Consider the following 57671-nt stretch of genomic DNA (forward strand, 5'->3'; position numbering starts at 1 on the left):
GGCGCATCAGCAGTTGAAGGAGGAACTTGGACTTGATCACTTCGAAGGGCGATCATGGCAAGGTCTTCATCGCCACGCCCTGATGACAATGATTGCCTACGCCTTCCTGCAACATCGTCGCCTCGCACACGCGGGGCGGAAAAAAAAGAATCTACGGGCCTCCGCCTCAGCCAACCATGCCAGCCGTACGTCACGCCATCGTCGATCTCATCCTTCGGCCGCAGTCTCAGCATTGCCCATATTGCCGAAGGCAAATCCGTGAAAAACAGCGGCGAAAACACAATCTGCCAAAGTAGTGCTAGGCCGTGTATCCATAAACCCGGCGGCCTCGATATGGTGTCTACGTTCGCTTTGCTCCGAAACCGACGAAGTTCGGGCAGCCAGGGCGCCGATTGCTGCAACCTCGAACATCGTCATTGCTACTTGTCGCCGAGACCACATGTGCGTCGCGAGTCGCCGCGGCTCGAGTCTTTGAGCGGCTGCTTTGCTATTTCGGCAGCCGCTGGCGCAAGGCGAGATCATCCAAATCGGGGAATGACGATTTCGCCGCGCAACCACTGAGTACGGCTGCCAGCAGTTCGCATCGCTAAGCTCCTGATCAGACCCAGCTGTTCCTCACTCGGCGTATGTTTGCCGTGGGTTGAGAGCACACCCACCAGGGCACCGGAGCGGGTCATCAGCGGGGTCGACTGTACCGGCTCGTTCGGCGATGTCTCGAAAAAGCAGAAACCGGAGGTCCATTTGTGACGTCATCGAGAATGACGGGCTGCCGTTGAACAGCGCACGACCGCAAGCACACCCGTCCCTGATCGTCACACGACGAAAGCAGTCGAGAAACTCTTCGGAAAAGCCCTGCTGAGCCACGATCTCCAGATGGCCCGTCTTCCAGTCGATCAGTTGAATGTTGCCGAGCTCTTGGCCGTAATAACCAATGCCTCGCTCAAAGCCGATTCGAGGAGCGGCAGTTCCCCTTGCTTCCGTATCTTTACCCCATTCGATACAGCGGACAGATCCGATCGGGCAGGGCGACTACGTGCTCGTCGTAGAATTGGATATTTCGGTGAGCAAAAACGGACGATCTGTTCTGGCCGTCGCAGCAGGGTATCGCTTGCTGCAAAACCAGAACCGGATTGTTCGAGCGGGCGTGCGATTCGCTCCCTCGCTACCACGGGCCACGATTCCCCACGCCAAATTACGATCTTCTCCGATTTTGTGCACTTGATCGTGGCGGCGCTCCCAGGCGTCGACTCGGCCGATGGCGAAATCGGCCGACCAGCGGTATCCCAATCGGATACACTCGGCTTATCGGCGAGGTATCTCGACAAGCCGCGGTAGCACGATTATCAACTGCTACTGGCGAACGGCGGCCCGAGGATCGAACGTGACCAAATCGACTGCGCGCAAACGCTTATCCGCGACAACCTCTTCGCGCGCAACGGCAGTAGAGGCACCGAAGCGCCCTCGGCCGAACGGCAGCGTCACCGAGGCGACCTATCGAAAGCTCCTGGATCTGATTGAATCGCGGCAACTTGGACCGGGCGAGGTCATCGAGGAGCGCCGGCTTGCGCTGCGCCTCAAGGTGTCGCGTACTCCGCTACGTGCCGGAATCAGCCGTCTGCTGGGCGAGGGCAGGTTGGAACAGCTTTCGAATGGCTCGGTCATCGTGCGCAATATCGGTATCGCCGAGTTGCTTGAATTAATTCATCTACGACTCATTCTCGAAAGCGAGGCGGCCTCGCTTGCTGCAACCCGTATCAGCCTCGATATCCTGCAGCCGATCAAGGCCAGCCTGGAGAAGATCCTGTCCACAGCCGTGATCACCAAGACCAAGCACTGGACGCTGGATGACGAGATTCACGACCAGATCGCCAATCATTGCGGCAACCGCTCTCTTGCCACCCTCATCAGAGAGACCCGCCGCAAGATCAGGATGTGCAATGTGGAGCGGCGTCCCGAACGGCTGTTGCCCGCGTGTCGTGAACACCTCGCGATTGTTGATGCCATCATCAAGCGAGACGCAGCGGTGGCGCGCCACGCGATGATCCAGCATCTCACCAATGTCCGTCAGGGCATGCTGGAAACATTCGGGATATTTTTACCCGAGAGCCACGGCTGACCGCCGTCACTGAAAGTTTTCCCGAACGGCACCAGGCCTGTTCGGGGCGCGCCGCATTCTGCCTGAATTTTCACTTCCGATTGCTGTTCATGTGGGCAGAAGGTCACGGCTCGCGCCCTTGACAAGGTGGTACCTCCGAGCTCCAATGGTATCCCACTGGTATAATGAACTTCGCGCGGTGCTATTTGCATCGTTTCCTGGGCTGGAGCCTTAATGATCGCTTCTCCTTCGTACACAGTTTCGCTCGAGCCGCTGTCCGCCGAAGCCTTCGCTCCCTTCGGCGACGTGGTCTCGCGCCCGACTGGTGAGCGGCGGCGTTACCTTCCGACCATGCTGAACTGTGCGGACGAGGCGCAATCATTCTCGCTCTGGATTAGCGGCGCGGCCGCACTCGGAGAGCTCCCGTTGCGGGCGACCACGCTGGAGCGGCACCCCTATTCGGCCCAGACCTTCGTGCCGCTCGGTTCCGCGCGCTATCTCGCCGTCGTCTGCGCTGCGACATCGGACGGAGACCCTGATCTGCCGACTCTGCGCGGATTCATCGCCGGTCCCGACCAGATCGTCACCTACGCGCGCAATGTGTGGCATCATCCCATGACCGTGCTTGACGCCCCCATGGAATTCGCGGTGGCGATGGGGGTGACGGGCCAGCAGAACGATGACGTTTTCTTCGGTCTCGATGCCACCGTGACCCTCGTTATGCCGCCGCAGCTTCGTAGAAGGTAACGGTCATGACCGCGCAAGCCGACCAGAATCGCGATTTTATCGGCTATGGACGCAACCCGCCGGATCCGAAATGGCCCGGCGGCGCTCGCATCGCGCTCAACATCTGCGTCAATTACGAAGAAGGATCGGAGGCTTCGTTTGCCGATGGCGACGGCGTCACCGAGGCGGCGCTGACGGAGGGCGGCGGGGGAGGCTTTGAAGGGCGCGATCTCGCTGCGGAATCGATGTTCGAGTATGGCAGCCGCGTCGGTTTCTGGCGGCTGATCCGGTTACTCTCAGAGCGCGGCATGACGGCCACCGTCATGGGTTGCGCCCTCGCGCTGGAGCGCAACCCGGAAGCGGCCGCGGCCATCGGCGAGCTTGGATACGATGTCTGCGCCCATGGCTGGCGCTGGGAGCGGCACCAACGTCTTGGCGAGGATGAGGAGCGCGAGCGGATCAGAAAGACGATTGCGAGCCTTACGCGGACGACGGGCGAGCGGCCTCTCGGCTGGTATTGCCGCTACGGCGCCGGCGTGAACACACGCCGACTGGTGGTCGAGGAGGGAGGCTTCCTCTATGATTCCGACGCCTACAATGACGAGTTGCCGTACTGGACAACGGTCGGCGGCAAGCCGCACCTGGTCGTCCCCTATGGTCTGGTCAACAACGATGCCAAGTTCATCCGTGGCGCGATGACGACCGCTGACGATTTCTTCGTCTACCTGAGGGATGCCTTCGACATGCTCCATGCTGAGGGCGCGACCGCGCCGAAGATGATGTCGGTAGGCCTCCACACCCGGATCGTCGGTCATCCGGGACGCGCCGCGGGCCTCGCGCGCTTTCTTGACCACGTCGCCACGCATGACGCGGTGTGGGTGTGCCGACGCGTCGACATTGCCCGGCATTGGATTGCCACTCATCCCGCACAACCCCGAAAGTCTTGACCCATGGAAGGACCCGACCGATGACGCTCCGATCGAAGCTTCTTGCAATCGCGCTGATCATGGCCGGCGCCCAGGTCGCGTGCGGGATTCAGGCTCATGCCCAGGAGGCGGATCACCCCTCCGACAAGCCACTGGTTGTCGCGTCCGATTTCGGTGTCGCACCCTGGATGGTGCGAGGCGCGAGCGGTCCCGAAGGCTTCGGCGTGGATCTGATCAACGAGATCGGTAAGGCACTCGGCCGCCCCAAGGTCGAGATCGTGGATATTAACTTCTCCGGACTATTTGCGGCATTGTTTGCCAAGCGGGTCGAATTCCTGGTCAACCCGCTGAACCTGACAGCCGAGCGCTCCGAGCGGATGCTCTATACCGAGCCGCTATTCACCACCGGAAACGGCTTTCTGGTTCGCGCCGCCGACGAGATGAAGGGCTTTGACGACCTGAAGGGCAAGGCGGTGGCGGTGAACCGCGGCACCATCTCGGACACCTGGGCAACGGCGAATGCCGAGAAGTACGGATTCGAGGTGCAGCGTTACGACACCTTTCCGGATAGCGTGCAGGCCGTGCTGACCCGGCGCGCGTTCACTGCGCTGAACGAAATCCCCACAACCGTGTATGCCGCCAGCCAGAACAAGGCGATCAAGGTCGGTTACAAGGACTTCAACGGGCGCAACTTCGCTTATGCGTTCCGCCTGGAGGACACCGAGTATCGCAACAAGGTCGAGGACGTGATCGAATGCATGAAACTCGACGGGCGGCTGCGCAAGCTGCACGAGAAGTGGTACGGGGCCACTCCAGATGCCGGCTCGGCAATCGAGACGGTGTATTTCGGCTACGGGCCTCCCGGCTTCAAGGGCTTCGAGCCGGCCGCCCATGTTCCGGCCTGCAAGAAGTAGCGGGGCACCACAGCCGGATCGCAAGAGCGGTCCGGCCGCCACGATAGTGACAGCCGATGGACCGCATTCTCGAGTACTATTTTAATCCGAAGGTCATCGCACTCGCGTTTCCGAACGTGCTGGCGGGCTTTCGCGTGACGGTCGCCGTCGCGCTGCTGATTATCCTGTTCGGCATCGCGACGGGGCTGCTGCTGGCGCTGCTGCGTTGTGCCAATTTGCGGCTGTTGAATGCGTTGATCGTCGTTTACGTGGACGTTCTGCGGACGCTGCCGCAACTCGTCATCATCGTGTTCATCTATTTCGGCCTGCCTTATGTGGGCCTCACCCTCTCGCCGTTCGTGACCACGGTGCTGTCGCTGGCGATGGTGCTGTCGGCGTTCAGCACCGAGATATTCTGGTCGGCCATCATGGCGGTCCCCCGTGGACAGTGGGATGCCGCGAGCGCTCTCGGGTTTGGCCGGGTGCGCACGTTGCTGGAGATCATCCTGCCTCAGGCCGTCCGGCTGTCGGTGCCGCTTCTGACCAACCGGGCGATCTCGATCAGCAAGGGCACCGCACTGGGCACTGCGGTGTCGTTGCCGGAGACGCTGGGGCAGGCGCAGAGCGTAACTGCGATAGTCGCGAATCCCTCGCCACTGACGCTCGCCGCCGCCTTCTACGTGCTGTTCTTTCTGCCGCTCGTGGTCGCCAGCCGCTGGATCGAGCGGCGATCAGCGCAGGGACGATGAGAGAGGGCCATGCAAGCGCTGCTGGACAATTTTGCCGATATCGACGCGCTGATGCGGGTCTATCCGCTGCTGCTGCAGGGCCTGCTTTACACCATCGCGCTGGCGCTGGTGGCGCTGCCGCTCGGCCTCCTGCTGGGCCTGTCTATCGCTGTGGCCTACAGCTTCCATCATCGCTGGCTGAATGTCGCCCTACTGGTCCATATCGATGTCTTCCGGGCGTTTCCGGTGGTCGTGCTGCTGATCCTGGTGTTCTACGGCCTGCCGTTCCTCGGGTTGACTCTGGGCGGATTTGCTGCCGCCGTTCTCGCGATCGTGCTCAACAATTCCGGCTACTATGGCGAGATATTTCGCGCGGGCATCGAGTCCGTGCCTCGCGGCCAGTACGAGGCGGCGCGCGCGCTGGGCTTCAAGCCGCTGCATGTCGTGCTCTACATCGTCCTGCCGCAGGCCGTACGCAATGTGCTGGCGCCGCTGGCCAGCAATTCATTGGAGCTGGTCAAGACCACCTCGATCGGTGCGTTGGTCGCACTGCCTGAGCTTCTGCGCTCGGCGCGTGTCGCTCAGGAGCAGACCTACAATCCGACGCCGCTGATGGCGGCTGCGGTGATCTTCTTGGTCCTGCTGTATCCGATCGCGCGTTGGGTCGCGCGTCTGGAGCGGCAGGCCCTTGTGGCACGCTAAGTCATGGCCACGCTGATCACGGGTGGTGCAGGATTCATCGGACTTGCGCTGGCGGAACGTTTGCTGGCGGCAGGCCAGCGCGTCGTGCTGTTCGACCTGCCGGCGGCTCCGCCGCTGTGGCTGGCGCGGCCCGAGCTTGCGGGCGCGGTCTATGTCAGCGGCGATGTTACGGACAAAACCGATCTCGACGCGGCGCTCGCCGCCGCGCCGATCGACCGGGTGGTTCACGCGGCTGCGGTGACACCGAACGAGCAGCGCGAACGCAAGGACGCTCGGCGGATCGTCGAGATCAATATCGGCGGTACCGTCAACTTGATGGAGCGCGCGATCGCGCATGGCGGAATTCGACGTATCGTTGTGGTGAGTTCTGTTGCCGTCTACGGGTTCTCTGCACCTGCCCCCTCAGGCTGTTTTGAGGAGGAGATCAGTCATCCGGCGCCCGCCGCGCTCTACGGCATCAGCAAGCTTGCGGCGGAACAGGCGGCGATCAGGATCGCTCATCTCCACGGCCGTGACACGCGGATCGTCCGGCTCGGCCCCGTCTATGGTCCCTGGGAATGGTCGACCGAGGTGCGCGATGCGCTCAGCCCGCATCACCAGGTCCTGCAGGCACTCAAATCTGGTCGCGAGGCGGTGCTGCCGCGCGCGATGCGTGCCGATTGGATCTATTCGCGAGATGCCGCCGCCGGTATCGCGGCAGTCGCCATGAATGAGGCCCTGCGCCATGCAGTCTATCACGTCGGTGGCGGTTGCCTGTCCGACCTGCAGGACTGGTGCCGCGCGCTGGCAAGCCGCTTTCCGGATTTCCGTTGGCGCTGCGCCGAACCGGGCGAGGCTGCCGGCATCATCTACAATCTGCCTGTTGATCGCGCGCCGATGAGCATTGTGCGTCTCGCGCGCGACACCGGGTTCAACCCGGCCTATCCCGTGGACGCTGCGGCTGCGGATTATCTGTCCTGGATGGGTCTCGATTGCGCTGCATCATCGGGAGGCACGTCATGACGGGGCGGTTACTCGGCAAGTCCATCGTGATCACCGGCGCCTCGTCCGGAATTGGGCGTGCCATCGCGTGCCGGTTTGCGGCCGAAGGCGCGCGGCTGGTTCTCGCCGATGTCACCACCGATGTTCGCGAGGGCGGCGTGCCGACCATCGATCGGCTGCGGGCGGACGGCTACGAGGCGGAATTCATTCGCACCGACGTCTCCTCCGAGACCGACACAGGTCAGGCGGTCGCGCTCGCCGTGGAGAAGTTTGGGCGGCTCGACGGTCTCGTCAACAATGCGGCCATCGGCATCGGCAAGCCATTGCTCGAGACCAGCCTTGCGGAGTGGAACCGGACGTTTGCGGTTAATCTCACCGGCGTCTTCCTGATGAGCAAGGCAGCGGTTGCGACGATGCTGAGGCAGGACGCACACAACGGCGTACGCGGACGGATGGTCAATATCTCGTCCCAGCACGGCATGATCGCCTGCCCGGAGGACGTTGCCTACGGCACTTCGAAGTCCGGCGTGGTCTACATCACCCGGCAGATCGCGGCGGACTATGCGAAGCATCATATTGTCTGCAATGCCGTTGCGCCTGGGAAAATCGTGACCGGCAAGCCGGGGCGTGCGGCGGAGCCGCGCTGGATGGACTATTCCAGCAGCCGGACGCCGATGCCGCGCCTGGGCGTGCCCGACGACGTGGCAAACACGGCGCTGTTTCTGGCTTCCGACGAGGCCACCTTCATTACCGGAGAGAACATTCTCGTCGACGGCGGCTGGATGGCCGCATGACAGGCACGGAGACATCGATGACCCCCGATACTGAAACCGCAGCCCCCGTAATCGATCTGCGGGGTGTCAGCAAATGGTACGGCGCGACCCAGGTGTTGAAGGGGATCGATTTTTCCGTGGCACGGGGCGAGCGCGTGGTGGTGTGTGGTCCCTCCGGCTCCGGCAAGTCGACCATGATCCGCTGCATCAATCGGCTGGAGGAGCATCGGGACGGAAGGATTATCGTGAATGGGGTGGAGCTTGACCACTCCACCAAGAACGTTGACCTGGTCCGCCGCGATGTCGGGATGGTGTTTCAGCAGTTCAACCTGTTTCCGCATCTGACTGTGCTGCAGAACCTGATGATTGCGCCGGTCAAGATCCGCAAGATCCCCAAGCCGGAAGCCGAAGCAACGGCGAGGCAGTTTCTGGCGCGGGTGCGGATCGCCGAGCATGCGGACAAATATCCGAGCCAGCTGTCCGGCGGACAGCAGCAGCGCGTCGCGATTGCGCGAGCACTTTGCATGAAGCCGAAGATCATGCTGTTCGACGAACCGACGTCAGCGCTGGATCCGGAGATGGTCCAGGAGGTGCTCGACGTCATGGTTTCGCTCGCGCGTGAGGGAATGACCATGGTATGCGTGACGCACGAGATGGGATTTGCCCGCACCGTTGCGGACCGGGTGGTGTTCATGGACGCCGGGCTCATTGTCGAAGAGGGATTGCCTCAGGAGTTCTTCTCGAATCCCAAGCACCAGCGCACGCGCGCATTCCTGAAGCAGATTATGCACTAGTCACAAGGTGGGAAGAAGCGCGATGGCTGCTGCTGTCCTACCATGGAAACAGCTTCTTCCTTCGACTCAAGCTTCGTGGCTCTGCGTATGTCACTAAGGGCGAAGAGCTAAGTTCCGCTAAGCGTCATGCGAAAGATTGGATGCAGGTCTGGCGGATGTGGGGAAAGGCGGAAGCGCTCCGGGCGATATGATTCTCGAAACCTCTCGTCACGAGCGCCACTGTGGGAGGCGATCAATTTGGCCCTCAACTGCCAATTGGGCCGGCGACCAGCCGCTTATGAAATGCACCCGTTTCTTTTCAATGCCGAGGTTGTGGCCGAATTCGTTGCAAGCCACCGGGCCAAGAAGCCCCAACCCCCACCGGAAATCGTTATCGAGCTCTATCTGAAAGAGGACGATGGGCTTGCCGATCTTCAAGGCTCCATCAATAGCATGATGGTGGACCAGCCAGGCATCAGCCGCTCCATTCGGCTCGACGAAAATTTTGAGGAGTATCGCGAATACATCGCCGATCCCGACGCCCAACGCCGAATATGACGCTCGCAGGTGATCGCTGTCACGGGCGCACTCGCGTGCGATAGCTCGTTGCTCGGAGCCTTCGCGCGCGCGACGCCGACGCTGATCGTCGTCTTTCTCGGACGCGCCGCGCTTCCGCCCTTCGAACTTTCTCCCGGAGCCGCTGCAATTGAGCGAGCAGGCTAACGAGCTCGATTGTTGTGTGACGCAGAACTGCCAGGCTGCAAACCCCACTACTCACTACAAACACCCCCAAACAGGCCCTTGTCGAATCCGTGACGGGAAGCTCGGATTTGTGATGACGTGCCAATGAGGTCTAAGCGATGGGTGCTCGGGCCGTCCGTTCGCTTTACGACGATACGCGGAAATAATTTCGCGCATTATCTTGCTGCGTCGCAACAAGATGCGTGCATCGGAAAATGAGAATTTGGGCGCCTCTCTGAAACAGACTCGTCATTTGGCTCAGCACGAGGGAGCCGCTCCAAGAATCTCCGCCGTCCGGACAATTGGCTCTTCGACCCAGGCCTCGCGGGCGAACCAGTTGTGATTGGCCTGACAGATCGGACAACGAGTATTGCCGAAGAACACGATGCTCCGCAGGAAAGTCTCGCGATCGGATTTGATGCCGGTGGGAATCGCGCGACCGGTTTGCGGACACTTGACCATGACCATGCCCATACGAGCCTCCCTGAAACACGTATCTGTCGAGTAAAAGGGCCGGTCGGCTGGAGCGCGCTCTCGTCGGTGCGGGTGACTTGGGGGGCATCGCACCTGGGGTCGTTGTTCGAGCAAAGGGCAGCTTGCTCGTGACGACGCTTCTCCAACCGACCGGATTCCTGCTTGGCGATTTCTTGGGATGCCGCCGGCTTCGTGCGGCAACGCTGAATGGTGCTGCGACCTCAACCGAAAGCTTCTGGAAGGCCCCTGACAATTGTCGTGTGGAAATGCCTGAGACTTCGTGCGGAATGGTCCGCTCGCGACGAAACCATTTTCTTCCTCTCGACGGACGGATCGGCCAATCGCATCACTCGTTTCACTCCCCACTGCGTAATTCGTTAATATTCTCTGTTTGCATTTAATGTGCAAATTAAAATTTGCTCTGTCGGTCCGATTTGCGACTCTCGGCAGATTTATTTTTTTGCGCGGCGCGATGCATTGCTGAAACCATCAGTGCCTCTCCCTTAGGCTTCAGCAGCCCTATCCTCGATGGCGGTTCTGTGCGTGCTGCGGTTTGTGTGTATGGAATGGTCGCGCGAGGTTCAAATATGAAACAAATTTTGATTGTAAGCTAAATATATAAATCTCGTTGTTAATTGCTGCCGATCACGTAAGCTAAACTCGTCCAAGTTTCTTCGGCTGGAGGAGACGATGTGGGAATTAATTCTTAACGGGCACGACCTCACCTCGGAGACACCGCAATTGGCTCAGATGCGCGCAGAGTTGGTAAGCATTGGCGAGAAGGAGCGCATTCTGAGAGAGCGGAGTGCCGATCGCGAAGCTTATCGGTACCTCTTGGACGCTCATCGGTTGATCGCGAAAGCGAGCCTTCTTGGAGAGCAGGTGTTGAAGATTTCTCCGCAAGAAAGGGGCAAGGACGGTCAGCTTGCGGCATGACCGACTGGATTGTCATTTCGAAAGTGCAGGCGAAGGCCGTCCGTTTGTCGGGTGCCGCCAAAACAGCGCATCCCGGACGCTGTCGCCGCCTCGCCGGTGCAGGGCGAGGCAGATTTGTTCACATTGGTTGAAGTCGTGCTGGAAAGATCGTCGGCAGAGATGGTGTTGAGACCGGCCCCGGATGCAGTGTTTGCGCTGCTCGACGGTCGATCAATGCTGTTCAGCGAGGCAGGGCAGAAGATCTTTGAACTCGACCGGGTAGGGGCATTCATTTGGTGTAAGTTGGCGCAAGGCGCCTCTCTGCAAGACGTCTATCAGGGACTTGCGGAGCTCGGCATTGACGAGCACACGGCACGCCGGTTCACGCGACAGGTCGTAAATGTCTGGATCGATCGAGCGTTGCTCGAAGTCGATTGGCGAATGCCGACCGATTTCGCCTTCTCGGCTAATCTAGGTCGGCACAGAATAAGCGTCCGAGCGGCAAATCGGGACCTCTTGAGGCGGCTGCTTTCGCCATTTTGTGTGTCGGACCAGGGCGGGGACGGCGACATCGCGATCGAGGCAATGATGCTGGACGAGCAGGTGCTCTTGCGCAGAGAGGATTCCAGCATCTCCAGATGTGACGTCGAAGCACTGGCTCCTACAATCAAAGCTCACGTCACCGAGCGGCTTATTCGAAGCAATCGTTGGGTCTTCTCCCTTCATGCCGCTTCCCTCGTGAAAGACGGCATGGGCCTGCTGTTGTGCGGTCAACCGGGAGCCGGAAAGTCGACCCTCACACTGCAGCTGGTGGACGCCGGATTTCGCTACGCCGGCGATGACGTTGCGCTGGTCGGCGCTGACGGAACGATCTGCGGAATCCCGTTTGCGATCACCCTAAAGGAAGGATCGTGGGGCTTGCTCTCGCGACTACATGGCGACCGGTACGACGCGACGCATTGCCGCTCCGACGGCGTTCGGGTGCGGTACCTACCCATCGCGGATGCGCAGGACCAATGCGTTTCCGCAGGCTGGATCATCTTCTTGAACCGGGTCGCGGGCGGTCCGGCCGAACTGACTGCGATAGATCAGTTGGATTCGATGAAGCGGCTCATCGAGAACGCATTTGCTGCTGACGGAAGACTGTCGCAGACCGGTTTTTTCGCTCTAAAGCGGATTGTTGCGGGCGCGCGATCCCTTCAACTCACCTACTGCGAGGCCGTGGAGGCTCGGCGCTTGCTCATGGAATTGTGCAATGGCAAGGCATAGCGGCGCGCTCACGAGCCTCTGCAATTGCTTGCGAGGCATGCCGCCCGCCGATGTAGAGTGGACGTCCGTCATCGGGCTCGCAAATCAGACCCTGACGACGCCGGCGCTCATCGACTTTGTCGACAAGTTCGCGTCGGTGCTGCCTCAGGACGTCTGCACATATATTCGCCATATCCACCGCCGAAACGTGCTGCGCAACGATCGGTTGCTCGCTCAACTGGAAGAGGCCGTCGTCGCGATGAACGGCCTGGGAATTACGCCGATCATGCTCAAGGGGGCATCGACACTGGCGACCGCGCCCGAAGAGCGGCGAGGCGTTCGGCTGATGTCCGATCTGGATATTATGGTCATGCCGGACGAAGCCGCAACGGCAATCGCCGCTCTCTCTGCAATTGGCTACCATATCGAGTATCAAACCCCGCCCGAAAGCCAGAGATGGCACGTCGAGTTGAATCGGTTGCAGGACGTCGGGACCATCGACCTGCAGCAGGCAGCTCCAGGTCCCGCGTACCTCTACCGGAGCTTCGGGCATGCGCTGAACCATTGCGTCCCAGCGGCGCTGGGACGGGGACGCGTGTATGTCCCTACGCCCGCCTACCGGGCGCTCATGCTGATCATCCATGACCAATTTCAAGACTATGGTTACTGGCTCGGCGACCTCGACCTGCGGCACCTGATCGAATTACGCGATCTAAACAATTCCGCCGGGGGCCTCGATTGGATGGAGCTTACCTCACTTGTCCCGGGCGAATTGATGAGGAACGCGGTCGAAACCCAGCTGCTCGCTCTTGCTGAGCTGCTTGGCGTCGAGATTCCGCGAGCGCTGCGCTCCCGACTGATTCCCCGGCTGCAGTTCATGCGACAGTTGATGCAAGCACGCTTTCCGGCCACGCGCCTGCCCTTCCTCGCAATGACGGCGCTGGATCTCGGAAACTATCGAAAAGCGGCAAGTGGCGCCCAGCAAGCTGCCGCGCGTCCGCGTGGACTATGGTCCTTGCCGAGAGCGGGTACCGTGCAGTTCCTGTTGAGGGCGGCCGTGGCGGTGCGCGCAGGGAAGGTCTAAACCACAAGCGCTTTCGGTCGGCGCGGCGGATTTCCCAGGCCGACGTCTTCAATCCGCCGCGTGCGGAGCCAGCTGGTAGCTCCCGATCCGTCGAGCCGAACGATCTCGCGCCTGCCGGCATTTGCAGCGGGGGCCATCAATGCTCGTGACCGCCGGCATTCCGGTTGGACGCTTCGCCGTTCTCGCGAATCCTGAACTCCTCCAGGGTGTGTCCTGATTGGAGCGCGGCGACCAGCCAGCGTGGCTGCTTGCCGCGCCCAGACCAGGTCTCGGTCGGTTTGAGGGGGTTGAAGTATTTCGGCACGACCTTCGGGTATTTGCGCCGGGGCGGCTGGCTCGGGCCCGTCCCCGTCGCCTCGCCCTCCGGCCCACCGAATTGATCCGGTTGATTGAGTTGCGCGAGGCGCTTTTCCAGCTCCCGCTTCTCGGCCGTGATCTTTTCAGCAAGAATCTTTGTTAGCTCCTCGTGGAGGAGCCATAGTTCTTCAAAATCCATGGCTTCGAGATCCTGCCTGTGCATAGCATTCTCGTCACCGTTGGACCGACGCCCTCCCTGCTTGTCTCTCACCCCGAATATGGCTTTTCGAGCGGCGAATAACAGACGGGACCAAGGCTGGTCTTTCAAATTGACGCGATAATAAATAAATAATATATTATTTAATATATATTGCGAGGATTATTTTCATCGATTTACCGAAGGCGAGAAAATCTTGCTGCAGGTTCGAAAAGAAACATCGGACATTATCGACTGCCCGCTGGTGCGTCTTCAGGCGGCGATCGGTCGGTTTGTCGCTCCCTCGGCGGCATCGACCGACATCCAGGCTTTGAAGCTGCAAATCCAGCTGCGACGGCTCGCTCTGAGGGACATCGCAGTCATAAGCTCGCGGTTGCAGCGGGCTGACGGCCGCATTTCGCGGGGATTATCAGCGAAGAAAGGCGGTCTTGCGCGCCGGTCATGCTCGCCGGGGGCGCGGCGCGGCAGACGGCTATCAGGCCTCGTTCAATGAGCCGTGGTTCGTTTGAAAAGGGGCCTCCGTGCCCGTAGGACGCGTGTTGTTACTTTGGCCGCTATTAAATTGAGCGGGATAATCCCTTTTTCAGTCTTGATTGGAACCGGCGACGCAGTTATGTGGAGCACCGAACTGCTGTTCGGTTCCACATATTTTTTGGGGGACTGACCCAGTCGGGTTCTTGATTACCCGGCCGGGACAATATTAAATGGGCGCAACTACAGGATGCTAGCATGTCCACCAAGAAGCTCGAACTAGAAGCGATGTCCATTGATGATCTATGGTCGCTTCATGAGGAAATTAGCGGCATTTTGTCGGATCGGATCAAGGCGGAAAAGGAGGAACTGGAGAAGCGTCTGGCGGTTCTCGGCGGCGGGATGGCCGTGTTAGCCGAAGCAAACGGGCAGGGCGTCTCTCCGACCGGCAAACCGAGGCGCAAATATCCGCGCGTACTGCCGAAATATCGTAACCCGCAGACTTCCGAAACCTGGTCGGGACGTGGCAAGCGCCCACGTTGGTTGGTGGCCGCGATGAAATCCGGCCGTCGGATCGAGGAGTTTCGTATCGGAGAAGCGGCTCCGAAGCTTCGGCAGCGGGCGTGAGAACGAGCTGCGCCTGCGGACTGGCGCAGCTCGGCGCTTCGCGCGGAGATCGAGGCTAGTAGGCGTTGCGCCCCCGCAATACTTCCATGGGGGTTCGCAACAGGATTGCGAGATCCAGCTGAAGACTCCAATTGTCGATGTACCAGAGATCGTACTGTACACGTGCCTCGATCATGGGCGCGGTGGGCGTTGCGCCGCGGCAGCCGTGGACCTGGGCCCATCCCGTCAGCCCCGGCCTGACCTTGCGGCGAAAGGCGTAGTTTCGCACGAGCTTGTCAAACTGTCCGTCGTGGGCCAGGGCGTGGGGACGCGGGCCCACCAGTGACATACTGCCCTCGAGAACATTGAGCAGTTGCGGCAGTTCATCGAAGCTCGTCCGACGCAGCCATTTGCCCACGCGGGTGACGCGTCGGTCGAGAGGAGTGGCCTGAGCGATCACGTTGCCGTCCTCGAGCACATGCATGGTCCGGAATTTGCGGATCAAGAATGTCCGGCCGTTGAAGCCACAGCGCTGCTGTCGGAAGAATACGGGGCCGGGAGAATCCAGCTTGATTGCGACTGCAGCCAGCACAAGCAGCGGTGCAGATATCGCCAGCGCGAGCCCCGCGCCGACAACATCAATGATCCGCTTGGCCGCGCATTCGAGGGAGCTTAGGGGACCGCGCTGTAGTTCAACGCAAACGGCGCTTCCAAGGCTCCGAGTCGGATGTCGAAGCAGTTCGGATGTCGTGCCGACGGGCACGAACACGATCGGGAACGGCAATACCCGGAGATCGGCGACCAGCGCCCGGAGCTCGGGCCATCGCTCGGGACTGGCCTCGACCACCACCTGGTCGAGCGGAGCGTTGCGAATATAGTCGATCACGCGAGAAGTGAGCCGCTTTCGACCGGCAGGCCCGAAGCCGATCGGCGGCAGGCTGAATCGTCCCTTGACGCAATATCCGTGCATAGCCAGGGCCTCCGGCAGCCCGGCGTTCTTCGAAAGCGGTTGGTCGCTGATTAGAACGATATTGGTGCTAGCGAATTTTCTTTCGCTCAGACCCCTTATCAGCAGCGACCTGATCCCCCATCGCTCGGCCACAAGTAACGCCAGGCCGACGATGGCAAAGAGTGGGCCTGCTTCCTGAGATGCGCCCGGGCGAATTGCAAAGCCGTACGCAGCCCAAATCAAGAGCAACAGTGACGCCCAGGTCACGCAGACGGCACGAACCTGGTTCTTGAGCACGAAGAGCTCAATCGGGCGATAAAGGCCTTGAGCCTTCAGCACAGACGCCAGACAAGCTGCGCTCACCAGTGCCAAGCCAAATGCGTTGCCGTGGTCTCCCCCGGTCTGCCCGTTCTGGAGCCGGTACAGCAGCGTGGAGACGATGCTGGCAAACAGAATCGTCGCGATATCGGCACAGAGCGCAACGTGTTCGATCCGGTCATAACGCAGGGGCCATTTATGCCGGGATGCTGACGGCTCGAGACTGACACGAGCCGCATCATTCTGATCGGGGAGGTGTCGGTTCACGAAGTTCATGGCGAGGCACTCGGGATTAGTATTTAATCTATTATTAATTTATTGAATGTATCAAGCGAAAATAACGCTATTTAAATATCGGTATCCAGCTGCCGCATATGCTCGGTCGCCTGTCCAGCGAGCGGAATACGTCGGAAGTTACCGCGCTGTCCCGCGGCCGGGTGGTCTGTTGGGCGGAGGGAGTTCCGTTCCGGGCGAAGGAGCCTTGCGCATGCTCTGAAGAGCGGCTGAATCCCACTCCGAAATCAGATTGTCCACCAGGCCCTTCCCGTCTGCCGACGCCGATCGATAGGCGGCAATAAGAGCGGGGCGGAGACTGGGTTGTTTGGTCAGGGCAATCCTGACGTCACGCTGCACCAGTTCACGCAGTTCGGGCTCGCTTGCGACCGAGATCTCGCCGAGAGCGACAGTCAGCCGTAGCGGAAGTAAGGCCAAATCGTTTGGTGCTGTGTAGTACGACAGCTTCAGCAAGGCCGCGACGTCATAGTCGGCCGATCTTTGCTCCCTCGATAGCGCCGCGAGCATGAGCCAAAGATCGCCTCGTAGCGGCGAATACTGCAGTGCCCGTGCCAATACCATCGGCGCGGCCGGACCGCCTCCGATCTCCGGCCGTGACGCTGCCGCTTCATTGGCGGTGGGCTGCGACGCAGGAGCCAGCCTCCCCGCACGCAAATCGCCGTCGCCGCGGGGCGAGCTCGGAAGCGGCGCCCTTAGAAGGGCTTCGCGTGCCGCTTCAACCGGGAAACGGCCCGGATACGACGGCTGGGCGAGCAGCCTGACTGTTTGCGCGATCAGAACCACTGCGATGAAGCCCAATCCAATACGCATCGCTGCATTGGCAATCCCGTATGTGCGTGTTGGCGCACATGTCGGACGGGGATTATCCGGCTCACTTACGAGCCGCGTCGATTGCGACGGCAAGGCCGCAGTCGCTGCATCGCTTTGGCTTTGAGCGACCGCCAGTCCGAACATCGCGGCAGCCAACAGCGATGCGCCGAACTGGAGAATACCGTCCTCGACCAAGGCCAGCAGGGCCAGCGCAGCCGCAGCGCCGGACCCAATGGCCGCGTAGACGTAGTCACGCCTTCGCCGCAAGGAACATCTGAGCAAAGCCGCGGCGCCGAGCACCGCAAGCATCAACAGGACATAGAGAAAGGGGCGGCCCATTTCGATTGCGATGGCAGCGGCAGCCGTCGGGCGCTCTCGCGACAACGGCGCGCCGATATCGCGATGGATCGGCAGCAGTGCCGCGTACGTTCCGGCGCCGGACCCCGCCTGGCCGGCATCTTGCAACATCCGTTCAGTCGCCGCCAGGTTGTGTGCTGATAGGGCGATCGTGAGATCGGTATTCTGCCTCACCGGCAGCAGGGTGAACGCCGCCAGAAAGAGAATTGCAGCCGTGGCGAGCACGCTCGCCATTCCCCAAATCCCATAGAACCAGTTCTGGATCGCGAACGCGGCGAGAACGATTCCCACTCCGAGCAGTGCAGCTATGGCAGTTCTCGTCCCGTCTCCCCTGGCAAGGATCGCCGACAGGCAGAGAAGCGCTGCCAGGAGCGCGAACGATAGGGTGGTCGCCAGCCGAAACGAGAACTGCTTGGCCCGGCGGCGCTCCTCGAAGGCACGGGCCAGCATCGCTGCAGACAGCACCAGACCCAGCACTGCCGGTACTGCGCCGGTTACGGCCAGCACCGGAGCATCGCCGGGCGAGAGACCGTCCGATCCTACCGCCTGCCGCACGAGCAAGCACGCACTGACGATCGCCGTGACCGAGACCAACATGGCGAGGAGTTGCCACGCACGCTCTTTGTCCAGCGCGACGACGGTCGCGATGAGCGCGAGGGCGACAGTAGTACCGTAATGCAGGAATGCCTGCACGGTTGCGCCGATGTCCACCGTGAGCCGTCCGGCAAGGGGGACATTCAATGCGGCCGATGCGGTTTCCCATATCGGATTGCCGAGGCCGTGGACAGGAATTGGAGCGAGCTGGAGGGTCATGTAGATCGCCGGTGCAACGAGAACGACGAGGAGAAGGGGGCGTAACCGTCGTACCAGGCGCGCGATTGTGGAAGACGAGGTGAAAACTGCGGTTGCCAGCACCGCGATCGCGAGAACAGCGGAGCATAGAGCTCGCGCTTGCGGGATCTCGGGCATTGCAAAAGCCACGGCGACGGACACCAGGAGTGCCGCCATCAGGAACCTGACGAGCATGCGACGCACCTCGCGGGCTTGGCGTTTCTCCGAATGTTCAGGTCGGTAGGCTCTTCAGCGCACAAGTCGCGATGATGCACGGCGACAGGTCGCTCAGGAGCTCGAGAGACCATAGCGGACATAGTGACTGTCATCGTAATAATCGCTTCGGTGGGCGTCGTATCGGTTCATCGCCTTGATGTCGGTCTTGTTCAAGACTGCGCCGATCAGCGAGTCCGAGATCGTCGGGGCGGTGTGCAGTGCATGCTGTACGACGTCGATCTTCGTGCGTCCCCACTCGACGACGAGAACGTAGCAATCGATCAGAGGAGCCGTGACCCGTACGTCGACAAGCGGACTCAGCGGCGGAAGATCGACAATGACATAGTCATAGCTTTGCCGCAGGCGATCAAAGAGCTTGCATATCGCGCCGTCGGACAGAAGCTCGCTTGAATGAAGCACGGGCCCGCGCTGAACGGCCGGAAGAACGGCGAGAGCCGTCCTCGGATCCCGCCATACCACGTCCTCGAGTGAGCGATCACCGTTCATGACTTCGATGATGCCATCCACGGCCTTGGGGACGAGACGGGCCGAGAGCGACGGATTCCGGAGATCGCAGTCGACTATGATCACCTTCTTCCCGCTGTGTCCGATAAGTTGCGCCACGGAAGCGGAAATCGTGGTCTTGCCCTCGTTTGGCAGGGCAGAAGTCACGCCAATCACCTGGTTCGGCGTCTTTGCCGGGCTATGGTCGATCGCAATCTTGATCGCCCGGATGGCCTCAGTGTACCGAGAGAGAGGCATGCCCACGACGGCGCGATGAATGTCCGGAGCGGTCGGAAGTATTCGTTGATTCGAGTCTTCCTGCGGCTGTTGAAGCCGAGCCGCCGGCCTCTGCTGCCTGGGCAAACTCAGGATCGGCACGAGAGACAGGCACGGCAGTTCGAGCGCAGCCTCGAGTTGGGAGGACGTGCGGAAAACGCGGTCCATTACGTCTCGCACGAAGCCGAGGAGCAATCCGAGCGCGAGCCCCCCCAGAAGTCCGAAGGTCAGCACGACCTTCGCTTTCGGTTTGCTCTTGGTTTGAGCGGCAGAAGCGGGGAAAATGATACGGGTTTCCGAGATCGGGAAGGTTTCTTGCTGCGTCGAGCCCATGTACTGCTGAAGGAAGGTGTCGTAGAGGCCCCGCAGGCTCTTTGCCCGGCTTTCCAAATCCCTTATCGTCAGCTCTGCCGAGTTCGTGAGACGAGATTGCGAGACCGCAGCCGACAGTTGTTGTTCGATTTCCTGCTGTCGTTGCTTCGCAAGTTGGACTTCGCTTCGGCTGACTTCCGCAAGTCTCCTGACCTCCTCGAGCATCGAGTTGCGAAACTCACGCATCCTGTTCCGGACGTTGACGACTGCTAGGTGGTCGCGGCCGACGCGGGCCGACAGTTCGGCCTCACGCCTGGCGAGTTCGAGATACTGTTGGCGCAGCGAGGTGATAATTTGACTGCTCATCGCGTCAGGGCCGATGGCATCCAGGGTGCCGATCGAGGACAGTTTTGTCGGATCGGAGTTAAGGACGTGTTCGTAACCAGCTAGTTTGGCCGCGGCCTCCGAGCTCTGCGCGCGGGCGGCGACGAGCCGGGTGTTCAGCTCTGTTATCTGCTGCTCGTCGATCGGCTTTCCCCCCGGTGAGACAATGTTGTTCTGGGACTTATATGCACCGACGGCACGTTCCGCGGTCAGTGCCTCCTCGCCAAGATTTCGTAGGCGCTCCTGCAGCCAGCTTGTTGCGGTCCGACTGGCTTCAAATTTTGCGGCTAGCTGATCGTTGATATAGGCTTTTGCAGTTGCGTTCGCGATTTCCGCCGCTAGCGCCGGATCGCTCGAGGTGAAGTTGAGTTCAATGACGCGGCTATAGCCAACCCGACCTGCAGACAGGCGATCCAGAAAGCTAGCAATCGTGGCTTCCGATGGCTGGTCTGACGGAGCCGATTGTGGATCTTCGGACGTATCTGCTCCGAATCTGCGGAGCCAGCGCGGTAACCAAGACTGCAACGGCCGGGATGCTCGGAAATCCGGATGATCGGTCAGTTTCAGCTGGTTGATCACGGCCACGGCGGTCGCCTGTGACTTGATGATCTGCAGTTGCGTCTCGATCTGGGTATTATCGACGACCGGTTCTGACAGAAATGATTGTTTCTGGAGAAATTGTGCCCTGGGATTTTCGAACAGGACCTGAACTTGCGCCGTGTAGCTTGGAGAGACCAGCCGCAGGTATAGGAGGCTCGCCGCAGTTGCGAGCGCAGCGCTGACAATGATCACCAGGTATTGGCGCCGGACGAAGACGAGAGCCAATTTGATGAGTTCACCAATAGCCGCCCCGTCCTGGCGATCCGAGTGAATCTGGATGGCGGGGGGAAGATGTGCTCCGTCGGTCTTGAGCGGATTGGTCTGAAGCATCGGACAATTCTCTCAGCTGTCGACAATCGCACGAGCGGGATGCTGCCGCGCGTGCCCTGAATTAGGCGGCACATTTAAAGTCAATATATCTTGTAAATCTCATATTGCAAATTAAATAGAATTAGAGGTTAATTGGTGGGGTGATTAAACGGTCGCAGCAAAGACGAGCGCCGATTAAATTCGACATTGCTTAACAAGCAGAGTGGAACCGGGGGGCTACGCCCGGTTAAGGAATGTCGAGAGTTCGGCGATAGCGCTGCGTTGTCGGAGCGTGCGGTCATGCTAGAAGTGCGAAGTTTGGCGATTCCGGATGTGAAGCTGGTCCGATCGAAGCGTGTTTCCGATTCGCGGGGTTATTTCTGCGAGACATTCCGCCGCTCTGCTTTTGCCGAAAACGGAATTTCTCACGATTTTGTCCAGGACAATCAGTCGTGTTCCGAACGGGTCGGGACGGTTCGCGGGTTGCACTTCCAGCGGCCTCCCTTCTCGCAGGCCAAGCTCGTTCGGGTGTTAAGGGGGGCGATCCTCGATGTGGTACTCGATCTTCGGCGCGGGTCGCCGACGTTCGGCAAGCACGTCTCCGTCAAGCTGGATAGCGAGAGCGACGAGCAGTTGCTCGTTCCAAAAGGGTTCGCGCACGGCTTCTGTACGCTCGAGCCTCAAACCACGGTTTTCTATAAGGTCGATGAGGTCTACTCGCCGGACCACGACGGCGGCGTCTATTGGGCGGATCCCGACTTGGGAATCGAGTGGCCGGTGAAGACCTCAGAGGCCCAACTTTCCCCGAAAGATCGCGCGCTTCCCGAATTCGGCCAGCTTGCTTCCATGTTTGAATAGAGGACGTGTCATGCGTGTCCTGGTGACGGGTGGAGCAGGATTTATCGGATCTGCGGTCTGTCGCCAATTGGTCTTGCTAGCTGGGGCCTCGGTCGTCAATGTCGACAAGTTGACCTACGCGGCTAATTTGGCCTCATTGGCATCCATCGATGGCACCAGCCGCTATCGATTTGAGCAGCACGACATCTGCGATCAGGAAGCGGTCACTCGTCTGTTCCATGAATGGGAGCCGAGCGCGGTCATCCACTTGGCAGCGGAGAGCCATGTCGATCGATCGATTACCGGCTCGGCAACGTTCATCACTACCAACATTGTCGGCACTTATACTCTACTGGAGGCAGCTAGGCGGTATTTCGACGGGCTTTCGAGCCAGAGGCAGCGACAGTTCCGGTTCATTCACGTCTCGACGGACGAGGTCTACGGTTCATTGGGACCGGTCGACTGCTTCCGGGAAGATACCCCCTATCGGCCCAGTTCACCCTATTCCGCGAGCAAAGCCGCCTCGGACCACCTCGCGTTGGCCTGGTACAAGACCTATGGCTTGCCGGTGATTGTGTCGAACTGTTCGAACAATTACGGGCCATTCCAATTCCCGGAAAAGCTCATTCCGCTGACGATTCTCAACGCGCTCGAGTACAGGTCCTTGCCTGTCTATGGCGACGGAAGCAACGTGCGCGATTGGCTTCATGTCGAGGACCACGCAGCAGGCCTGATCAAGCTGCTGTTCGAGGGCAGGGCCGGAGAGAAATATAACTTCGGCGGCGACAGCGAACGCTCAAACCTGGAAGTCGTCACTCAGATCTGCGACGCGCTTGATCGATTGCGTCCAGGGCCGGCAGTGAGGCGATCGCTGATTTCGTTCGTGCCGGACCGTCCGGGACACGACGCACGTTATGCGATCGATGCGTCCAAAGCTCGCAGCGAGCTGGGATGGCGGCCGACCCGAAGCTTCGAACAAGGCCTCGCAGAGACTGTGGAATGGTATCTGGCCAGCGGCGCCTGGTGGGCGCGGGCTCGCAATATGGTCTACGACGGCTCGCGTCTCGGCCTTCCAGCCACCCAACACTGAGGCAGCCGATGATCGAACGACCGATTATGATTACTGGTCGAAATGGCCAATTGGGTAGCTGCCTTAGTGACGTCGCCGCTCTTCGCGGCCTGCCCGCCGTGGCCCTCGGACGAGAGGAGCTCGACCTTGAGGTCCGGGACGGGATCGACAGGACGGTCGCCTCGATCGCCCCCTGCATTATCATCAATGCCGCGGCCTATACGGCTGTGGATCAGGCGGAATCTGAGGTCGGAAAGGCCTTCAGCATCAACCGCGACAGTGCGGCTGCGTTGGCAGATGTCGCATGGCAGAGAAATATTCCATTTGTACACGTGTCGACCGATTACGTCTTTGACGGCGCCAAGCGCGAGGCTTACGACGAGGCCGACGTGCCAGCGCCGTTGAACACATATGGTGCATCAAAGCTGGCCGGCGAGGCGGCCGTATTGGCGGCGCACCCCCTCGCGACCGTCGTCAGGTCGTCCTGGATCTACAGCTCAACAGGCAGCAACTTCGTTCGAACAATGTTGCGGCTGGCCGAAACGCGCCCCATCGTAAGGGTTGTTTGCGACCAGCACGGAAGTCCGACCTCGGCGGCGGATCTGGCCGTAGCGCTCCTGCAAATTGCAGAGCGGTCACTCACTGATGACCGTCGCATCGCAGCAGGCATTTTTCACGTGGCTGGCCAGGGGACAACGAGCTGGCACGGCTTTGCCGAGGCAATCTTCGAAGGTTTATCCCGTCGGGGAGGGCGGCCGCCGGTGCTGGAAGCGATCACGACGGAGCAGTATCCGAGCGCTGCACGCAGGCCCGTAAACTCGCGTCTGGACTCATCCAAGGCGGAAAGCGTGTTTGGAATTCGATTGCCGGCCTGGCGCCACTCTCTCGAAACCTGTCTCGACCAACTTGTCGGAGGAGGAGACACCGATGCTGAAGGGAATCGTCCTGGCTGGCGGCAGCGGAACGCGGCTCTACCCGATCACACGTGTGGTCAGCAAACAGTTGCTGCCCGTCTATGACAAGCCGATGATCTATTACCCGCTGTCGACGCTGATGTTGGCAGGAATCCGCGAGATCCTGGTCATCACGACTCCGGCGGACCGGTCGCAGTTCGAACGATTGCTCGGGAACGGCAGCCAGTGGGGAATTCGGCTCAGCTATGCCGAACAACCCCGTCCCGGCGGGCTTGCGGAAGCCTTCATCGTAGGCGCCGATTTCATCGGAACCGATCGCGTCGCGATGGTGCTCGGAGACAACATCTTTTTCGGCGATGGCTTGAGCGCGCTGCTCGCCCGCGCGGCGGCACGTGAGGAAGGCGCAACCGTCTTCGCATATCATGTGCGGGATCCGGAACGATATGGCGTCGTTACGTTCGATGAGGCAGATCGGCCGGTGCGGATCGAGGAGAAGCCCAACAAGCCAATCTCAAGTTGGGCGATCACCGGACTGTATTTCTTCGACAATCGTGTCGTGCGGTACGCTCGCCGCGTCGAGCCATCTGCGCGTGGAGAGCTGGAGATCACCGATCTGCAGATGCGCTACCTTACAGCTAATGCTCTCCATGTCGAGCGCATGGGGCGGGGATTTGCCTGGCTCGACACTGGCACGGTCGAGTCGCTGGTTGATGCCGCAACTTTTGTTCAGACCCTTGAGCAGCGGCAGGGAGTGAAAATCGCCTGTCTGGAGGAAATCGCCTTCAGGCTGGGCTTCGTCACGCGCGACCAGGTCCTGGCGCTTGCGAGACCCCTCGAGAAGAGCGGCTATGGCAGATATCTGAATGAAATCGTATCGCTTCGGCGCGAGGCGGATTGAAAGGACGCATTTAGAAATATAGAAATAAATATCATGTTGCAAAACGCATTTTAAATGTGAATTGACGAAATAAATGTGTTAATTAAATCTTACCTGAGCGATTGGAGGGCTTTGCCATGCGGGGCCAGAAATCAAGCGCGTTCTTCACGAGAGTTCTGCTCAATGCTCAGGGAGCGCCGCGGGCTCGCGGATCACTCGAAGATGACCTCTGGACCTGGAACAGTTGGCTTGGGTCAACCAATCTGGCGGATCCCAGCGGTCCTGCTGAGACGGCGGCATCGACCGGATTGCAATGGACAAGCATGGCGGAGCTGGGCCGCGATGACGGGACCTCGAGCGCCAGCGCGCAGGTCGACCGGAGCGCGCGGAATTGGCTTTGGCCAGAGCCTCACCCAGGAATCCGCGCCGGAACAGAACAAGGCTCCTCCGCACAATGGCTCGAGCAGTTCGACTGGGCGACCAGCATGGCGCGTGGAGGCGGTGGTGCGTTCCCTGGTTCAAGCGCGACCACGCCTTTGCATCCCGGCGCCGGCAACTCCGGCGCGACGAGTTCGTTTTCAGTAGCTGCGGACGCCGCGGATTACCCGCCTGGTAGCATTGCAACGTTTACCACAACGGGCCTCCTGTCCGGAGGGTCGGTCACCTTCCAGATCGCTGACCTACCGAGTGCGCCGGGTGCTAACGGCATTGCCGATGTTTATACACCATTCGCGATCAAGGACGGCGGCGCCGGCGATTTGGACGGGCTCGCCAATGGCACAGTGGTCGCGCAATGGCAGGTGCCCGTCGACGGCCGTGCGACCGGTGCGACCTTGCAGCTCACGGCGACCTCCGGCGGCCAGACTGCGACAGCGACGTTCGCCGACGCAAGCAACAAGATCGTCACGGAGAATCAACTAGCAGGTACGCCGAAGAGTACGTGGTCGATCCACGGCTCGATCGCCAACCAGGGCGACTCGCAGATTGAAGGTTTTGCGACCCAGATCAGCACCAACGCTGGACAGACGGTCTCCTTCAAGATTGACACCGCCGCGAGCGTGACCGGCTATAAGCTCGATATCTACCGGCTTGGCTATTATGGCGGCAACGGCGCGCGTTTGATCACGAGTATGCATCACACCGGAACGGACAATCAGCCGAACCCGATTTTCAATTCTGCGACCAATACCGTCGACGCTGGAAACTGGTCCGTGACGGACTCATGGACGATCCCGAGCACAGCGGTGTCGGGCGTCTATTTCGCGAAATTGACATCGGATACGGGCAACTTCCAGAACATGATTCCGTTCATAGTTCGGAATGACGGCACGGCCTCGGACATTCTGTTCCAGACCAGCGATACGACCTGGGAAGCGTATAATCCGTGGGGCGGATACAACCTGTATCAGGGCCCTAGCGGTACGAACAGCGATCGCGCATATGAAGTGAGCTACAACCGTCCGATCGCCATGAATGTGAATTCCAACTTGGCTCAGCCGACCGACTTCCTGTTCGGCGAAGAGTACGCGGCAATCTATTGGATGGAGCGGAACGGCTATAATCTCAGTTACATCTCGGGTATCGATGCCGCGACCAATGCCGGACTGCTGCTAAATTCGAAGTCTTATGTCGACGTTGGCCACGACGAATATTGGTCCCAATCGCAATTTGCCAATGTCAAGGCGGCGGCCGATGCAGGCGTCAATCTCGCTTTCCTGAGCGGTAACCAAATCTATTGGGACATCCAGCTAGCTCCGAGCTTCGACGCCAGCCATACGCCGAACCGGAATGTCATCGAATACAAGGACATCTGGAGCGGCGCCCAGATCGATCCTGACGGAACTGCGAACGGCGGAGCGGGGCTGTTTCGCGATCCTGTTTACGGACCCGGAACTCCGGAGAATTCGCTTTCCGGCCCGATCTTCACGGTCGACGACTCCGGCACGCTCTCCAACATCACGATTCCGGCCAGCATGTCGCAGCTCCGCTTCTGGAGAAATACCAGCGTTGCCAGCGGCAACGGAGGAACGCTGACCAACCTGCTTGGCTACGAATGGGACAGCGACCTCGATAACGGCTTTCGGCCGGGCGGCTTGATCGACATGTCCTCGACAACGATGAACGTCAACACGCTGCTGCTCGACAACGGATTGACTACCGGTCCCGGCACAGCCACGCACAGTCTCACGCTCTACCGTGATCCGACCAGCGGAGCCTTGGTTTTCGGCGCCGGCACGGTCATGTGGTCGTGGGGATTGTCGAACCAATACGTCCCATTCCACGGCATCACCGCACCGGTTAGCACTGCCGTTGAGCAATCCATGGTGAACCTGTTCGCCGACATGGGAGTGCAGCCGCAGACGCTTCAGACTGGCCTTGTAGCTGCGCAGGCCTCGACCGACACAACCGCGCCGACGGCGGTCATCACTTCCCCAACGAGCGGGAGCAGCGTCAGTCAGGGCCAGCAGGTAACGATTACCGGCACTGCGTCGGATGTCGGCGGACGTGTGGCCGGCATCGAGGTGTCGACCGATAGCGGCAAGACCTGGCACCCCGCCAGCGGAACGGCGAGCTGGAGCTATACATGGGTTGCGTCGGGCTCTGGCGCGCAGGTCATCGAGGCGCGCGCGACCGACGACAGTGTCAATGTGCAGGCGACCCCCGCCAGTATCAGCATCAACGTCACAGGTGGGGGGAGCGGAGGAAGCCTGTTCACGGCTTCCACCACGCCGGCGCAGACCAATTTGAATGATCGCTCGGCGATCGAGGTCGGTGTCAAATTCACGTCGTCGTCTGCCGGACAAATCACCGCGTTGAAGTTCTACCGCAGCCCGGGCGACACCGGCACGGATCTGCTCGACCTCTGGAGCTCGACCGGCACCAAGCTGGCCAGCGCCACCTTCAGCAACACCACGGCCACGGGCTGGCAGACCGTGACGCTGGCAACGCCGGTCTCGATCGCCGCCAACACGACCTATGTCGCCTCGTACCACACGAGCGGAGCCTACGTCGCGACCAATAATTTCTTCACCAACTCGTTCACGAGCGGCCCGCTGACGGCACCCTCATCGGCGTCCAGCGGCGGCAACGGCGTCTACGCCTATGGCGGCACGAGCACTGCGGGCATCTTCCCGACCAGCAGCTTCAGCGCCAGCAACTATTATGCCGACGTGGTGTTCTCTTCCGGAGCGACCACCGACTCGCCGCCGGTGCTGACGAACCAGACACCTAACCAGACCGCGGTCGTCGGCTCGGCTTTCTCGCTGACGCTGCCCGCCAACACGTTTACCGACGCCGACGGCGACCCGCTCACATATGCGGCGACACTGGCCGACGGCACGCCGCTTCCCTCGTGGTTGAACTTCAATGGGCCGACCGAGACGTTCAGCGGCACGCCGACATCGGCGAACGTCGGCACGATCACCGTCAAAACGACGGCCAAGGATCCCGCCGGTCAGTCCGCCAGCGAGACCTTCAATATCGCCGTGTCGTCGACTGCGCCGCCCGCGAGCCTGTTCACGGCTTCCAACACCCCGGCGCAGACCAATTTGAACGATGGCACGCCGCTCGAGGTCGGTGTCAAATTCACGTCGTCGTCTGCCGGCCAGATCACCGCGCTGAAGTTCTACCGCAGCCCGGGCGACACCGGCACGGATCTGCTCGACCTCTGGAGCTCGACCGGCACCAAGCTGGCCAGCGCCACCTTCAGCAACACCACGGCCACGGGCTGGCAGACCGTGACGCTGGCAACGCCGGTCTCGATCGCCGCCAACACGACCTATGTCGCCTCGTACCACACGAGCGGAGCCTACGTCGCGACCAATAATTTCTTCACCAACTCGTTCACGAGCGGCCCGCTGACGGCACCCTCATCGGCGTCCAGCGGCGGCAACGGCGTCTACGCCTATGGCGGCACGAGCACTGCGGGCATCTTCCCGACCAGCAGCTTCAGCGCCAGCAACTATTATGCCGACGTGGTGTTCTCTTCCGGAGCGACCACCGACTCGCCGCCGGTGCTGACGAACCAGACACCTAACCAGACCGCGGTCGTCGGCTCGGCTTTCTCGCTGACGCTGCCCGCCAACACGTTTACCGACGCCGACGGCGACCCGCTCACATATGCGGCGACACTGGCCGACGGCACGCCGCTTCCCTCGTGGTTGAACTTCAATGGGCCGACCGAGACGTTCAGCGGCACGCCGACATCGGCGAACGTCGGCACGATCACCGTCAAAACGACGGCCAAGGATCCCGCCGGTCAGTCCGCCAGCGAGACCTTCAATATCGCCGTGTCGTCGACTGCGCCGCCCGCGAGCCTGTTCACGGCTTCCAACACCCCGGCGCAGACCAATTTGAACGATGGCACGCCGCTCGAGGTCGGCGTCAAATTCACGTCGTCGTCTGCCGGCCAGATCACCGCGTTGAAGTTCTACCGTAGCCCGGGCGACACTGGCACGGATCTGCTCGACCTCTGGAGCTCGACCGGCACCAAGCTGGCCAGCGCAACCTTTAGTAACACCACAGCGACCGGCTGGCAGACCGTGACGCTGGCGTCGCCGGTCTCGATCGCCGCCAACACGACCTATGTCGCTTCGTACCATACGAGCGGGACTTACGTCGCGACCAACAATTTCTTCACAAATTCGCTTACGAGCGGCTCGCTGACCGCCCCCTCATCGGGCTCCAGCGGCGGCAACGGCGTCTACGCCTATGGCGGCACCAACACTGCCGGGCTCTTCCCGACCAACAGCTTCAGTGCCAGCAATTATTATGCCGATGTGGTGTTTCAGCCTCAGCTCGCAGCATAAGGAATAGTGGAATGCATGCTGAAATCTATACGGATGGAGTGGACGAAATCACGGTCGGTGGTTCGATCGTGCGCGTAGACTTGGTGAGCCTGTCACCCACCGAGCGGGACGACAACAACGCTCCCAAGAAAGTCTTTCGTCAGCGGCTGATCTTCTCGGTGGAAGCCTTCGCGAACTCCGTTGAGGTGATGCAGAACGCGCTTCAGGGCCTAGTCGATGCCGGCGCGATCCGGCGCGCCCGATCAGCCTCGACCACCGAGCCTTCGCACGTCGTTTCGTCGCTGGAGCGCGATCGACCCGCGCCAAATGCAGCACGGCCTCCTAATGTCTCAACCAACTTCCGCTGAAATCGATCGCGAATGCGCCCCGACGACCTCCGACGAAGGCGCGCCCTCGGCGTCTTGGACCGCGCTTGAAAGTTTGGCAAAGGTCGCCGCCCATCACGGCATCGACTTGTCTGCGGAACGCCTTCGGCACGTCTATGCCACCGACGGCTCAATACTTTCGATCGACCGGTTGCTACGAATGGCGCGCGAGGCGGGACTTCGTGGGCAGACTGCGCACCTCGATTGGGGAGCGCTAAGCCACCTGGGCGAGGCATATCCGGCGCTCGTCCGGCTCTCGAACGACAATTGGGTCGTTATCTTGGGTGCGCCGCGAGCCGATGGCCTCGAGGCGGCCACCATCTGGGATCCACTCGCAGAGCGCAAGGACGAGCCGCTGATCGTTGACAAGGACCGCTTTTGCGCACGGTGGAGCGGCGATGTCATTCTGATCAAGCGTGAGCGCCCGTCGTCAGCACGCCAAAGGGTGTTCGGGCTGAGATGGTTTTTGCCCGAACTGCTGCGTCAATGGCGGCTGTTCGCGGACGTGGCGATAGCGGCCATCTTACTCTATGCACTGGGTCTCGCGCTTCCCATTTTCTTTCAATTGGTGATTGACAAAGTTCTCGTGCACGAGAGCTTCACGACGCTTTACGTGCTCGCGGCCGGCGCGACCGTAGCCCTGGCATTTGACGCGATATTCAGCTTTTTGCGGCGATACTTGCTGCTTTATGCGACCAACAAGGTCGATATCCGGGTCGCCACCAGGACATTCGGACACCTTCTCGGTCTGCCCGTCGCCTTTTTCGAGCACATATCCGCCGGCGTTCTAGTGAAGCATATGCAGCAGGCTGCGCGGATCCGCGAATTCCTCACCGGTCGGCTATTCCTGACGACCTTGGACGCTCTATCGCTGTTCGTGTTCATCCCGGTGCTGGCGCTCTACAGCGTTAAGCTGACGGGGCTGGTGCTCGCCTTCACGATCGTAATTGGAGGCGTCGTCGCGATCTTAACGGGGCCGTTCCGCCGACGTCTCTATGATCTGTATCAGGCCGAGGGCGCAAAACAGGCCCTGCTGGTCGAGAGTGTGCATGGTATGCGAACGGTGAAATCGTTGGCCATGGAACCGCGACAGAGTAGGGCGTGGGACGATTGCTGTGCTCAGTCGGTTTCGATGCGATTTGGCGTCGAAAAAATCTCCGCGGGGGCCCAGTCGTTGACGGGCTTCCTTGAGAAGATGATGGCACTCGGCATCATCGCTCTTGGTGCGTTGGACGTCTTCAGCGGCGAAATGACGATCGGCGCGCTCGTCGCTTTTAACATGCTGGCCGGTCGCGTTTCGGGACCATTGGTCCAGATGGTGACGATGGTCCACGAATATCAGGAGGTACTCCTTGCCGTTAAGATGCTCGGCGAGGTGATGAACCAGCAGCTGGAACACGACGGCAACCGCGAAGGGTTGCGGCCGCAGTTCGCCGGTAAGATAGAATTCGAAAACGTCACCTTCCGTTATGGAGAAGGAAGGCCGGCACTTGATGATGTGTCGTTCTCGATCACGGCTGGCTCGATCGTCGGAATAGTTGGCCGAAGCGGCTCGGGCAAGACGACGCTGACGCGGCTCATTGCCGGAATGTACCCGGTGCAGCAGGGATTGCTGCGGATCGACGGCTATGACTCGCGCGAACTCGACTTGATTCATCTGCGTCAGAATCTTGGGCTCGTGCTGCAGGACAATTTTCTGTTCCGAGGCACGGTGCGCGAGAACGTTGCCTGCGTTAAGCGCGATGCCACTTTCGGTGAGATCGTGAGGGCCGCGCAACTCGCAGGCGCTGATGAGTTTATCGAACGGCTGCCTCGCGGTTTCGACACCCTCCTGGAGGAAGAAGCATCGAACCTGTCAGGCGGACAGAAGCAACGGCTCGCGATTGCCCGCGCGTTGATCGTCAATCCGCGCATTTTGATCTTGGATGAGGCAACCAGCGCGCTCGATTCCGAGAGTGAAACCATCATTCGGCGCAATCTGCGCCGCATTGCCGAGGGACGAACGGTGATCATCGTATCGCACCGGCTATCGATGCTTTCGGACGCGAGCCAAATCCTGGTGATTGACCGCGGCAAGATCGTCGATGTGGACGGTCACGACCGGCTACTGCACAAGTGCACGATTTATAGACATCTCTGGAACCAGCAGACGAAGCAGAGCGCATGATCGGGACAGAGAAAACGCGCGTTCAACCAAGCGCCGACCTACCGGCCTCTCCAAAGAAGGGCGACCGAAGGCGCCGAGGGCTGCTGCGGCCTAGCCCAGCGCCGCCGCCTGTTGTCAGGGAATTTCAGCCCGATGCAGCGGAGATCGAACAGCGCAACCCGCCACGCGTAGCACGAATGACACTCTATTGTGTTGTAGCTGTGATCGCGGCCGCGGTCACGTGGGCATCCGTCTCGCGCGTTGACATGATCGTGACCGCGCAGGGGAAGCTGATCACCACGCGTCCCAACCTGGTGGTTCAGCCATTGGAAACGTCGGTAATCCGCGAAATCCACGTCAAGCTCGGCGATCGCGTCAATCGCGGCGACTTGCTGGCGACGCTCGATCCAACCTTTTCGCAGGCGGATCTCGATCAGTTGCGTATGCGCGTCGCTGCGTTCGATGCCGCCATTGCCCGGCTCCGCGCCGAATTGGACGGGACAGAATATGTAGTCAGGAATTCTGAAAATCCCGATGAGGTGCTGCAGCAGAAGGTATTCCTGCAGAGAAGGAACGCTTATGACGCACAGTTTCAGAACTATGAGGCGCAGATAGCTTCCGCGCGAGCGAATCTGCAGACAGCGCAAAATGAAGAGACGGTTCTGGCTCAGCGGCTGGAAAACATGCAGCTGATCGAAACCATGCGAAGCGCGCTAATGGCCAAGGAAGTGGGTTCAAGGCTGAATTTCCTGCTTTCTCGTGATGCGCGGCTGGAAGTCGAGAGCAATCTCGCGCGCGTTCGGGGCAGCATTGCCGATAGTTCGCATCGTTTGGACAAATCCCGAGCGGATCAAAAAGTATTCGCCGAAGAGTTTCGCCGCTCCGCTTACCAGGAGCTCGTCGAGACTTTGAGCAAGCGTGACAGCGCCGCTGAAGAGTTCAAGAAGGCCGAGCTTCGTCGCCAACTGATCGTACTGCGCGCTCCGGCAGATGCGGTCGTGCTCGAGATTGCCAATCGGACCGTCGGGTCGGTCGTTCGCGAGGCGGAAACCCTGTTCCTACTCGTTCGCCGGGACGCTCAACTCCAGGCCGAGGTCAATGTGGATGGCAAGGATATCGGCCAGCTCGCGATCGGGCAGCGGGTACGGATCAAGTTCGAGGCGTTTCCGTTCCAGAAATATGGCACGGCGACTGGTGAGGTCCGGGTCATTAGCCAGGACTCGTTCTCGCCAGACCCGAAGGTCGAAGGTGCGCGTCGCGCGTCCAGTCCCTATTATCGCGTGCTGGTCGATTTGCGGGACACGCACCTTCGGCTGCCGCCGGAACATCTTCAGCTCATTCCCGGTATGGCGGTCACGGCTGAGATGAAGGTCGGAAAGCGCACGGTGATTTCATATTTCCTCTATCCCCTGCTTCGTGGCTTGGATGAAAGCATCCGCGAGTACTGAGGCGGGATTACCATGGTGCACTGTCGATGATGATCAGCTCGAATTCTGGTGTGAAGCTCATAATGCCGGCTCCAGCGAAGGGGTTGTCGCCAAACTCGCCTCTGGTGAACTATGCGCTCAGAGGGCTGGAACGCTGCTGGTTGCCTCGCGAGCGCCGTTGGTCGCATATCTATCACCTCGACGGGCGGGCTTCGCCAAACGAGTCGATAGCGCATAGCGACGTGTTCTATACCCTCAATGTCTTGCTCGGGATGTCACGGGTCGCGGAACTTCCGGCGGACATTGATCTCCCGGAGATCTTCCATCGAAATGCCATGAGTCTCACCGCGCTTCCCGTGCGGAAATATGCGTTCGGCATGGCCTTGTGGGCCGCCGCCGAGCTCCGCCTTCCCATTCCGGAGCGTGTGAGGTCCGAGCTGAAAGCGATTCTCTCGGATCAGCCGCAATGGCCCGCGTTTCGGGCCCAGGACCTGGGCATGCTGCTGACGGGAGTCGTCGCTCAAGCCAGGGCAGGCGAGGGGGAGTGGACGTGCTTCGCGAGCCCGCTCTACCGTTTCCTGAAGGAGCGTTTCCATAGCGAATCCGGATTGTTTTTCGATGCGCCGTCCGGCTTCCGTCGCCGCTTTGCGTCATTTGCGACGCAGACCTACCTTTCAATCGCCTGCTATCAGTACGGCGAATTCACCGGAGACGTGTCCGCGCTCGTCATGGCCGACACCTGTGTGCGCAATCTGATCGCGCTTCAGGGACCCCAGGGTGAATGGCCGTGGTTCTTCGATGCGAAGAGTGGCCGTGTCCTCGATTTCTACGAAGTCTATTCAGTCCATCAGTATGGAATGGCCCCTGCGCTGCTGGAATGGGCCGAGCGTTTCGGACGACGAGGAGCGCGGGATGCCCTGGTCAAGGGATTCAACTGGGTGCTGGGCCACAACCAACTGGGCCGGACCATGCTTGTGCCGGAGCTCAGCCTGACGCTCCGTTCGCAGGTTCGCAAGCATGAGCTGAAGAGCAGGGCTCCGCGGATGTTGCGCGCGCTCAAGAACGCCTGGCTCGGAAACGGAGAGGTGCTGATCGATCCGGCCGGCATTGGAGTCCGGCTCGAGTGTCGCAGCTACGAACTTGGCTGGATACTATGGTCATTCGGCCGCCGTACCGACTTGCGGGACCTGACCGACAACTCGGCGTTCCGCGACACTTGATTCTGGTTTAGCGGTTCCAAGCCACTGCACGGCGACGGCGCAGGTGCGAAAGCATTGTCATGGCACGATGGGCGCGGACGGCACACAGGACGGCGATAGCCTTGAGACGGGCGCCGCTACCGTGAAGGCGGTCACTGGTTAGTACCGTCACAGCGTCTGGCGCCGGCGAGGCGAGAACGAGCAAAGCTCGCGCAATCCAACGCAACCGCCACACGGGCTTACCTTGCGCCATATTGCGATAATGCGCGATTTGCCGGTCCCACTTTGCATACAACTCCTTTAGGGAGCTTCGGGCCGGATGGAAGGTGATCATTTCGGGGATATACCGAAATTGCAGTCCGGCGCGTAGTGCGCGCTGCCCCCACTCCATGTCTTCCGCCACGTCGATGCCGGCGAATGGACCGACGCGATCGAAGTCGCGACGAAACACCGCCATATTGCCCGTTCCGGAATAGCCGTGGCGTTCGATGTAGAGTTTGAATCGATAGGCGAAGACGCTCTCATAAGCCGCAATGGCGCTAAGACTCGCATTTTCCGCCTGCCAGATGCGAACGTCGCCCCCTAAGACCGTGTCAGCCGGCGACGAGCGCGACGCCTGCAATATGCTGTTGAGCCAATCTGGATGCGCTCTGCAGTCGGCGTCGACGAAGGCAAGTATCTCTCCCTTTGCGACAGCCGCGCCCTTGTTTCGCGCCGGACCGGGACCGGGACGCGATTCGTACGTCAACCTCACGTCGGGATGGCCGGCAACGACCTCCATCGGGGGCATTGCCGAGCCGTTGTCCACCACGATGACCTCGAACAAGTCGCGGGACAGGGTCTGTGCATCCAGGCTCCGCAAGCAGGCTTCCAGAGCCTCCGCCTGGTTGAGGTGGGGAATGATCACCGAAATCAATTTATCAGCGCCATATTTAATTTTCCTTTGGTGCGCAGCGGGTCCGCCGGCGGTAACGCCCAGTTTCGCGCTCATTTGGCAGCTCGCATTTAATCCTTGCAATTAAATATTTGCCATTTATTATCGTTATTATAATCTTAAATGCAACTTAAACAAAATTGCATTTTGGAGGTCGATTCAAATGCGTGCATCGTTCCTGGCGTGCCCCATCGACCTGCTGACAATGGCGGAAACCGTGGAGCTGGCGCGCGGCGCCATGCGCAGCCGCCGACGGCTGCAGCATGTGGCGCTGAACGTTGCCAAGTTCGTCAAGATGCGGTCCGATCCTGTGCTCGCGGCCGACGTCGCCGACAGCGATATTGTCAGCATAGACGGCATGGGGATCCTCTGGGGCGCGCGAGCGGTGGGGCTTCCGGCGACGTCGCGAGTCACCGGTGTCGATCTCCTGGCCGAATTACTCGCGGTGTGCGCGCGGGAAGGCTTCAAGCCGTATTTCCTGGGAGCCACCCAGGCCGTACTGCACGAGGCAATGCAACGCGCGCGCGTGAGACATCCCTCACTTGTCTTCGCGGGTTGGCATGACGGCTACTTCAAACCCGAGCAGGAGAGTGACGTCGTTCGGGATATCCGCTCGAGCGGGGCCGATTGTCTCTTCATCGGCATGCCGACGCCGCGCAAGGAGCGCTTTCTGGCCGCCCACCGCGACGATCTCGGCGTCCCTTTCATCATGGGCGTGGGTGGCGCGTTCGATATTCTTGCGGGCACCGTTCGACGCGCGCCCACACAGATTCAGAGGCTGGGCCTCGAGTGGCTGTACCGCATCTATCAAGAGCCCGGGCGAATGTGGTGGCGATACGCCACGACGAACACGCTGTTTGCGGGCATCCTGGTGCAAGCGCTCATCAAGCAGGCGATTCAGCACACGCCGGGAGCGCCGGGCCCCGTGCCGCCGGGCCCGAGTCGGATCGGAGGGTGAGACGTGCCCAAGCATTTTTTCATCCTCTTGGGGACCCGGCCCGAAGCAATCAAGCTCTTCCCGGTCATTAACCGGCTCAAGGCCGAGAATCGCAAGGACATTTCCCTGACGATCTGTGCGACGGCACAGCATCGACAGCTGCTTGATCAGGTCCTCAAGCTCGCCAAAGTGGTCCCGGATTTCGACCTGAACGTCATGACCGCGAATCAGACGCTGGATCATCTCACCGCTCGGTTGCTCGGACAAATTGGTGAACTCCTCGACAAGGTGAAGCCCACCAGGGTTATCGTTCAAGGCGACACGGCGACTGCCATGGCCGGCGCTCTTGCGTCCTACTATCACAGGATACCGGTTTCTCACATCGAAGCCGGACTGCGCAGTGGCGACATCTTCTCTCCCTGGCCCGAGGAAGTGAACCGCAAGATCGTCGGCTCGATCGCGGATCAGCATTTTGCTCCGACAGAGCGCGCTGCGCGCGCGCTGCGCTCTGAGAATGTCTCGGATGACCGCATCCACGTCACAGGAAACACCGTGGTGGACGCTCTCATCCTCGCGAAGACCATGGTTGAATCCGATCCCGGACTCTCGAGCCGCTGGGACGGCATCAAGAAGCGTCACGGCAACCGGCGCATCATCCTGGTAACCTGCCACCGCCGGGAGAATTTCGGCGGTGGCGTAATCAACATCGTGAACGCGCTGGAAACGATCCTGCGCAGGGAAGATGTTGCGGTGGTCCTTCCTGTGCATCCGAACCCGAATGTCCGCGACTTGTTTGCGTCGCGATTGTCCGATCACCCGAGGGTCGTGCTCATTTCCCCCCAGGAATACACGGATTTCGTCAGCCTGCTCTCGTTGTCGCATCTGGTTCTGACGGATTCGGGCGGCGTCCAGGAGGAAGCACCCACCTTCGGGAAACCAGTCCTGGTGATGCGGGACACGACCGAGCGCCCGGAGGGGGTGGAGGCTGGGACGGCGCGCCTCGTCGGCGCGAATTACGACAGGATCGTTGCGGAGACATTTCGCCTGCTCGACGACGATGAGACTTATGCTGCCATGGCCCGCTCGCATAACCCGTTCGGCGACGGGCACGCGAGCGAGCGTATTGTGAAGGTTCTTCTCAATGCCTGAGTTCCAGAAGGTGAATGTCGTTGGACTTGGCTATATCGGGCTGCCGACTGCTGCCCTGATCGCGAGCCGGGGGCTGTCAGTGGTCGGCATCGACACCAACGAGCGCATCGTCGATACGGTTGCATCCGGCAGGATTCACATCGCGGAGCCCGATCTCGATGGGCTCGTTTCCAAGGTCGTGTCGAGCGGCGCCCTCACGACCTCCACCAAGCCGCAGGCGGCTGACGTCTTCATCATCGCAGTGCCGACGCCGATCGACCGCGAGAACCATCCGGACCTGTCAAGTGTGAATGCCGCAGTCGACAAAATCGTCGACATACTTGCACCAGGCAATCTGGTGATCCTCGAATCGACGTCGCCGATCGGGACCACTGAGGCCATCGCGAAACACATCGTCGAGCGCAGGTCAGATCTGCACATAGGCACAAACGGCAAGGAAGACGGGGCGATCTACGTGGCATATTGCCCAGAACGCGTGTTGCCGGGGCGGATCCTGACTGAGCTCATCAACAATGACAGATGCATTGGGGGCATTACGCCAACGTGCACGCGTCGTGCTCAACGCTTCTACAAGATATTTGTTCGCGGAGCCTGCGTCGGTACGACTGCGCGCACAGCCGAGTTGGTCAAGCTGACGGAGAACGCCTTCCGCGATACCAATATAGCCTTTGCGAACGAGCTCTCGCTGATCTGCGATAGGTTTGACATCAACGTCTGGGAAGTGATTGACATCGCCAACCGTCACCCTCGCGTTAACGTATTACGGCCAGGACCGGGAGTGGGCGGGCACTGCATTGCAGTCGATCCCTGGTTCATCATCGACTCCGCGCCGGATCTCGCGCGGGTGATGCGGACCAGCCGAGAAGTCAACAACGCAAAGACGCAGAACATCATCGAGCGTACAGAGGCGCTGATCGACGATCATCCCTATGCGAACATCGCCTGCTGTGGGTTGACCTTCAAGGCCAATGTCGACGATTTGCGCGAAAGTCCGGCAATGGAAGTAGCCACCCATCTCGCGGCGAAGTACGGAGAACGAATCAAGGTGGTCGAGCCGAACCTCCGCCGCCTGCCACCTCAATTGGCCGACCACCGTGTCGCTTTCGTGAACATCGAGGAGGCTCTGCGAAGTTGCGAGATCGCCGTTCTTCTCGTCGATCATGACGAGTTCAAGATGGTGCCCCTGTCGGAGCGTCGGCATCTCGACGTCATAGATACGCGGGGCATATGGCAGGACATGCCGGCGCGGACTTAGTGCCCGTCGTGCCTTCATCGTCCGTGCGGGATGATTTGAAGCGGGTTCTCTGAAATGGATCGAGGTTAGCATGCGAGACAGTCAACTCGGAATCGGCGTCGTGGGCTACGGGTATTGGGGCCCCAATCTCGTTCGCAATTTCTCGGTTAACCCTGCTACCCGCGTCATCAGTGTGAGCGACCTGGATACGGGAAGGCTCGCTGCTATAAAGCAGCTCTATCCAGCGGTGGAGGTGACGAGTCGCTACGAAGATCTGCTGAAGGATACCCGCATCGACGCCATCGCCATCGCGACGCCCGTGCATACCCATTACGAGCTGGCACTCGCGGCGTTGAAAGCCGGAAAGCATGTCCTGGTCGAAAAGCCGCTCGCGCCGAGTGCCGAATTGGTGACCCGTTTGATCGACGAAGCAGACCGGCGCCGATTGACGCTCATGGTTGATCATACCTTCCTGTACACGCCCGCGGTCCAGAAGATTCGCGAGCTCCTGCTGAGCGGCGAGCTCGGAGACATCTACTACTACGACAGCACACGCGCCAGTCTCGGGTTGTTCCAAAAGGACGTCAATGTGATCTGGGATTTGGCGGTGCACGATATCTCGATCATCCATCATATTCTTGATCGGGCGCCGATCGCCGTCTCGGCAACCGGGTCGTGCCACGTCGTCGGCTCGCCGGAGAACATGGCGCACATCACGCTGTTCTTTGCCGACGCGTGCGTGGCCCACGTCAGCGTCAATTGGCTCTCGCCCGTCAAGGTGCGCCAGACGTTCATCGGTGGCAGCAAGAAGATGATCGTATACGACGATCTCGAGCCGACCGAGAAGATCAAGGTCTATGACAAGGGGATCACGCTCGACGGTCCGACCGAGGATGCCCGTGAGTTGCGTATTGGATATCGAGCTGGGGACATGTGGGCTCCTCATATTTCCACGAAAGAGGCCCTGCAGACGGAAGTCGAGCACTTCATCGACTGCGTTCGGAACGGGGTGGCGCCAATTTCCGGCGGGATGTCCGCTTTGCGGGTAGTCGAGGTGCTGGATGCGGCTTCGCGCTCGATAGCAGCGCAAGGGAACCCGGTCCGCATCAATCAACCGCAACAGGTTCGGGAACGCGTCCGGGCCAGGGCGTAATCGTGGTGCCGGGAAGCGTTGCTAACTGCCGAGAGGTAACGGTTTCGCGATGAATGCAGTTCAGCGCTCCATCCTGTTCTCGGCAGCCGACCGCTATGGCAGCTTGATCCTGTTCTTTGTGGCTACGGCGGTCCTTTCCCGTTTGCTATCGCCGCCGGAATTCGGCGTCTATGCTGTCGTCAACGCCATCGTTGTTGTCGTGGCTGCCTCCTTTCAGGAGTTCGGCGGCGGAAATTATCTGATCCAGAAGCGGGAATTGTCGGACGAGGACATTCGTTCGGCGTTCACGATCGCGTTGGGCATCTCGGGCGCAATTGCGGTTCTTCTGTTCGTCCTTGCTGACGATCTATCGCAGCTGTTCGGGCAGAGCGGCCTCAAGGAAGCTATCGAGGTCTCTGCTATGAATTTTCTCATATTGCCCTTCTCGGGGACGATTTCTGCCTTGCTGCGACGGCAGATGAAGTTTGGAGCTTTAGCAATCTGCAACTTCGCATCCGGCGTGGCAGTTGCGCTGGTCTCAATCGGACTTGCGATAGCGGGATTCAGCTACATGGCCCCGGTCTGGGGTGGTTTGGCAGGAAACGTGTTTCTGACCCTGGCGCTGCTTGTTGGTCATCGTAATCTCAACGTGCTGCGCCCTTCGCTGCTAGAGTATCGCGAGATATTCGGATTCGGTCTTTATTCCAGCGGGGTCGGCGTCATCAATGCCTTCTACAATCTGGCGCCCCAGCTGTTTCTCGCAAGAATTCTCGACTTTGTGTCCGTTGGTCTTTACAGCCGCGCGATCAACTTGACGCAGGTTTTTGACCGGCTAGTCACCCAAGTCCTGACCCCCGTCATCATGCCGGCGATTGTCGCAAGGCGCCACGCCGGTGAAGACCTGAAGACCGTTTATCTCGAGTCGATTGAGCTGCTTTCCGCCGCGCAATGGCCATTCCTGATATTCGTGGCGATCATGGCGCGTCCAATCATCGCAGTCTGGCTCGGGCAGAGCTGGCTTGAGATCGTGCCACTCGTACGCTTGCTATGCATCGCAAACATGGCGCTGTTTGCGGCATGCTTGAGTTATCCTGTACTTGTCGCGGTTGGAAGTGTAAGGGACGCATTGGTGTCCTCTTTCATCTCGCTCCCGCCATCGCTACTCGTGATTTTGGGCGCGTCCTTCCTCGGTGTGCAGGCAGTCGCCGCAGCCGCGCTCTTGACCTTACCATTTCAGGCTGCGGTCGCGATCTACTTTATCGGACGGCATCTGCGGCTCAGGCCAAAGGATCTTGCTCGCGCGCTGACGAAGAGCGGGCTCGTCACGGTGGCAACTGCGTTTGGTGTCGGCGGCTGTGCGGTGCTGACGGACGCTGGATCGCTGCCGCCCCTTGTCGGGATCGTCATGGCATCGTGTGCCGCGGCGGTTTGCTGGTGCCTGGGGCTGCTGCTGACTGGGCACCCGTTGCTGCGTCAGCTCCATCAGGCGGCAGCGGGTCTTGCCCGCACTGCGCCGAAGCTGCGACCGTCGCGTTCGGCCCTATAAAGCCTTGTGGCAATTTTGGAGGCGATGATGCCGATCACGAATGACGTACAGCTAGGTCGCGATGTCCGTATTCTTCACCCGGAGCTGGTCAATCTGTACGGCTGCAAAGTTGGCGACGAGAGCAGGATCGGAACGTTCGTCGAAATCCAGGCGGGGGCCAAGATCGGAGCGCGCTGCAAGATATCCTCGCACAGCTTCATCTGCGAGGGCGTCACGATCGAGGACGAGGTGTTCATCGGTCACGGCGTGATGTTTACGAATGACAAGCTCCCGAGGGCAACGACGGCGGATGGCCGTCCGCAGCAAGAGTCGGACTGGACCCTGCAGCGCACTCTTGTCGGTAGGGGGGCTTCCATCGGCTCCAACGCCACCATTTTATGTGGTGTCACAATCGGCGCTGGCGCGTTCGTTGGCGCGGGCGCGGTGGTGACGAAGGATGTTCCAACGGGCGCCACCGTCGCGGGAGTTCCGGCTCGGATGATGTCCGCGGCCGAGAATATGGCGACGGCCCCCCGCGCGTTTATCGGCGAGGGCTCTTAGGTCTGCCGAATTAATCGATATTTATTTTCTTGAAAATGGCGCTTGATTTAATATTATAATGAGAGTTAATTTTTAATATATAGCTGGTCAATCCAAGGTGTTCAATCTTGATACCCTTTCTGGACCTGAAAGCCCAATACGATCAAATCAAGCCGGAAATCGACGCCGCGGTGGCCAGGGTCGTCAGCAGCGGGCACTTTGTGCTCGGGCCGGAGGTGCGGGCCTTCGAGGGTCGCTTTGCCGAATATTGCCGGACCTCGCATTGCCTCGCCGTGAATAGTGGGACGTCGGCGCTCCACCTCGCTTTGCTGGCGGCGGGCATCGGGCTTGGTGATGAAGTCATCACGGTGTCCATGACCTTCGTGGCGACTACGGCGGCCATTCTCTACAGCGGTGCCAAACCAGTGTTTGTCGACGTTGACCCGGTCACGTGGACGATGGATCCCGATCTCATCGAGGCCGCGGTAACACCGCGAACCAAAGCCATCCTTCCTGTCCACCTCCACGGGTTGATGGCCGAGATGGATCCCATCATGTCGATCGCGCGGCGTCATGGTCTCGTGGTCATCGAGGACGCCGCGCAGGCGCACGGTGCGGAATACCGGGGACGCCGTGCGGGCTCGATCGGGGACCTCGGGTGCTTCAGCTTTTATCCGGGCAAGAACCTGGGAGCGTTCGGCGAGGGTGGTGCGGTCGTGACTGATCGGCCCGAGCTCGCGCGCCGGGTGTCACTGCTGCGGGATTGGGGGCAGGAGACGAAATACAACCACATTATCGCCGGCTACAATTATCGCATGGATGAGATCCAGAGCGCGATATTGAATGTCAAGCTGGACTACATCGAGAGCTGGACCGAGTCTCGCCGATCGCTCGCAGAACGGTACAACGGACTGTTGTCTGAACTCGCATTTGCGTGTCCCCAGCCGCCCAGGCACTCCCGCCACGTGTATCATGTCTATTCGGTCAGATTGCAGCGGCGCGACGACGCACTGACGTTATTGCGGGACGCCGGCATCGGTGCGGGAATTCACTATCCCATTCCGGTGCATCTGCAGAAAGCCTATGCAGAACTCGGTTATACGGCCGGTGATCTGCCGGTCACCGAGAACCTTGCAAACGAGTTTCTTTCCCTTCCCATTTATCCGGAGTTGCTGCCGGACCGGGCGGCCGCTGTTGTCTCCACTTTGAGGGACGCCGGAGCATTGCTTCCTACCGAGGCCGCGAGCAACCGAGCGCAGCATTCGCAAAGCTTCATAACGAGGTCCTGCAACAGGAGGGCGTCTTGATTGAGCTCAAGGGAAAGCGCGTTCTGGTCACCGGCGGAGCGGGATTTATCGGCTCTCACATCATCGATCTGCTCTGTGATGAAGGTTGTATCGAGATCGTCGCCCTCGACAACATGATAAGAGGCCGCCCGGAGAATCTCCGGCGTGCGCTCGGACGCGGGCCCGTGAGACTGGTTCACGGCGACATACGCGATCGCAAGCTGATGGAAGCCCTGGTGAAGGCTGCCGACATCGTTTTTCACCAGGCCGCACTCCGCATCACCCATTGCGCGGCAGAGCCACGCCTGGCCAAGGAGGTCATGGTGGACGCCACCTATGATCTTCTGGAGTTGTGCAGCAAGCACGACATTGAGAAGATCATCGCAGCGTCTTCGGCATCCGTTTATGGCCTGGCGGAGGAGTTTCCGACGACCGAGCGACAGAATCCGTACAACAACCGGACGTTCTATGGGGCAGCCAAGGCCTTCAATGAAGGTCTCTTGCGCACCTTCAACGACGCGTGCGGCCTAGATTACGTGGCATTCCGGTATTTCAACGTTTACGGCAGTCGGATGGATATACACGGGCGGTACACCGAGGTCTTGATCCGCTGGATGGAGCGGCTGGAGGCCGGACTGCCTCCCGTCATCTTTGGTGATGGGTCTCAGACCATGGATTTCGTTCACGTCCGTGACGTCGCGCGCGCCAACATCCTCGCGGCCCGGGCGAAGATTACCGACGAGGTGTTCAACGTCGGAAGCGGTACTGAGACCAGCCTGGCTCAATTGGCGACGGTGCTTGCGTCGGTGATGGGGCGCCGCGACCTCACACCCGAATTCGCACCTGAGCGCTCGGTCAATCCGGTGCCGCGACGGCTGGCATCGACTGGAAAGGCAGAGCGTCTGCTTGGATTCCGTACCACTGTCTCGCTCGAGCAGGGGCTCGCCGACCTCGTGAAATGGTGGCGATCAGAACGCGATCTCGCTTCGGATCGCCAGCGGCAGGCGGCAGCATCGTGATCCCGATCGCAGTGCCGCTGCTGGCGGACGAGGAAGCCGATGCAGCACGCGCCGTCGTTCTGTCGGGCTGGGTATCGCAAGGGCCGCAAGTGGCTGCGTTTGAGGACGAGTTCGCCGCACTCGTCGGCGCACCGCACGCCTGCGCTGTGGCGAATTGCACCACCGCGCTGCAACTCGCCCTGGCAGCGTTGGGAATCGGCACAGGCGACGAAGTGATCACGGTCAGCCACTCCTTCATCGCAACCGCCAACGTGATCCGATATCAGGGCGCCACTCCGGTTTTTGTCGATATCGACCCCGAGACGTATAATTTGGATTGCGCTCGGCTAGCCGAAGCCATCACCGAGCGTACGCGCGCGATCATCGCGGTCCATCAGATGGGCATGCCGTGTGATATGGCAGCAGTCATGGACGTGGCGCGCCGCCACGGGATCGCTGTCATCGAGGATGCGGCCTGTGCCGCCGGCTCGCAGATCCGGATGAACGGGCAATGGGAAGCGATCGGCAAGCCGCATGGAGACATCGCCTGCTTTTCCTTTCATCCGCGAAAGGTGATCACGACGGGTGAGGGCGGAATGCTGACCACCGCGAATGCCGAGCTCGATCGCAAGTTCAGGCTACTACGCCAGCACGGCATGAGCGTTCCGGACACGGTACGTCACAACTCGTCGAGCGTGATCTTCGAGGAGTATGTCATTGTTGGCTACAATTTCCGAATGACGGATATGCAGGCCGCCATTGGGCGCAGACAGCTCGAGCGGCTTCCCGATCTGGTAGCGCGCCGGCGAGCCGTTGCCGCTCGATATGCCGAACAGCTCGGCAATCTGGAAGGGTTGCGGCTGCCAACCGAGCCGGCTTGGGCCAGGTCCAACTGGCAGAGCTATTGCGTTCGTCTTCCGGACCGCCTCGACCAACGCATCCTCATGCAGCATCTCCTTGATAAGGGCATTGCGACCCGCCGCGGAATCATGTGTGCCCACCGCGAGCAGCCTTATTCGGGCCTCAGTGGGAGGCAGGATTTACGTCAATCCGAGCTTGCCCAGGATCGTTCAATCTTGCTGCCCATCTATGCACAGATGAGCGCGGAGGATACCGCGATGGTGAGCGCTGCGGTGCGAGCAGAGTTGGAACGATGATCTCGGGACTGGCCGATCAGAAGGCATTACGACTTTTGGTCGTGATCGCGAGCTATGGGACCGCAAATGATGCCTACCTGGATCGGGTGATCAGGGAATACCGGTCCATGTCGTTCGACGTGGATATCATGATCGTGTCCAACATTGACAAGAAGCCAGCTGCAGATATCGAGTGTGTCGTCGGCCTTCCCAACAAGAATCCGTGGTCGCTTCCCTTCGCGCACAAGGAGTTGTTTGCAGCGCGAGTTGATCAGTATGACCTGTTCATCTACTCCGAAGACGACATTTTGATCACTGAAAGGAATATTCGAGCGCTTCTCGACGTGACTGCAATGTTGAATGAGGACGAGATTGCCGGATGGATGCTCGTCGAGAGGGCGTCAAACGGCGAACTGAATTATCCGCAAGCCCACGGTCCGTTCCACTGGGATTGTACGTCGGTAAAGATCAGAGGAAAATACCATCTTGCTCATTTTACTAACGAGCATGCCGCCAGTTATATGCTCACCCAGCGGCAGCTTGCGAGAGCAATTGCGTCCGGCGGTTTTTTGGTCGAGCCTCACGAAGGCAAGTACGACCTGCCTTGCACGGCTGCGACTGATCCATTCACCCAGTGCGGCTTCAAAAAGCTGATACCGATCTCCCATATCGAGGATTTCTCGGCCCACCATCTGCCGAACAAATATATCAACCGGCTCGGCATCGATCGCAAACAATTGGACGCACAACTGTCCGTTCTGATGCAGATTGCGCGTGAGGGAAACACCGCAATTCCACTATTCAGTGCCGAGACCAAGCTCTGGCACAGCATGTACTCGAAGGACTACTACGAGCCGGCGAGGGACGAGGTGTTGTCCTGCGTACCGGAAAAGGCTGCCGTATTATCGATTGGATCCTGCTCGGCTGCAAACGAGCGCCGGCTGCTGCAGAGAGGAAACCGCGTGGTGGCGGTGCCTCTCGACCCCGTTGTTGGCAACGGCTTGGCCGAGCTCGGGGCTGAGGTGGTGTTAGGTGACGTCATCACGGCGAGAGAAAAAATCGCAACGGGGCGGTTTGACCGGCTACTTTTCGTCGACGTTTTGCAGTTCGTCCGTGATCCGGCACATTTGCTCAAATTATTCTTGGATCTCTTGGCTCCCGACGGACGGGTAATCATATGCGCGCCCAATCGGCCGTCGCTCCGTTACGCCTGGGAATGCGCGAAATCCCGCAGCGTCTTTCGGCGATGGGGCAGCTTCGATTCTGCAGGGATCCACGACACGACAATCGGAAAGCTTCAAACTTGGTGTGCGCAGGCCGGTCTGGAGATCGAGAAGATTGAACGGTGCGCTCCGGCTCCAGCCAGTCCGAAAATCCTGTCTCCGATACTTGCGCGAGACCTTGTTGCAATTGCTAGAAGGCGTGAATCGCGAGAGCCGTCTGTTTGCGACACTCGCGGAATGGGGCACATGGACGCCTCCAGAGGGCGCCGTTCAATGAGCTTGGAACCCATCAACAGAATCGAAATGTGCAACATGCAGGGACACGCGGGTGCTGCGCAGGGTTCGGCTGCAAAGGACTATTACAGCCGCTCTCGCCGTGAGATTCGGCCGTTGCTGCCGAGCCGCGCCTCTCGGATACTCGAAGTCGGGCCTGGCGCTGGCTTCACTCTGATGTGGCTCAAGTCGATCTACCCTGCTGCCACGACATTTGGAATCGAGCTCAATCGAGCCCTTGAGGCCGACCTGCAAGAGCATGCCGATGTCGCGATGATCGGAGACATCGACGATTTGATCGCACGAGTGGGTAGCAAGTTTGATCTAATCTTGTTGCTTGATGTCCTTGAGCACGTCCCGGATCCAACTCGTACGCTTCAGACCATCACGAGAAATCTTCTCATGGATGGTGGGCGCGTGATTGTTTCTGTTCCGAACATCGCGCATCTGAGCGTAACTCTTCCTCTGCTTTTCAGGCGCCGGTTTGCCTACACGGATTCAGGAATTCTTGACCGGACTCATTTGAAGTTCTTTGTCGAAGACACCGCGGTTAAGCTGCTCAATGATTCAAATTTGGACGTCAAGGATGGTCTGATCACGGGCGCTGAAGGACCGAAGTCGAGAATGTTGGATACCCTCACACTTGGCCTGTTGAGCCACCATCTTGCAAAGCAATATATCATGGCTGGCGAAATGCTTGGACATGAGCGTGTCCAGAAGAAGGTCAAATGGACAAAGAACCGGCTGATCACCAGCGTCGCGTGAGTGAATTCGGCTGGAGTTCCTCGTGCGCAGGTACGGTTCACTGCAGCACGATCGGCGCCCGCGACGGAACCCGCGCCGCCGACCCGCGCTCTTTATATATTTCAGCGGCGTGCAGAAGAACCTCGGCGTGACGTCTTGCGCAAACGTTTGCGCTGAATTTTTCCTTGAAACTCTGAGACAAGAGGCGTCGTTTCGCTGACCATTCGTTTCGGTGGGCAACGATAGAGTTCATTGCCCAAGTCAGTTTGGCCTTGTTCGGCTGCGGCCGAAATCGCATGAGGCCTGCCGTCTCCCAATTTGCATTCTCAGGACTGCCGAGAGGATTGGGGACTACAAAACCTCGGCTTCCGTCTGTGCCAAGCTGCTCGTGGGCGCCACCCACCTCGCTGGTGATGACAGGCAGACCCACGCTTAGCGCCTCCATGGAGGCAAGCGACCAGCCCTCGAAGAACGAATCCATGACAAAGGAGTCGGCGGCGGCGAGCAGGGCGGATGGATTCGAAAATGAATGCCTGAGGTGAATTTGTCCTGAACAAGGCAAGCTGTCACGGAGGGCACGGACTTGACGCGTGTACACGACGTCGTCCAAGCGACCGGCGATCAGCAGGTGCGCATTCGGATTGATCCTTGCTACCTCGGAAAACGCATCTACCAGACCATAGGAATTCTTTTGAACGGTATGGCGAGCAAGTGTGAGGAAGAGAAACTCGTCTTGAAGTCCTAGCCAGTTCCGAGCTCTTGAGCGGTCTCCAGGAGGCCGATGCGTGTCGTTGAACGCATTCGGGATGGTGATGACCGCATGCTCTGAAAATGACGGATTGCCTACGATGTACTGTCGTCGGACCAAATCACTCACTGCGACGAAAGATGTAATTAACTTCGACCTGCGACTCTCACGTCTCCAATCAGTGCCGATGGGAGTTGGAATCCCGTGCAGCGTCTCGACAACCGGTATGCGCGCAACCGCCGCCGCTTCCAAGATCCACTCAGGGGGAGCGTGCGCGCTGATCACATCCGGGCGATTTGCACGCAACCACCGGCAACCATCGGTAGGCGATGTTACGACAACGGTCGTTCCCTCCCTCTGCAACGCCGCGGACAATTGTCCGACGTAGGGCGGAGACGCTGTATTCGCGCACATCACCGTAACGCGAAGACCTTGCCATGGGAGTCGTCGAGCGAGAAATGCCACGAATTCATCAAGGCCACCGGTGTCGAGTACTGGGGTGACAATCAGGCAATGTTTGCTATTGGATGCCGAGAGCTCGGCCGAACAAGGCAATGAACCGGCGGGTATTGAGGGGGGCTCGTCCGGAACGGGCGGTGCCGCCTCGCGATCGTATGGCACGAGCGGCTTCGACCAATCAGACACAAGTGTGTCATCTCGCTGAACCAATTCGCCGCTGATCATCAATCTTCTTGCCGCACGTCTCACGGTGCGCGGCAGCCGCCACGAATTTCGTTGCGCCCAGAGCATGGCGCGCCCGCGAAGAGAAACGTCGCTCTGATTGGACTTGGTCATGCGTTCGGACTGAGTAAGCTGTGCCCCACCAAGGTGGAATATCCGCATTGAACCAGGCTTGTTGCTCGCTGCATGATGGCTGTATTTAGTTTATGACTGTGCTTATTGTTCTGTGTGAGAAAATTAAAAGAGAGCAGACTATACGTCGATAAAAAAGTTAAATCATCTTGATAATAAAGTGAAATCGTATTTAGATGGACGCTCTTCGGTCGACATCGCCTGAAGGGTGACAGGACGCGCGGAAAGTGGCTCCTCCTCCTTTCCGTTCATGGAATCTAGATGAAAGCGGAGGTCTCAATAGAGAGGCGCTTAATATATCATGCTCAGCACGCTCCGCGAAGTGAAGCGATTGTCCGAACAAGTGGGTACGATTAATGCATTGCATTTGAAGGCCAAACACGCTTGCGCGCGACAGCTGTGCAGAGTTGGCTACCAGCCGGAACTTCTGCCAGTGTCGGTCCCGGTTCGCGGATTGGCGCATCCGCTGCTTTTGCGCCCGGCGACGAGTGACTATTTGGTATTTAAGCAGATCTACGTTGAGCGGGAATATGCGCCGCTAGATGATTTCGCGCCCCCCGAGCTGATCGTCGATTGCGGTGCGAACGTCGGATACACGAGTGCATATTTTTTGTCCCGGTTCCCAAACGCGCAGGTAATTGCACTGGAGCCTGATCCTTCGAATGCTGTGCTTTGCCGAAGAAACTTGGAGCCGTACGGAGACAGGGTGCAGCTTTTGGAGCGCGCGGTCTGGTCGCACCCAGCGCGGTTGACATTGCTCCACTTTGGTCGGCTTGGGGATCAAGGCGAGTGCGGCATCCAGGTCTTCGAGGCAGACTCGAGCGCAGCGGACTTTCCAGAGCATGTCCATCGTGGGCCTAATCCACCCGTCCCTGCAGGCGAGGTTGAGGCGCTCGATATAGATGCTGTCATCGAGCTTGGCGGAGGAAAGCCGATCGACATTCTGAAACTCGATATCGAAAAATCCGAGCTGGTTATTTTCGACAACGCCGCCCTGCCGTGGCTCGAACGGGTTAAGAACATCGTAATAGAGTTGCATAGTAGTGAGGCGAGCGAGCGGTTCTTTCGGGCGATGGAGCCGTACGTCTACGATTGCGGAACTTCAGGCGAGTTGACGATCTGTCGCAATATTAAGCCGCGGGCAGCAGCATAAGCCCTCGCTGACTCGTTCCTAGCTGATACTCCGTTCGCGGTCAGGCGAGACGTCAATGCGCATGCCCGACGACGACGGAAGGGCGGCCAGCCGTTTGGCAAGCCGCCTGCGTTCTCGCTCGCCGAGCGCGTAGTTGAATGGCGCCAGCAACTCCTGCACGTTCAAAAGATTAACTTCATCTTCCTGCTTGTCATGCCAGACGCTCGCTGCAAACTTGAGACACTCCACCGCGCTTAGGACCTTCATACGCCGCATGTTTTGATAGGCCCACCAGATTCCGCGCTCGGCAAGACGCTGAGCGCATAAGCGTTGTAGTTTATCACTCTCATTGATTAGCGCGCAGGAGTGTCGAAAGAAGGTTTCATACGCGTTCCGCAACTCGCGTTCGTTGACCAAAAAATCATAAAACCACTGTCGATGCATATTTTGTTCATGCAGTCGGTAGAAGGCTTGTACGCTCCCCTGCAACTCGGCCACGTTTCCGCGGGTCGCCAAACGCAGCCACATCTCGCGGTCACCAGCGTGAGGAAGCGTCGGTCTGTATCCGCCGACATCTTGCTGAGCAGAGGTGCGAACCACGGCTGCTGGCGTCGAAATCGGGTTCCAGACATCTTTGCAACACTTGGCAATAAAATCCTGGCCAGTCTGCACATTAATGCTAACGGCATCCGACCCAAGCACTCGCGGCGGGATATCGCGGAACTCGAGCACGCGGCCATAGAGCAGGACGACGTCTGGGCGGGCGTCAAGCACGTCACATGCGCGCCGCAAGGCGCCCGGCGCGAGGAGATCGTCGGCAGAGAGTAACAGGGAGTAGGTTCCCTGTGCTCGTTCGAGCCCTTCGTTGTAAGTTGCGATATGTCCGCGATTCTCGATGTGCCGTTGAAATGTGACGCGAGGATCTTCTGCGGCCAAAGAAGAGCCGACAATCTCAGTATCGTCGGCAGATGCATCATCGATTATGCAGACATCTACATCGACCTCCTGTGTGAGGACACTCTCAACGCATGCCCGTAGATAGCGGCCGTAATTATAGCAGGGTATGATTACACTTAAGGATCCAGTCACTCATGTTCTCCAACAAACCCGCTCTAAGTTTGACGAGCTAGCTGCCTCACGGTGTTTGCGCGATCGGACGACCGGCCGGCGCCAACTCGAGCCTCTCGCCCATAACCCGACTCTGGTAAATCGAGAACTCACGCAACGAACTTCGAATTCCGATGCATACTCCCCAAAAGATCCACATGTAATTCCAGTAGTGTACGGTCAACCCGGTGAACATCAACATTGCGACGGCTATAGTGAAGCCGGTGCGCAGATCCGATAGACGCGTGTCTTCGATTGTCCCCCTGAAGTTGGATCTCACTGGTAGGAAGCTCGCAATATTGCTGAGAGCAAGAAAGAAAATCATAGGAATGCCAAACCGCAACGCAAAGACCAGCCAAGCGGCATCGACGGTCGTATCCAGGATGTCATCCTGTAGCGAACTGAAAGCGTGCCCTGCGAAAGGTGCATCCAGGATCCTCGGTATGGCCGCGTCCCAGATCAACATGCGAAAGTAACCAGATACTGGATCAAAGGTCAGGTGTGAGACGATCCAGCCGAGCGGATGATTTGCCACGCTTAAAATCACGACAACGGCAACACCAAGCAGCAAGTTCAGCGCGTGCCAGCGCCACCCGTATCTTTTTAGAAGGGCGTTATAGACGTAAAGCGCTAGCGTAATAGAACAAGATAACAAGGGTGCTGAGGACAAGGCTAACAAGCAGCCGAACAGCGATAGCCCAGCCCAGAATAGCTTTGAAGATTGGCGTCGCTCCGAGAAGAGAAAAATACAGCAGGCGGTAGCGCAGAAGGCGCCGAGCAGTATCGGGTGATCAAATGTCGCGGCGGCTCTTACCCAGTACCACCGATAGTCAGGCGCAAGCGGAGCGAAGCCGCCGAAAACGGCAGAAAACTTCTCTTGAACAATGAGGTGGCCGGACAGATTGTCTGCGAGAGCCAGCAGAACTATGCAGGCAATCACCCTCTTCAAAACTCGGGTGAAGGTGTAAGTTGCGTCTGGCCCGAAGAAAAATGCCCGCGCGACGATGTAGCCGCCGAGAAACTCCAGCGTCTCGGCCGCTGTCGACGAGATCGCATCCATTCCGCTGGTATAGTAGGCTGCTGCGAACATCCACCCCGCAACTATGCATACGAAAAAGTCCGACGCGAGTCCGTGGCGATCCTTCTGAAATAGACGGATCAGAGCTGGAACAAGAAGCAGCAGAATCCCGATGCGCCCGGCTGTGAACTTCGCGCCTCCCACATACAACTGAACCTGCGCCGCTGGAATGATAGCTCCAACAAGGACCAGCCATGCCGGAAGTGCGCTATAACTTCCTCCGGCAGTTCTGGTCGAGGCTACTCTTGCTCGGAAAATGGGTCCATGCGCGCTTCGCGAAACCACAGCAATCATTTGTCGAATTCCCGTGCCGGTGGACCTTTCATAGCAGAATCAGGAGGCGAGGGGCACGAGACGCCTGTGGACGTCAGTCAAGTACCACGTGAAGGTAATCGGGCGCTTGGCCAGTCCTCCTATGAAGTGCCCCCGCTGAAAGACGTGCGGCCGATAGCCCAGCCTCGAAACCAATTGCGAAATTTCGTGCGACGCAAAGGCGCACATCAGTGCGGGGCTATGCTGTCTAAGCGTGTCTTTGGCACCCTGGAGAATGTCCAACTCGGCGCCCTGAGCGTGCACCTTGATCAACGAGGGCGCCATTGCAAATGAATCGAGTGTTCGACATTCCACCTGATATTCGTTCACGGTCAGCCTTGTCCTGTCGAAATGAAACATGCGTCCTGGATCGTTCAGCCATTCCGTCGCCGACTCGCGCGTCGTAGCGGCCATCCCGTCGCAACCCCATCGCCCGTATGAGGGAACAAAGAAACTAATGATCCCTGGCTTGGCTCCTAGTGCGCATGAGAATATCGAGATCGACGGATCCCGCTTGAACCGAAGTTTAAGGCGCTCGGCTGATGCGGGTTCGGGTTCGAAGGCCACGACGCTCGATTGCGGCCTGAACCTCTTAAACGCGGAAATACTCTGCCCGCGATTTGCCCCGATATCGATGATCAGGCCATCAGACCCGGCGGCCCAGAAAGTTCCCTTGTACTCGCTTTTGGCCAGGTAGGAGGCGGTGGCGTCCATGAGCGCAAATCTGATCGTAGCCACACCAGGGACATTCGCATACGCGAAACGGGCGAAGGGTTTCAAATTCATTCGGTTTTACCATGTTGCCACTAGTCACGTTTACTCGAATTAAATATGATGCTATTAAATTTGCAATCGAATTATTTAAAACGAGTGGTGGCGTGGGAAAAGAGCTAATGGACGAAGGCCCAAGCTCCTGCGGATCGATTGGCGTTATTCAGGCAGAACAGCTCAGCTGTGCCGAGGTGGCGGTCTTGATCGTCGGGTTCCGCAATTCCCAAGACATTCTAAACTGTCTTCGAGCACTTTCGCGGGCGGCATTTTCCCCCTCCTTCGACGTATTCATTTGTGAAAATGGCGGGGCCGAAGCCTATCGACGGCTCATCGGCGACCTCCTGAGCGAGGAAGGACCTTCTTCTTTCCGTGTACCGCTCGGGATTCGCGTAGATCCGGCCGGAACCCGGTTTACTCGGATTCAGCGGCTCAGTTTTCGATCAGGGGCCTCTAACGTCTGGATTGGATGCGCGGTTAGCAACCTGGGCTATGCGGGCGGGATAAACGCCTGGCTGCTACCGCTGTCTGACACTCCAGGCTGGAAGGGCGTTTGGATCTTAAATCCGGATACGGAGCCGTCCGCGTCTGCCTTGGCTGCGCTATATGAACGGGCTGAGTCCGGGCGCAAAGCAATGGTCGGCAGTACTCTTGTCGACAACGGCGACGACGAGAGGGTCAGAATCCGCGGCGGGATGCAGTGGCAAAAGGCCAGGGCGATCGCAATTGGTCGCGGAGAACGTCTTGGCGCCAGCTGCAATATCGCAGAGATTGAAAGAGCAATGGATAGTCCTTCCGGGGCGTCGATGTACGTGACTCGCTGGTGCATCGAAAGGATCGGCCTGATGGATGAGCGCTACTTTTTATTCTACGAAGATCTGGACTGGGGGGTACGCGCGAAGTCATTGGGGCTCGGCTACGCGAGGGATTCGATTGTCATTCACAAGCGAGGTACCACGACCGGATCGGCGAAAGCGTTAGCGGCCATACCGAGGCCTTCTGTCTATCTCGAACACCGCAACGGCGTTCATCTGGTGCGTCGACATTTTCCGTCTTCGTTGGCGCTACGTGTCGCGATCTCTCTGATGTACGCCATCCGGTTTTTGATTCGGGGGGCACCCAACAATTCGCTAGCCGTCGTCGAAGGACTGATTGCCGGACTGAAAGGCGAGATTGGCTTGCCAGGCGAAGGATCGCGTTGAGGCCTGCAGCTACAGGGTTGGAGTACAATTCCCAATGCGACCGTCGATCATTTGTTGGACTATAGTCTGTGTAGTCGTTGTCCCGCAGTCCTTGTGCATTGATGCGCGGGGCGACGAAGACAACCAGATTGCCACATGGCCGAACGAAACGAATACCGGTGTGCGGTCCGGCGTGTCGCTGAAACCTTCTGGTGGCTTCGTTGTGACCGAGGCTGACACAGTTATCTCGGGTCTGGATATTCAAGGTGGTGTGCATATCAAGGCGCCAAACGTCACCTTGATCGACTCAAGGGTCACCTCTGCCTCGTTTTACATTGTAAGAATTGAGCCGGGTATAACCGGCGCAGTAATTCAAAACTGTGAGATAGATGGCACTGGAGAAGCGAACGACGGCTCCTACGGCATAGTGGGTCAAGGTACCTTCATAGCAAACAACATTTATAATGTCGAAAATGGGATTGGCGTGTCCGGGGCCGATACCCTGATCCGTGACAATTACATTCATGATCTTCGCGCGTCCGGATCTCCTCACTACGACGGTATCCAGGTTGATGGCGGCAATTCAAACATCACGATCCAGCATAATACCGTCATCAACAGCTATACGCAGACTTCGGCGGTCATGATCGACAACTACTTCGGTCCCGTCTTGAACGTTGCCGTCGAGAACAATGTCCTCATCGGCGGCGGATACACTGTCTACGCTGATGGTCAATTCAACGGCGGCTCGATTGTCGGGGTGTCATTCACGAACAACCGGTTGGGAAAAGGCAAATGGGGTTATCGATCGTTCGTCAGAAACACGCCCGCATGGCGAGGAAATGTGGATCACTTCAGCGGGCGCTATCTCGGTGCAAGGTGAGACGCACGCGCAGGCCTCGACCTTGTTGGCGAGTCAGCCTGTTGCGCTTCAAAGCCAGCAACAATCAGGTCCCGGCCACCAGTTGATTCTCAATTGCATGGGAGCGGGCGATCCTAACGTTCTTGTCTGAACAATTTGCGCGGCCCGAAATTTAATTTATTTAATAATTGAATGTGCGTTTTTGCAGCAGCCCTTGTCGATGAATTGAAAGCTGCTCTTCCAGCCTGGTTCAGGTTGTCCAGTCGATGCAGCCGCCGAACATCGAATAGAAAAAAGTTGTGAATTTTTGTCGCGGAGCCTGCTGCCACCGATGAGTTTGATATCGCGCACGCTGTGCCTAATGCGCTGAGTTTAATGCGCAAATTAAACTCCTCCGAGGCGTCGTCGCGACTCGCATCTCCTAAAATGACCTTGGGGAGGCCGCCATGCCGTCCCAAAATTGCCGCCGCCGGTCGTGCATTACCCCGACCGGTGGGCGCGACGAGAGCGAAGCTCGCTCTTGGTGAGTTAAACAAGCAAGGAGAACTACTTTGGCGACGACGACTTCAATATGGCCGGATGCATCGACAACGGGCGTACCAGCGGGGGTAACGCTGACGCCATCTGGGGATGTTGTTGTGACCCAAGCTGGCGCTGTCATCTCGGGCCTCAATATCCAGGGCACCGTCTACATCGACGCGCCCAACGTGACGCTCGAGAATTGCAAGATTACATCCGCCAGCTTCGCGGTGGTGAAAATTGCGAGCGGAGTCACCGGGGCCGTTGTTCAGAACTGTGAAATCAACGGTGTTGGTTCGGGCAACGACGGATCTTGCGGTATCCTCGGCCAGGGGACGTTCGTCGCGAACAACATCTATAATGTAGAGAACGGTATAGCTGTTGCAGGTGCCAGCACCATCAAGGACAACTATATCCACAACCTTCTTGCGTCCGGCTCGCCGCACTATGACGGCATCCAGATTGATGGCGGTATCTCGAACGTTCAGATCGAGCACAATACGGTCATCAATGCGTACACTCAAACGTCCGCGATTATGATCGATAACTACTTCGGTCCGATTTCGAACATCAGCGTCCAGAACAACCTGCTCGCCGGCGGCGGGTACACCGTCTATTCGGACGCTCAGTTCAATGGCGGCTCGATCACCGGCGTGTCCTTCACAAACAACCATATGCAATCCGGTTATTGGGGCGTCACGGATTTCAACCAGAATTCGCCGACATATACCGGAAACGTCAATGACGGTGCGACGCTGGTGGCGACGCTCAACACATCGGCAAATAGCGGTCCAACGACCTCTCCGACGCCAGTCCCGGCTCCGGCCCCGGCCGCGCCCGTGATTGCGTCGTGGTCGCCTGACACCGGGAAGACCGGGGATGGCATCACTGACGCCAGTCAGATCACCCTGCACGGCACTGCCGCGGCTGGCAGCACAGTGAAAGTCTATGACGGTTCGACGCAGATCGGTACTGCAACCGCGACTTCGAGCGGAAGCTGGGACTACATCACCAAGGTCCTGACCGATGCGAAGCACACGCTAACGGCGACCGCGACTGACGCGTCTGGCCAGACCAGCGCCGCATCGGCTGCGCTCGCGGTCACCGTCGACACCAAGGCGCCGGCTGCGCCGACGATCACCAGCGACATGGTCAATAGCGCCAATCAGGTGGTGGCGTCCGGGACCGCCGAAGCCAACAGCACGATCAAGGTGTATGACGGCACGACTCAGGTCGGTACGGCAACAACGAACGCTAGCGGCGCTTGGGCGGTAACGACGGCTGCTCTGGCGGCGGGCGCACACGCCCTCACGGCCACGGCGACCGACGCTGCGGGCAACGTAAGCGCCGCGTCAGCGCCTTTTGATCCCGTCATTGGATCGTCCGGCTCATCAGGGTCCGGTACGTCTGGTTCGGGCACGTCCGGCACGGGGACCTCCGGCACCGGCACATCGGGCCCGAGCACCACTGCGCCCGCCGCGCCGAAGATCGCCTCGTTCTCCAACGATACCGGTACCGCTGGTGATCACGTCACGAGCGACAAGACCTTGACCCTGGACGGGACTGCGGTTGCCAACAGCACGGTCAA

The 57671-nt window shown here is 59.3% G+C and carries 47 protein-coding genes and 1 pseudogene (1 of these 48 running past the window's edge); 38 read left to right on the top strand and 10 right to left on the bottom strand.

Features of this window, described 5'->3' with window-relative positions; genetic code table 11:
- From EAV90_RS27755 to EAV90_RS27805, 11 genes and pseudogenes are all read left to right on the top strand, one after another.
- Positions 1-262: pseudogene (locus EAV90_RS27755) on the top strand (IS701 family transposase); the annotation flags it as partial.
- 1119 nt (positions 263-1381) lie between these two features.
- Positions 1382-2116 (top strand): GntR family transcriptional regulator, encoded by a 735-nt coding sequence (locus EAV90_RS27760; protein ID WP_208738546.1) that lies wholly within the window; start codon positions 1382-1384, stop codon positions 2114-2116.
- A gap of 213 nt (positions 2117-2329) precedes the next feature.
- Positions 2330-2842 (top strand): ureidoglycolate lyase, encoded by a 513-nt coding sequence (locus EAV90_RS27765; RefSeq protein ID WP_129145287.1) that lies wholly within the window; start codon positions 2330-2332, stop codon positions 2840-2842.
- Between the two features lie 5 nt (positions 2843-2847).
- Entirely contained in the window at positions 2848-3768 is a 921-nt protein-coding gene (locus EAV90_RS27770; RefSeq protein WP_129145288.1) for an allantoinase PuuE, read from the top strand.
- 59 nt (positions 3769-3827) lie between these two features.
- Positions 3828-4661: a substrate-binding periplasmic protein gene (locus tag EAV90_RS27775; protein WP_164937131.1), complete on the top strand. Its 834-nt coding sequence runs from the start codon at positions 3828-3830 to the stop codon at positions 4659-4661.
- Positions 4662-4717: 56 nt separating this feature from the next.
- The gene (locus EAV90_RS27780) at positions 4718-5389 is read left to right on the top strand and encodes an amino acid ABC transporter permease (protein ID WP_129145290.1); all 672 of its coding nucleotides are present in this window, start codon (positions 4718-4720) and stop codon (positions 5387-5389) included.
- 9 nt (positions 5390-5398) lie between these two features.
- Positions 5399-6070 (top strand): amino acid ABC transporter permease, encoded by a 672-nt coding sequence (locus EAV90_RS27785; protein WP_129145291.1) that lies wholly within the window; start codon positions 5399-5401, stop codon positions 6068-6070.
- Positions 6071-6073: 3 nt separating this feature from the next.
- The gene (locus tag EAV90_RS27790) at positions 6074-7072 is read left to right on the top strand and encodes an NAD-dependent epimerase/dehydratase family protein (RefSeq protein WP_129145292.1); all 999 of its coding nucleotides are present in this window, start codon (positions 6074-6076) and stop codon (positions 7070-7072) included.
- The gene (locus EAV90_RS27795; protein WP_129145293.1) at positions 7069-7845 is read left to right on the top strand and encodes an SDR family NAD(P)-dependent oxidoreductase; all 777 of its coding nucleotides are present in this window, start codon (positions 7069-7071) and stop codon (positions 7843-7845) included. The genes EAV90_RS27790 and EAV90_RS27795 overlap by 4 nt, the downstream gene beginning before the upstream one ends.
- A 17-nt stretch (positions 7846-7862) precedes the next feature.
- Entirely contained in the window at positions 7863-8618 is a 756-nt protein-coding gene (locus EAV90_RS27800; RefSeq protein WP_129145294.1) for an amino acid ABC transporter ATP-binding protein, read from the top strand.
- Between the two features lie 237 nt (positions 8619-8855).
- On the top strand, positions 8856-9155 hold the full coding sequence (locus tag EAV90_RS27805) for a hypothetical protein (RefSeq protein WP_129145295.1): 300 nt from the start codon (positions 8856-8858) through the stop codon (positions 9153-9155).
- Between the two features lie 441 nt (positions 9156-9596).
- Here the strand turns inward: EAV90_RS27805 and EAV90_RS27810 are convergent, their stop codons facing one another.
- Complete coding sequence (locus EAV90_RS27810; RefSeq protein WP_122402096.1) at positions 9597-9812, bottom strand: hypothetical protein; 216 nt, start codon at positions 9810-9812, stop codon at positions 9597-9599.
- A gap of 690 nt (positions 9813-10502) precedes the next feature.
- Between EAV90_RS27810 and EAV90_RS27815 the strand changes: the two genes are divergently transcribed.
- From EAV90_RS27815 to EAV90_RS27825, 3 genes are read left to right on the top strand one after another with little or no spacing between them, the layout of a single operon-like run.
- Entirely contained in the window at positions 10503-10748 is a 246-nt protein-coding gene (locus tag EAV90_RS27815; RefSeq protein ID WP_129145296.1) for a hypothetical protein, read from the top strand.
- A 51-nt stretch (positions 10749-10799) separates the two neighbouring features.
- Positions 10800-11996, top strand: coding sequence for a PqqD family peptide modification chaperone (locus EAV90_RS27820; RefSeq protein WP_245509627.1), 1197 nt, complete (start codon positions 10800-10802; stop codon positions 11994-11996).
- Positions 11983-13059 carry a nucleotidyltransferase family protein gene (locus tag EAV90_RS27825; protein WP_245509628.1) on the top strand — a complete coding sequence of 359 codons (1077 nt, stop codon included), beginning with the start codon at positions 11983-11985 and terminating at the stop codon, positions 13057-13059. The genes EAV90_RS27820 and EAV90_RS27825 overlap by 14 nt, the downstream gene beginning before the upstream one ends.
- Before the next feature lie 136 nt (positions 13060-13195).
- Here the strand turns inward: EAV90_RS27825 and EAV90_RS27830 are convergent, their stop codons facing one another.
- Positions 13196-13579, bottom strand: coding sequence for an H-NS histone family protein (locus EAV90_RS27830; protein ID WP_129145297.1), 384 nt, complete (start codon positions 13577-13579; stop codon positions 13196-13198).
- A 723-nt stretch (positions 13580-14302) separates the two neighbouring features.
- Here EAV90_RS27830 and EAV90_RS27835 point away from each other — a divergent pair.
- The gene (locus tag EAV90_RS27835; RefSeq protein ID WP_129145298.1) at positions 14303-14671 is read left to right on the top strand and encodes an H-NS histone family protein; all 369 of its coding nucleotides are present in this window, start codon (positions 14303-14305) and stop codon (positions 14669-14671) included.
- A gap of 55 nt (positions 14672-14726) precedes the next feature.
- Here the strand turns inward: EAV90_RS27835 and EAV90_RS27840 are convergent, their stop codons facing one another.
- The 3 genes from EAV90_RS27840 to EAV90_RS27850 form a co-directional block, all read right to left on the bottom strand.
- Entirely contained in the window at positions 14727-16193 is a 1467-nt protein-coding gene (locus tag EAV90_RS27840; RefSeq protein WP_129145299.1) for an exopolysaccharide biosynthesis polyprenyl glycosylphosphotransferase, read from the bottom strand.
- A 138-nt stretch (positions 16194-16331) separates the two neighbouring features.
- Positions 16332-18404: a hypothetical protein gene (locus EAV90_RS27845; protein WP_129145300.1), complete on the bottom strand. Its 2073-nt coding sequence runs from the start codon at positions 18402-18404 to the stop codon at positions 16332-16334.
- A 93-nt stretch (positions 18405-18497) separates the two neighbouring features.
- Positions 18498-20831 carry an AAA family ATPase gene (locus EAV90_RS27850; RefSeq protein WP_129145301.1) on the bottom strand — a complete coding sequence of 778 codons (2334 nt, stop codon included), beginning with the start codon at positions 20829-20831 and terminating at the stop codon, positions 18498-18500.
- Between the two features lie 279 nt (positions 20832-21110).
- Here EAV90_RS27850 and rfbC point away from each other — a divergent pair, with 279 nt between their 5' ends.
- From rfbC to EAV90_RS27895, 9 genes are all read left to right on the top strand, one after another.
- Positions 21111-21668, top strand: coding sequence for a dTDP-4-dehydrorhamnose 3,5-epimerase (rfbC, locus tag EAV90_RS27855; RefSeq protein ID WP_129145302.1), 558 nt, complete (start codon positions 21111-21113; stop codon positions 21666-21668).
- 10 nt (positions 21669-21678) lie between these two features.
- Positions 21679-22737 (top strand): dTDP-glucose 4,6-dehydratase, encoded by a 1059-nt coding sequence (gene rfbB / locus EAV90_RS27860; RefSeq protein ID WP_129145303.1) that lies wholly within the window; start codon positions 21679-21681, stop codon positions 22735-22737.
- Positions 22738-22745: 8 nt separating this feature from the next.
- Positions 22746-23735 (top strand): dTDP-4-dehydrorhamnose reductase, encoded by a 990-nt coding sequence (gene rfbD, locus EAV90_RS27865; protein ID WP_129145304.1) that lies wholly within the window; start codon positions 22746-22748, stop codon positions 23733-23735.
- Complete coding sequence (rfbA, locus tag EAV90_RS27870; RefSeq protein ID WP_129145305.1) at positions 23644-24528, top strand: glucose-1-phosphate thymidylyltransferase RfbA; 885 nt, start codon at positions 23644-23646, stop codon at positions 24526-24528. The genes rfbD and rfbA overlap by 92 nt, the downstream gene beginning before the upstream one ends.
- A 737-nt stretch (positions 24529-25265) precedes the next feature.
- Positions 25266-29315: a DUF4082 domain-containing protein gene (locus EAV90_RS27875; protein ID WP_245509629.1), complete on the top strand. Its 4050-nt coding sequence runs from the start codon at positions 25266-25268 to the stop codon at positions 29313-29315.
- 11 nt (positions 29316-29326) lie between these two features.
- Positions 29327-29662, top strand: coding sequence for a hypothetical protein (locus EAV90_RS27880; RefSeq protein ID WP_129145307.1), 336 nt, complete (start codon positions 29327-29329; stop codon positions 29660-29662).
- Positions 29640-31847 carry a peptidase domain-containing ABC transporter gene (locus EAV90_RS27885; protein WP_129145308.1) on the top strand — a complete coding sequence of 736 codons (2208 nt, stop codon included), beginning with the start codon at positions 29640-29642 and terminating at the stop codon, positions 31845-31847. The genes EAV90_RS27880 and EAV90_RS27885 overlap by 23 nt, the downstream gene beginning before the upstream one ends.
- A complete protein-coding gene (locus tag EAV90_RS27890) occupies positions 31844-33274 on the top strand; it encodes an HlyD family type I secretion periplasmic adaptor subunit (protein WP_129145309.1) in 1431 nt (476 codons plus the stop codon). Before EAV90_RS27885 ends, EAV90_RS27890 begins: the two co-directional genes overlap by 4 nt.
- A 26-nt stretch (positions 33275-33300) precedes the next feature.
- Positions 33301-34473: a hypothetical protein gene (locus EAV90_RS27895; RefSeq protein ID WP_245509630.1), complete on the top strand. Its 1173-nt coding sequence runs from the start codon at positions 33301-33303 to the stop codon at positions 34471-34473.
- A 7-nt stretch (positions 34474-34480) separates the two neighbouring features.
- Here the strand turns inward: EAV90_RS27895 and EAV90_RS27900 are convergent, their stop codons facing one another.
- Positions 34481-35443: a glycosyltransferase family 2 protein gene (locus EAV90_RS27900; protein WP_129145310.1), complete on the bottom strand. Its 963-nt coding sequence runs from the start codon at positions 35441-35443 to the stop codon at positions 34481-34483.
- A gap of 106 nt (positions 35444-35549) precedes the next feature.
- Here EAV90_RS27900 and EAV90_RS27905 point away from each other — a divergent pair, with 106 nt between their 5' ends.
- The 10 genes from EAV90_RS27905 (at position 35550) to EAV90_RS27950 (ending at position 47584) form a co-directional block, all read left to right on the top strand.
- A complete protein-coding gene (locus EAV90_RS27905; RefSeq protein ID WP_122402112.1) occupies positions 35550-36344 on the top strand; it encodes a WecB/TagA/CpsF family glycosyltransferase in 795 nt (264 codons plus the stop codon).
- A gap of 3 nt (positions 36345-36347) precedes the next feature.
- On the top strand, positions 36348-37472 hold the full coding sequence (gene wecB, locus EAV90_RS27910; RefSeq protein WP_129145311.1) for a non-hydrolyzing UDP-N-acetylglucosamine 2-epimerase: 1125 nt from the start codon (positions 36348-36350) through the stop codon (positions 37470-37472).
- The gene (gene wecC, locus EAV90_RS27915) at positions 37465-38727 is read left to right on the top strand and encodes a UDP-N-acetyl-D-mannosamine dehydrogenase (RefSeq protein ID WP_129145312.1); all 1263 of its coding nucleotides are present in this window, start codon (positions 37465-37467) and stop codon (positions 38725-38727) included. Before wecB ends, wecC begins: the two co-directional genes overlap by 8 nt.
- Before the next feature lie 70 nt (positions 38728-38797).
- Positions 38798-39859 (top strand): Gfo/Idh/MocA family protein, encoded by a 1062-nt coding sequence (locus EAV90_RS27920; protein WP_129145313.1) that lies wholly within the window; start codon positions 38798-38800, stop codon positions 39857-39859.
- Between the two features lie 49 nt (positions 39860-39908).
- A complete protein-coding gene (locus EAV90_RS27925) occupies positions 39909-41384 on the top strand; it encodes an oligosaccharide flippase family protein (protein ID WP_129145314.1) in 1476 nt (491 codons plus the stop codon).
- A gap of 27 nt (positions 41385-41411) precedes the next feature.
- Positions 41412-41924 carry an acyltransferase gene (locus EAV90_RS27930; protein WP_129145336.1) on the top strand — a complete coding sequence of 171 codons (513 nt, stop codon included), beginning with the start codon at positions 41412-41414 and terminating at the stop codon, positions 41922-41924.
- A gap of 107 nt (positions 41925-42031) precedes the next feature.
- The gene (locus tag EAV90_RS27935; RefSeq protein WP_129145315.1) at positions 42032-43210 is read left to right on the top strand and encodes a DegT/DnrJ/EryC1/StrS family aminotransferase; all 1179 of its coding nucleotides are present in this window, start codon (positions 42032-42034) and stop codon (positions 43208-43210) included.
- Positions 43207-44208 (top strand): NAD-dependent epimerase/dehydratase family protein, encoded by a 1002-nt coding sequence (locus tag EAV90_RS27940; protein WP_129145316.1) that lies wholly within the window; start codon positions 43207-43209, stop codon positions 44206-44208. The genes EAV90_RS27935 and EAV90_RS27940 overlap by 4 nt, the downstream gene beginning before the upstream one ends.
- On the top strand, positions 44148-45344 hold the full coding sequence (locus EAV90_RS27945) for a DegT/DnrJ/EryC1/StrS family aminotransferase (protein WP_129145317.1): 1197 nt from the start codon (positions 44148-44150) through the stop codon (positions 45342-45344). Before EAV90_RS27940 ends, EAV90_RS27945 begins: the two co-directional genes overlap by 61 nt.
- Positions 45341-47584, top strand: coding sequence for a methyltransferase domain-containing protein (locus EAV90_RS27950; RefSeq protein WP_129145318.1), 2244 nt, complete (start codon positions 45341-45343; stop codon positions 47582-47584). Before EAV90_RS27945 ends, EAV90_RS27950 begins: the two co-directional genes overlap by 4 nt.
- Before the next feature lie 37 nt (positions 47585-47621).
- Here EAV90_RS27950 and EAV90_RS27955 read toward each other — a convergent pair whose 3' ends face one another.
- Positions 47622-48995: a glycosyltransferase family 4 protein gene (locus EAV90_RS27955; RefSeq protein ID WP_245509632.1), complete on the bottom strand. Its 1374-nt coding sequence runs from the start codon at positions 48993-48995 to the stop codon at positions 47622-47624.
- Between the two features lie 430 nt (positions 48996-49425).
- Between EAV90_RS27955 and EAV90_RS27960 the strand changes: the two genes are divergently transcribed.
- Positions 49426-50277, top strand: coding sequence for an FkbM family methyltransferase (locus tag EAV90_RS27960; RefSeq protein ID WP_129145320.1), 852 nt, complete (start codon positions 49426-49428; stop codon positions 50275-50277).
- Positions 50278-50295: 18 nt separating this feature from the next.
- On the opposite strand, the gene EAV90_RS27965 is transcribed toward EAV90_RS27960, so the two are convergent.
- Genes EAV90_RS27965 through EAV90_RS27975 form a run of 3 tightly spaced genes read right to left on the bottom strand, consistent with a single transcriptional unit; the run spans position 50296 to position 53467 of the window.
- Positions 50296-51345, bottom strand: coding sequence for a glycosyltransferase family 2 protein (locus EAV90_RS27965; protein WP_129145321.1), 1050 nt, complete (start codon positions 51343-51345; stop codon positions 50296-50298).
- A gap of 46 nt (positions 51346-51391) precedes the next feature.
- Positions 51392-52735, bottom strand: a complete 1344-nt coding sequence (locus tag EAV90_RS27970; RefSeq protein WP_129145322.1) for a hypothetical protein — start codon at positions 52733-52735, stop codon at positions 51392-51394.
- Between the two features lie 39 nt (positions 52736-52774).
- A complete protein-coding gene (locus EAV90_RS27975) occupies positions 52775-53467 on the bottom strand; it encodes an FkbM family methyltransferase (protein ID WP_164937132.1) in 693 nt (230 codons plus the stop codon).
- A gap of 83 nt (positions 53468-53550) precedes the next feature.
- On the opposite strand from EAV90_RS27975, the gene EAV90_RS27980 reads away from it, so the two are divergent.
- The 3 genes from EAV90_RS27980 to EAV90_RS27990 all read left to right on the top strand — a co-directional run.
- Positions 53551-54723 carry a glycosyltransferase family 2 protein gene (locus tag EAV90_RS27980; protein ID WP_129145324.1) on the top strand — a complete coding sequence of 391 codons (1173 nt, stop codon included), beginning with the start codon at positions 53551-53553 and terminating at the stop codon, positions 54721-54723.
- 34 nt (positions 54724-54757) lie between these two features.
- Entirely contained in the window at positions 54758-55585 is an 828-nt protein-coding gene (locus tag EAV90_RS27985; RefSeq protein WP_129145325.1) for a right-handed parallel beta-helix repeat-containing protein, read from the top strand.
- 530 nt (positions 55586-56115) lie between these two features.
- Positions 56116-57671, top strand: the 5' portion of a protein-coding gene (locus tag EAV90_RS27990; protein WP_129145326.1) for an Ig-like domain-containing protein. The gene runs 1006 nt beyond the window's last position; 1556 of the gene's 2562 nt are visible here — the first part of the coding sequence; its start codon is at positions 56116-56118; its stop codon lies beyond the right edge, outside the window.

This window comes from Bradyrhizobium vignae (assembly GCF_004114425.1).
Lineage (GTDB): Bacteria > Pseudomonadota > Alphaproteobacteria > Rhizobiales > Xanthobacteraceae > Bradyrhizobium > Bradyrhizobium vignae.

Coding starts and splice junctions, on each gene's coding strand:
- EAV90_RS27765 (WP_129145287.1), top strand. CDS start 2,330: ATGATCGCTTCTCCTTCGTACACAGTTTCGCTCGAGCCGCTGTCCGCC.
- EAV90_RS27770 (WP_129145288.1), top strand. CDS start 2,848: ATGACCGCGCAAGCCGACCAGAATCGCGATTTTATCGGCTATGGACGC.
- EAV90_RS27775 (WP_164937131.1), top strand. CDS start 3,828: ATGGCCGGCGCCCAGGTCGCGTGCGGGATTCAGGCTCATGCCCAGGAG.
- EAV90_RS27780 (WP_129145290.1), top strand. CDS start 4,718: ATGGACCGCATTCTCGAGTACTATTTTAATCCGAAGGTCATCGCACTC.
- EAV90_RS27785 (WP_129145291.1), top strand. CDS start 5,399: ATGCAAGCGCTGCTGGACAATTTTGCCGATATCGACGCGCTGATGCGG.
- EAV90_RS27790 (WP_129145292.1), top strand. CDS start 6,074: ATGGCCACGCTGATCACGGGTGGTGCAGGATTCATCGGACTTGCGCTG.
- EAV90_RS27795 (WP_129145293.1), top strand. CDS start 7,069: ATGACGGGGCGGTTACTCGGCAAGTCCATCGTGATCACCGGCGCCTCG.
- EAV90_RS27800 (WP_129145294.1), top strand. CDS start 7,863: ATGACCCCCGATACTGAAACCGCAGCCCCCGTAATCGATCTGCGGGGT.
- EAV90_RS27810 (WP_122402096.1), bottom strand. CDS start 9,812: ATGGGCATGGTCATGGTCAAGTGTCCGCAAACCGGTCGCGCGATTCCC.
- EAV90_RS27815 (WP_129145296.1), top strand. CDS start 10,503: ATGTGGGAATTAATTCTTAACGGGCACGACCTCACCTCGGAGACACCG.
- EAV90_RS27825 (WP_245509628.1), top strand. CDS start 11,983: ATGGCAAGGCATAGCGGCGCGCTCACGAGCCTCTGCAATTGCTTGCGA.
- EAV90_RS27830 (WP_129145297.1), bottom strand. CDS start 13,579: ATGCACAGGCAGGATCTCGAAGCCATGGATTTTGAAGAACTATGGCTC.
- EAV90_RS27835 (WP_129145298.1), top strand. CDS start 14,303: ATGTCCACCAAGAAGCTCGAACTAGAAGCGATGTCCATTGATGATCTA.
- EAV90_RS27840 (WP_129145299.1), bottom strand. CDS start 16,193: ATGAACTTCGTGAACCGACACCTCCCCGATCAGAATGATGCGGCTCGT.
- EAV90_RS27845 (WP_129145300.1), bottom strand. CDS start 18,404: ATGCTCGTCAGGTTCCTGATGGCGGCACTCCTGGTGTCCGTCGCCGTG.
- EAV90_RS27850 (WP_129145301.1), bottom strand. CDS start 20,831: ATGCTTCAGACCAATCCGCTCAAGACCGACGGAGCACATCTTCCCCCC.
- rfbC (WP_129145302.1), top strand. CDS start 21,111: ATGCTAGAAGTGCGAAGTTTGGCGATTCCGGATGTGAAGCTGGTCCGA.
- rfbB (WP_129145303.1), top strand. CDS start 21,679: ATGCGTGTCCTGGTGACGGGTGGAGCAGGATTTATCGGATCTGCGGTC.
- rfbD (WP_129145304.1), top strand. CDS start 22,746: ATGATCGAACGACCGATTATGATTACTGGTCGAAATGGCCAATTGGGT.
- rfbA (WP_129145305.1), top strand. CDS start 23,644: ATGCTGAAGGGAATCGTCCTGGCTGGCGGCAGCGGAACGCGGCTCTAC.
- EAV90_RS27880 (WP_129145307.1), top strand. CDS start 29,327: ATGCATGCTGAAATCTATACGGATGGAGTGGACGAAATCACGGTCGGT.
- EAV90_RS27885 (WP_129145308.1), top strand. CDS start 29,640: ATGTCTCAACCAACTTCCGCTGAAATCGATCGCGAATGCGCCCCGACG.
- EAV90_RS27890 (WP_129145309.1), top strand. CDS start 31,844: ATGATCGGGACAGAGAAAACGCGCGTTCAACCAAGCGCCGACCTACCG.
- EAV90_RS27895 (WP_245509630.1), top strand. CDS start 33,301: ATGATGATCAGCTCGAATTCTGGTGTGAAGCTCATAATGCCGGCTCCA.
- EAV90_RS27900 (WP_129145310.1), bottom strand. CDS start 35,443: ATGAGCGCGAAACTGGGCGTTACCGCCGGCGGACCCGCTGCGCACCAA.
- EAV90_RS27905 (WP_122402112.1), top strand. CDS start 35,550: ATGCGTGCATCGTTCCTGGCGTGCCCCATCGACCTGCTGACAATGGCG.
- wecC (WP_129145312.1), top strand. CDS start 37,465: ATGCCTGAGTTCCAGAAGGTGAATGTCGTTGGACTTGGCTATATCGGG.
- EAV90_RS27920 (WP_129145313.1), top strand. CDS start 38,798: ATGCGAGACAGTCAACTCGGAATCGGCGTCGTGGGCTACGGGTATTGG.
- EAV90_RS27925 (WP_129145314.1), top strand. CDS start 39,909: ATGAATGCAGTTCAGCGCTCCATCCTGTTCTCGGCAGCCGACCGCTAT.
- EAV90_RS27930 (WP_129145336.1), top strand. CDS start 41,412: ATGCCGATCACGAATGACGTACAGCTAGGTCGCGATGTCCGTATTCTT.
- EAV90_RS27945 (WP_129145317.1), top strand. CDS start 44,148: ATGGTGGCGATCAGAACGCGATCTCGCTTCGGATCGCCAGCGGCAGGC.
- EAV90_RS27950 (WP_129145318.1), top strand. CDS start 45,341: ATGATCTCGGGACTGGCCGATCAGAAGGCATTACGACTTTTGGTCGTG.
- EAV90_RS27955 (WP_245509632.1), bottom strand. CDS start 48,995: ATGATCAGCGGCGAATTGGTTCAGCGAGATGACACACTTGTGTCTGAT.
- EAV90_RS27960 (WP_129145320.1), top strand. CDS start 49,426: ATGCTCAGCACGCTCCGCGAAGTGAAGCGATTGTCCGAACAAGTGGGT.
- EAV90_RS27970 (WP_129145322.1), bottom strand. CDS start 52,735: ATGATTGCTGTGGTTTCGCGAAGCGCGCATGGACCCATTTTCCGAGCA.
- EAV90_RS27975 (WP_164937132.1), bottom strand. CDS start 53,467: ATGGACGCCACCGCCTCCTACCTGGCCAAAAGCGAGTACAAGGGAACT.
- EAV90_RS27980 (WP_129145324.1), top strand. CDS start 53,551: ATGTTGCCACTAGTCACGTTTACTCGAATTAAATATGATGCTATTAAA.
- EAV90_RS27985 (WP_129145325.1), top strand. CDS start 54,758: ATGCGACCGTCGATCATTTGTTGGACTATAGTCTGTGTAGTCGTTGTC.